The 57,671-nt window shown below is 72.0% G+C and carries 45 protein-coding genes, 1 tRNA gene and 1 pseudogene (1 of these 47 running past the window's edge); 30 read left to right on the forward strand and 17 right to left on the reverse strand.

Annotated features, from left to right (window positions below):
• The 4 genes from AAW13_RS21340 to AAW13_RS21355 form a co-directional block, all read right to left on the reverse strand.
• Positions 1-223, reverse strand: a 223-nt coding sequence (locus AAW13_RS21340; RefSeq protein ID WP_143145026.1) for a DUF3618 domain-containing protein, incomplete at its 3' end; no start/stop codon positions are given.
• Entirely contained in the window at positions 220-591 is a 372-nt protein-coding gene (locus AAW13_RS21345) for a phage holin family protein (protein ID WP_046728940.1), read from the reverse strand. The genes AAW13_RS21340 and AAW13_RS21345, both read right to left, overlap by 4 nt.
• 178 nt (positions 592-769) lie before the next feature.
• Entirely contained in the window at positions 770-2,554 is a 1,785-nt protein-coding gene (locus AAW13_RS21350) for a glycoside hydrolase family 15 protein (protein WP_046728801.1), read from the reverse strand.
• Between the two features lie 192 nt (positions 2,555-2,746).
• The gene (locus AAW13_RS21355; protein ID WP_046728939.1) at positions 2,747-4,306 is read right to left on the reverse strand and encodes a phosphodiester glycosidase family protein; all 1,560 of its coding nucleotides are present in this window, start codon (positions 4,304-4,306) and stop codon (positions 2,747-2,749) included.
• A 433-nt stretch (positions 4,307-4,739) separates the two neighbouring features.
• On the opposite strand from AAW13_RS21355, the gene AAW13_RS21360 reads away from it, so the two are divergent.
• From AAW13_RS21360 to AAW13_RS21385, 6 genes and pseudogenes are all read left to right on the forward strand, one after another.
• Positions 4,740-8,924, forward strand: coding sequence for a beta-galactosidase (locus AAW13_RS21360; RefSeq protein ID WP_079178893.1), 4,185 nt, complete (start codon positions 4,740-4,742; stop codon positions 8,922-8,924).
• Between the two features lie 231 nt (positions 8,925-9,155).
• Positions 9,156-10,388 (forward strand): annotated as a pseudogene (thrS, locus tag AAW13_RS21365) (threonine--tRNA ligase); the annotation flags it as partial.
• Between the two features lie 104 nt (positions 10,389-10,492).
• On the forward strand, positions 10,493-10,978 hold the full coding sequence (locus AAW13_RS21370; protein ID WP_046728798.1) for an excalibur calcium-binding domain-containing protein: 486 nt from the start codon (positions 10,493-10,495) through the stop codon (positions 10,976-10,978).
• Positions 10,979-11,187: 209 nt separating this feature from the next.
• Positions 11,188-13,980 (forward strand): lectin, encoded by a 2,793-nt coding sequence (locus AAW13_RS21375; RefSeq protein WP_240528673.1) that lies wholly within the window; start codon positions 11,188-11,190, stop codon positions 13,978-13,980.
• A gap of 290 nt (positions 13,981-14,270) precedes the next feature.
• Positions 14,271-16,679, forward strand: coding sequence for an endonuclease/exonuclease/phosphatase family protein (locus AAW13_RS21380; RefSeq protein ID WP_420855482.1), 2,409 nt, complete (start codon positions 14,271-14,273; stop codon positions 16,677-16,679).
• A gap of 211 nt (positions 16,680-16,890) precedes the next feature.
• Positions 16,891-17,556, forward strand: a complete 666-nt coding sequence (locus tag AAW13_RS21385) for a hypothetical protein (protein ID WP_046728797.1) — start codon at positions 16,891-16,893, stop codon at positions 17,554-17,556.
• Between the two features lie 33 nt (positions 17,557-17,589).
• Here the strand turns inward: AAW13_RS21385 and AAW13_RS21390 are convergent, their stop codons facing one another.
• From AAW13_RS21390 to AAW13_RS21400, 3 genes are all read right to left on the reverse strand, one after another.
• Complete coding sequence (locus AAW13_RS21390) at positions 17,590-18,330, reverse strand: class I SAM-dependent DNA methyltransferase (protein ID WP_046728936.1); 741 nt, start codon at positions 18,328-18,330, stop codon at positions 17,590-17,592.
• 334 nt (positions 18,331-18,664) lie between these two features.
• Positions 18,665-18,739: transfer RNA gene (locus AAW13_RS21395), tRNA-Met, on the reverse strand.
• 116 nt (positions 18,740-18,855) lie between these two features.
• The gene (locus tag AAW13_RS21400; protein ID WP_046728796.1) at positions 18,856-19,800 is read right to left on the reverse strand and encodes a LysR family transcriptional regulator; all 945 of its coding nucleotides are present in this window, start codon (positions 19,798-19,800) and stop codon (positions 18,856-18,858) included.
• A 119-nt stretch (positions 19,801-19,919) separates the two neighbouring features.
• On the opposite strand from AAW13_RS21400, the gene AAW13_RS21405 reads away from it, so the two are divergent.
• From AAW13_RS21405 to AAW13_RS21415, 3 genes are all read left to right on the forward strand, one after another.
• Positions 19,920-21,041, forward strand: a complete 1,122-nt coding sequence (locus AAW13_RS21405; RefSeq protein WP_046728795.1) for a diaminopropionate ammonia-lyase — start codon at positions 19,920-19,922, stop codon at positions 21,039-21,041.
• 187 nt (positions 21,042-21,228) lie between these two features.
• Positions 21,229-21,867, forward strand: coding sequence for a LysE family translocator (locus tag AAW13_RS21410; RefSeq protein WP_046728935.1), 639 nt, complete (start codon positions 21,229-21,231; stop codon positions 21,865-21,867).
• A gap of 133 nt (positions 21,868-22,000) precedes the next feature.
• Positions 22,001-22,927: a hypothetical protein gene (locus tag AAW13_RS21415; protein WP_046728934.1), complete on the forward strand. Its 927-nt coding sequence runs from the start codon at positions 22,001-22,003 to the stop codon at positions 22,925-22,927.
• 65 nt (positions 22,928-22,992) lie between these two features.
• Here AAW13_RS21415 and AAW13_RS21420 read toward each other — a convergent pair whose 3' ends face one another.
• Positions 22,993-24,234: a SpoIIE family protein phosphatase gene (locus AAW13_RS21420; RefSeq protein ID WP_046728794.1), complete on the reverse strand. Its 1,242-nt coding sequence runs from the start codon at positions 24,232-24,234 to the stop codon at positions 22,993-22,995.
• Between the two features lie 265 nt (positions 24,235-24,499).
• Between AAW13_RS21420 and AAW13_RS21425 the strand changes: the two genes are divergently transcribed.
• Positions 24,500-25,852 carry an alpha/beta fold hydrolase gene (locus AAW13_RS21425; RefSeq protein WP_046728793.1) on the forward strand — a complete coding sequence of 451 codons (1,353 nt, stop codon included), beginning with the start codon at positions 24,500-24,502 and terminating at the stop codon, positions 25,850-25,852.
• Positions 25,853-26,034: 182 nt separating this feature from the next.
• Here AAW13_RS21425 and AAW13_RS21430 read toward each other — a convergent pair whose 3' ends face one another.
• Entirely contained in the window at positions 26,035-26,439 is a 405-nt protein-coding gene (locus AAW13_RS21430; protein WP_046728792.1) for a cupin domain-containing protein, read from the reverse strand.
• A gap of 233 nt (positions 26,440-26,672) precedes the next feature.
• On the opposite strand from AAW13_RS21430, the gene AAW13_RS21435 reads away from it, so the two are divergent.
• From AAW13_RS21435 to AAW13_RS21475, 9 genes are all read left to right on the forward strand, one after another.
• The gene (locus AAW13_RS21435; protein ID WP_079178895.1) at positions 26,673-27,233 is read left to right on the forward strand and encodes a carboxymuconolactone decarboxylase family protein; all 561 of its coding nucleotides are present in this window, start codon (positions 26,673-26,675) and stop codon (positions 27,231-27,233) included.
• 159 nt (positions 27,234-27,392) lie between these two features.
• Complete coding sequence (locus AAW13_RS21440) at positions 27,393-28,304, forward strand: LysR family transcriptional regulator (protein WP_046728790.1); 912 nt, start codon at positions 27,393-27,395, stop codon at positions 28,302-28,304.
• A 121-nt stretch (positions 28,305-28,425) separates the two neighbouring features.
• A complete protein-coding gene (locus AAW13_RS21445) occupies positions 28,426-29,340 on the forward strand; it encodes a VOC family protein (RefSeq protein WP_046728789.1) in 915 nt (304 codons plus the stop codon).
• Between the two features lie 13 nt (positions 29,341-29,353).
• Positions 29,354-30,802, forward strand: coding sequence for an NAD-dependent succinate-semialdehyde dehydrogenase (locus AAW13_RS21450; protein WP_046728788.1), 1,449 nt, complete (start codon positions 29,354-29,356; stop codon positions 30,800-30,802).
• Positions 30,799-31,569, forward strand: coding sequence for a fumarylacetoacetate hydrolase family protein (locus tag AAW13_RS21455; RefSeq protein WP_046728787.1), 771 nt, complete (start codon positions 30,799-30,801; stop codon positions 31,567-31,569). Before AAW13_RS21450 ends, AAW13_RS21455 begins: the two co-directional genes overlap by 4 nt.
• Positions 31,566-31,937 (forward strand): VOC family protein, encoded by a 372-nt coding sequence (locus tag AAW13_RS21460; protein ID WP_046728786.1) that lies wholly within the window; start codon positions 31,566-31,568, stop codon positions 31,935-31,937. Before AAW13_RS21455 ends, AAW13_RS21460 begins: the two co-directional genes overlap by 4 nt.
• A 26-nt stretch (positions 31,938-31,963) precedes the next feature.
• A complete protein-coding gene (locus tag AAW13_RS21465; RefSeq protein WP_046728785.1) occupies positions 31,964-32,749 on the forward strand; it encodes an alpha/beta fold hydrolase in 786 nt (261 codons plus the stop codon).
• Positions 32,746-33,225, forward strand: a complete 480-nt coding sequence (locus AAW13_RS21470; RefSeq protein WP_046728784.1) for a GlcG/HbpS family heme-binding protein — start codon at positions 32,746-32,748, stop codon at positions 33,223-33,225. The genes AAW13_RS21465 and AAW13_RS21470 overlap by 4 nt, the downstream gene beginning before the upstream one ends.
• Positions 33,226-33,228: 3 nt before the next feature.
• On the forward strand, positions 33,229-34,233 hold the full coding sequence (locus tag AAW13_RS21475) for a uroporphyrinogen decarboxylase/cobalamine-independent methonine synthase family protein (protein ID WP_046728783.1): 1,005 nt from the start codon (positions 33,229-33,231) through the stop codon (positions 34,231-34,233).
• Here the strand turns inward: AAW13_RS21475 and AAW13_RS21480 are convergent.
• Positions 34,230-34,520, reverse strand: coding sequence for a putative quinol monooxygenase (locus tag AAW13_RS21480; RefSeq protein WP_046728782.1), 291 nt, complete (start codon positions 34,518-34,520; stop codon positions 34,230-34,232). The genes AAW13_RS21475 and AAW13_RS21480 overlap by 4 nt on opposite strands.
• Positions 34,521-34,699: 179 nt before the next feature.
• Between AAW13_RS21480 and AAW13_RS21485 the strand changes: the two genes are divergently transcribed.
• The 6 genes from AAW13_RS21485 (at position 34,700) to AAW13_RS21510 (ending at position 43,274) form a co-directional block, all read left to right on the forward strand.
• On the forward strand, positions 34,700-36,166 hold the full coding sequence (locus AAW13_RS21485; RefSeq protein WP_206306261.1) for an aldehyde dehydrogenase family protein: 1,467 nt from the start codon (positions 34,700-34,702) through the stop codon (positions 36,164-36,166).
• A complete protein-coding gene (gene lhgO, locus AAW13_RS21490) occupies positions 36,159-37,358 on the forward strand; it encodes an L-2-hydroxyglutarate oxidase (protein ID WP_046727292.1) in 1,200 nt (399 codons plus the stop codon). The genes AAW13_RS21485 and lhgO overlap by 8 nt, the downstream gene beginning before the upstream one ends.
• Before the next feature lie 139 nt (positions 37,359-37,497).
• The gene (locus AAW13_RS21495) at positions 37,498-38,358 is read left to right on the forward strand and encodes an amidohydrolase family protein (RefSeq protein WP_046727291.1); all 861 of its coding nucleotides are present in this window, start codon (positions 37,498-37,500) and stop codon (positions 38,356-38,358) included.
• 13 nt (positions 38,359-38,371) lie between these two features.
• The gene (locus tag AAW13_RS21500) at positions 38,372-40,081 is read left to right on the forward strand and encodes a thiamine pyrophosphate-dependent enzyme (RefSeq protein ID WP_046727290.1); all 1,710 of its coding nucleotides are present in this window, start codon (positions 38,372-38,374) and stop codon (positions 40,079-40,081) included.
• A 118-nt stretch (positions 40,082-40,199) separates the two neighbouring features.
• The gene (locus tag AAW13_RS21505; RefSeq protein WP_046727289.1) at positions 40,200-41,261 is read left to right on the forward strand and encodes an Ldh family oxidoreductase; all 1,062 of its coding nucleotides are present in this window, start codon (positions 40,200-40,202) and stop codon (positions 41,259-41,261) included.
• A gap of 393 nt (positions 41,262-41,654) precedes the next feature.
• On the forward strand, positions 41,655-43,274 hold the full coding sequence (locus AAW13_RS21510; RefSeq protein WP_046727288.1) for an MFS transporter: 1,620 nt from the start codon (positions 41,655-41,657) through the stop codon (positions 43,272-43,274).
• Between the two features lie 113 nt (positions 43,275-43,387).
• On the opposite strand, the gene AAW13_RS21515 is transcribed toward AAW13_RS21510, so the two are convergent.
• On the reverse strand, positions 43,388-44,335 hold the full coding sequence (locus tag AAW13_RS21515; protein WP_107483377.1) for a LysR family transcriptional regulator: 948 nt from the start codon (positions 44,333-44,335) through the stop codon (positions 43,388-43,390).
• Positions 44,336-44,478: 143 nt separating this feature from the next.
• Here AAW13_RS21515 and AAW13_RS21520 point away from each other — a divergent pair, with 143 nt between their 5' ends.
• On the forward strand, positions 44,479-44,991 hold the full coding sequence (locus tag AAW13_RS21520; RefSeq protein ID WP_046727287.1) for an SRPBCC family protein: 513 nt from the start codon (positions 44,479-44,481) through the stop codon (positions 44,989-44,991).
• A 27-nt stretch (positions 44,992-45,018) separates the two neighbouring features.
• On the opposite strand, the gene AAW13_RS21525 is transcribed toward AAW13_RS21520, so the two are convergent.
• The 6 genes from AAW13_RS21525 to AAW13_RS45615 form a co-directional block, all read right to left on the reverse strand.
• The gene (locus AAW13_RS21525; RefSeq protein WP_046727286.1) at positions 45,019-46,497 is read right to left on the reverse strand and encodes an aldehyde dehydrogenase family protein; all 1,479 of its coding nucleotides are present in this window, start codon (positions 46,495-46,497) and stop codon (positions 45,019-45,021) included.
• Between the two features lie 244 nt (positions 46,498-46,741).
• A complete protein-coding gene (locus tag AAW13_RS21530) occupies positions 46,742-47,761 on the reverse strand; it encodes an oligopeptide/dipeptide ABC transporter ATP-binding protein (protein ID WP_046727285.1) in 1,020 nt (339 codons plus the stop codon).
• The gene (locus AAW13_RS21535; RefSeq protein WP_052768462.1) at positions 47,754-49,745 is read right to left on the reverse strand and encodes a dipeptide/oligopeptide/nickel ABC transporter permease/ATP-binding protein; all 1,992 of its coding nucleotides are present in this window, start codon (positions 49,743-49,745) and stop codon (positions 47,754-47,756) included. The genes AAW13_RS21530 and AAW13_RS21535 overlap by 8 nt, the downstream gene beginning before the upstream one ends.
• Entirely contained in the window at positions 49,742-50,680 is a 939-nt protein-coding gene (locus AAW13_RS21540) for an ABC transporter permease (RefSeq protein WP_046727284.1), read from the reverse strand. Before AAW13_RS21540 ends, AAW13_RS21535 begins: the two co-directional genes overlap by 4 nt.
• A gap of 80 nt (positions 50,681-50,760) precedes the next feature.
• Positions 50,761-52,380 carry an ABC transporter substrate-binding protein gene (locus AAW13_RS21545; RefSeq protein WP_052768461.1) on the reverse strand — a complete coding sequence of 540 codons (1,620 nt, stop codon included), beginning with the start codon at positions 52,378-52,380 and terminating at the stop codon, positions 50,761-50,763.
• Between the two features lie 616 nt (positions 52,381-52,996).
• Complete coding sequence (locus AAW13_RS45615; protein WP_052768460.1) at positions 52,997-53,800, reverse strand: IclR family transcriptional regulator; 804 nt, start codon at positions 53,798-53,800, stop codon at positions 52,997-52,999.
• 166 nt (positions 53,801-53,966) lie between these two features.
• Between AAW13_RS45615 and AAW13_RS21555 the strand changes: the two genes are divergently transcribed.
• The 4 genes from AAW13_RS21555 to AAW13_RS21570 all read left to right on the forward strand — a co-directional run.
• Positions 53,967-54,833 (forward strand): alpha/beta hydrolase, encoded by an 867-nt coding sequence (locus tag AAW13_RS21555; RefSeq protein WP_052768459.1) that lies wholly within the window; start codon positions 53,967-53,969, stop codon positions 54,831-54,833.
• A 193-nt stretch (positions 54,834-55,026) separates the two neighbouring features.
• Positions 55,027-55,599 (forward strand): carboxymuconolactone decarboxylase family protein, encoded by a 573-nt coding sequence (locus AAW13_RS21560; protein ID WP_052768463.1) that lies wholly within the window; start codon positions 55,027-55,029, stop codon positions 55,597-55,599.
• A 99-nt stretch (positions 55,600-55,698) separates the two neighbouring features.
• Positions 55,699-56,631: an aldo/keto reductase gene (locus AAW13_RS21565; RefSeq protein WP_046727283.1), complete on the forward strand. Its 933-nt coding sequence runs from the start codon at positions 55,699-55,701 to the stop codon at positions 56,629-56,631.
• Positions 56,628-57,671: the 5' portion of an MDR family MFS transporter gene (locus AAW13_RS21570; protein ID WP_052768458.1), read on the forward strand. Its footprint extends 429 nt past the window's final position; 1,044 of the gene's 1,473 nt are visible here — the first part of the coding sequence; it begins with the start codon at positions 56,628-56,630; the stop codon falls past the right edge of the window. Before AAW13_RS21565 ends, AAW13_RS21570 begins: the two co-directional genes overlap by 4 nt.

Raw genomic sequence — 57,671 nt, forward strand, 5'->3', positions numbered from 1 at the left:
CCTTCAGCTGCCCGCCCTTGACGGCGGCCTGCTCCTTCAGCCGGCCGCCCTTCACCACGGCCTGCTCCCTCACCTCGGCGCCTTTCTGCCGGGCGCGCGCCCTGACGTCGGTCTTGGCCGCCAGAGCCTGCACGGTCTCTCCGAGTTCGGTACGGGTCCGCTCGACCTGCTCACGCAGTTCCTCGGGTCCGGCGGTGGGTTCGTCGTGCGACGGCCTGGTCATCGGTGTGCACTCTCCTTGATCGTGGCCACGTCGGCCTTCACGTTCTCGACCGTCTGCTCGGGCGTGGGCGGCGCCGCCCGGCCGACCTGCTGTTTTCCGCTCATGGCCAGCACCGCGGCGATCACACCGAGCACCGCCGTGACGACCAGCCCGGCCGCCCACACCGGCAGCACCAGCGCGAGCGCGGCGATCACGCTGGCCACCAGCGCCTGGAGCATCAGAAACCCGACGACGCCGGCACCGCCGAACAGGCCGCCGCCCTTGCCGTAGCGCCTGCCCTTCTCCTTCATCTCCGCCTGCGCCAGCCTCAGTTCGCCGCGCACCAGTTCGGTCAGCTGCTGCGAGGCCCGCTGCACCAACTCGCTCACCGGCTCCTGGCCGGTGCGGTCCGCGCTCCGGTCCACCGAGGCGTGGTGCGACTGCGTACTCGACACGGAGCTCACCTCCCGTTCCTGTCCGTTCCGCTGACCGCCGGGCCCGTCACGCCCGGCGGTCCGATACGCGCGCGAGTACCCCGAACAGCGGGATCAAGGACAACTGCCCGGATCAGAACGGAAGCGTCGCCGCGTCGTCGAGGCGGACCGCGCATTCCAGCAGCAGTGCGTGGACGAACGCCTGGGGCAGGTTGCCGCGCAGCTGACGCTGACGGACGTCGTACTCCTCCGCGAACAGCCCGGCCGGTCCGCAGGCCGCCCGGGTCCGTTCGAACCAGCGCAGCGCGCCGACCCGGTCTCCGAGGCGGTCGGTGGCCAGCGCCATCGTGAACCCGCAGAGCAGGAAGGCCCCCTCCGCTTCCCCCAGGGGGGTGTCCCCGTGCACGAAGCGGTAGACGTAGCCGTCCTCACCCAGGCGCTCCTCGACGAACCGCCGGGTGATCGCGCCGCTGGGATCGTCGGCGGGCGGGCAGCCGCGGGCCAGGGGAGTGAGCAGCGCGGCCTCCGGGCCGTCGTCGTCCTCGGCCCGGCGCCACCGGCCGTCGGGGCGCAGACAGCGGCGCCGGGTCTCGGCGAGGATCACCTCGGCGTCCTGTGCGCAGCGCCGCGCCACCGGGGCGTCCGGCAGCGCCGCCGCCAGTCGCCGCAGCCCGCACACGACGCTCAGCCGTGACTGGGTCCACCAGCGGTCGTCGAGCTCCCACAGTCCGGCGTCCGGCCGCGTCCAGTTGTTTTCCACCGCGTCGACCGCGATGGTCGCGGCCCGCTCCGCGTCGGGCGTCAGCCGGTCGTGGTGAGCGGCGGCGGCGAACAGTTGGAGGGCCTCCCCGAACGCGTCGAGCTGGAACTGCTCGGCCGCCCTGTTGCCGATCCGGTCACTGCCGCCGGGATAGCCGGCGAGCGCCAGCCGTCGTTCGCCGGGCACCGGCCCGCCGTCGACGGTGTACGCGGGGTGGAGGCCCGCCCCGTCCGCGAGGACGCGTTCGGCGGTGAACCGTACGGCGCTGTCGAGCAGTTCGTGCGGGCCGTGGGCGGCGACGGCCAGACCCGCGTAGCACTGGTCACGTACCCAGGCGAACCGGTAGTCGTAGTTCCGCCCGGTGTCGGCGCGCTCCGGCAGCGACGTGGTGGCCGCGGCGACCATGCCCCCGGCCGAGCTGGTCAGCCCGCGCAGTACCGCGTAGGCGTGCCGGGCGTCGCGCGGCGTGGCCAGGGTGGAGCAGTCGGGTACGGCCCGCCGCCACGCCTCCTCGGTCGCGGCCCACAGCGCGTCCGGATCCGGCGGCGGCCCCGGGTCCCCGCCGGACAGCTCCAGCACGAGGTCGTGCTGTTCTCCCTGGCCCAGCCGGACACTCCCGTGCAGCGTGGGCCCGGCGGTCCACGCGGCCTCCGGCGCGCCCGCGAGCCGCATGCGCAACCCGCCGGCCCCGGCGGTCCAGCATCCCTCCTCCAACCGGGGAGCGGACACCCGGTCGGCACCGAAGCCGGGCCGCGGCGCGAGGGTGAGCCGCAGCCGGGCCTCGCCCTTCTCCACCCGGATGCGCCGCAGCAGCACCAGACGGTCCCCGGACGCCGGCATCGCCAGGGCGTTCCGGCACTCGATCACGGCGTCGGGGGTCACCCAGCGGCTCACGAAGACGAGGCTGCCGTCCTCGTAGCAGCCGCCCCACACATGCCGGCGGTCCTCCGGCTCGACACCGAAGAAACCGTCACCGCCCACCAGGGCGGAGAACACCGCGTCGCTGTGCCACCGGGGTGCGCACAGCCACACGATCCGGCCTTCGGGGTCCACGACGGCCGCGCGTTCCCCGTCGGCGAGGACCGCGTACCCGCGCAACGCCCACGGCGGGCAGCCTCCGTCCCCGACGCCTTTCCACTCTTCCGCACTCCTGTCCATGACACGCCGAGTTTCCGGCAGCCGCCCCGCGAAAACCGCAGGCGGGGCAGCCGCCGAAGCGGCGCACCGGACGGCGGCGGGTCCGGGGGCGACAGGTGTGAAGCCCCGCGGGCGAGGTACCCGTGGGCCATGCGGGGAGACCGCCGTGGCAGGTGACCGGACGGGGCCGGCCGCCCGACCGGGCGGGTGACGTCAGGGGGCGCCGGCGCCGGCGCCGGTGTCCGGGACGACCTGGACCGTGTCGCCGACGGCACGTTCCCCGGTCGCGTCGGACGGCGTGTTGACGAGGGCGCCCTCGACGGCCATGGCGGTGGAGCCGCCGCCGTCGAGGTTGAGCGCGTCGACGGCGCCCAGGGAGCGCATGAAGGCGGCGGCCTCGGTGAGCGTGAGGCCCTCGCTGACGCCGGGCTGCCGGCCGTCGACGGTCACCAGCAGAAGCCGTCCCCGGCCGTCGACGCCGGCCAGGGTGCGCGGCTGGCGCGTGTTGGACCAGGCGAACCCGAAGGACAGGTCGAGGGGGTCCAGGGTGCCTTCGGTGGCCGCGTCGACGTGGATACGCCCGTCCCGGACCAGGGTCGGCGCCGCGCTGACGACGCTGTCGTGGGCGCCGAGGCGGATCCGGCGCCCCGTGGCGGTGTCGCGGACGGCCTCCCGTACCTCCAGCCGACGGCCCGTCCGGGCGTGGTCGGTGAGCCAGCCGGCCGCCGTCCCGGTGCCCTGGAGGACCGAGCCGCCGACGGGTACGGAACCGCCCCGGGCGCCGCCGGAGACGACCACGCCGTGCCGGTCCAGGACCACCTGGACACCGGACCCGGTGGGCAGCGGCGCCCGGAAGTCGGAGGTGAACTCCACCAGGTCGTCGGCGAGGGCGCAGGTGACGTCCTGGCGGGGGAGCGCGGTGGGTACGGCGCCGGGACGGCCGCAGTTGCGCACCTTGCCCGGCGCCCGGTTGATGCCCTGCACCGCGCGGCTCGCCGCGCCGGCGCGGACGGTGACGGTGGTGGACAGTCCGGCGATCCGGGCCCGCCGGCCGCCGTTCTGGAGGACCAGCGCGGCGCGGGAACCGGCCGCCATGGACTGTAGTTCGCCGTGCACCGCGGAGAGTCCGGCCGAGGTGCCCTGGACGCCGTCCGCGTCGGAGGTGACGAAGAAACCTCCGTTGACGCCCACCAGGGAGCCCAGCCGGGCGGCGACCGCGGAGGTCCGCTCGCGGTCGGCGGCGTCACCGCCGTCGCTGACCTCGATGGTGCCCCGCAGCCGGGCCGGGTCGATTACGGCGACGTGGACGCGTTCCGCGTCGGCGGGCTGCCGTCCGTCGTAGCCCGTCCATTCCACCGCGGTACGGAAACCGGCCGCGGTCACCGCGGAGTTGAGGGTCCGGGCCGCCGTCTGCGTGGCGTACTGGCCGACCCTGACCTGCCATCCCATGGTGCCGCGGGGCGTGTCGGCGTACCGGTCCCAGGTCACCTGCTCCAGGCGCGGCGCGAAACCGGCCGCCCGCAGCCGCTCGGCGGTGGCGTCGGCCCAGGCCCGGTCCGCGAGCGGGGCCCAGGTGGCGGCACCCGTGAGCCGGTCGACGGCCGGGGCCTGCACGGTGACCGCCCAGACACCCGCGGCGGCCGGGTCGCTCAGCACTCCGGTGCGCACCTGGACACCGGGTGCGACGTCCCGCACGGTCCACGAGAGGGCGTCGGCCACCGGAGCGGCACCGGCCAGGGAAACGGCACCGGCGGTCACGGGAACGGCGGTCACGGGAACGGCGGTCACGGGAACGGCAACGCCGGCCGCGCCCGCGTCGGCGGTCGCCGGTGCCGCGAACGCGAGGACCGCCACGGCGGTCCCCAGCGCGAGACCGCGTCCCGCTCCGCGCCGCACACCGGGTCCGGGGAGCCCCAAGGATCGGGTGCGTCCGGCGCGTCCGGTGGGTCGGGTGCGTCCGGGTCTCTTCACGGTGACGGACATGTCCCTCCTGGCATACGTCTCCCACGGCGCCTCCCGGCCTGCCGGCACCGTCCCCGCCATCCCAACTCCGTCCGGGGACGCCCGCGTGAAGAACGGCGGCCGTCGGAGGAAAGCCTGGCTGACATCTCCGGCAGCGGTGTTCTCCCGCCCCATTGTGTTGAGCCTTGTGGCGCCTTACTGTTCGGCTTTGCCTGAGTCTGTTCGATCCTGATTGCTCAGGCGGATGGAGGCCGCAGTGTGGGGTAGTCGGATCCGTTCAGCGGGCGAGAGACCCGGCAGACGCCGGTGGTGGCGGGCGGCTCTCGCCGCCACCGCGACCATCGCCCTGGCCGTGGGCACGACGGGGCCCGCCGCCGCCCGGGACGTCGGCGGGACGCCTCCCGCCGCCGCGCCCGCGGCCGGCCCGCAGCCGCACACCGTGACCCTCGACGGGTACTCGTTCCTCGTCGACGGCAGACGCACCTACCTCTGGTCCGGCGAGTTCCACTACTTCCGGCTGCCGAGCCCGGACCTGTGGCGCGACATCTTCCAGAAGATGAAGGCCGCCGGGTTCAACTCCACCTCGCTGTACTTCGACTGGGGTTACCACTCGCCGAAGCCCGGGGTGTACGACTTCACCGGGGTACGAGACGTCGACAAACTGCTCGACATGGCCCAGGAGGCCGGCCTCTACGTCATCGCCCGCCCGGCGCCGTACATCAACGCCGAGGTCGACAGCGGTGGCCTGCCCGGCTGGCTGACCACCAAGGCCGGCGACAACCGCAGCGACGACCCCCGGTTCCTGAAGTACGCGGACGAATGGCTGACCCGGATCGACCGGATCATCGCCCGCCACCAACTCACCAACGGCACCGGGTCGGTCATCGCCTACCAGGTCGAGAACGAGTACTACAACGGCTCCGCCGCCGGCCGCTCCTACATGCAGCACCTGGAGGACAAGGCCCGCGCCGACGGCATCACCGTCCCGCTGACCGGCAACAACAACGGCACCTTCAACTCCGGCACCGGCGCCCTGGACGTCGACGGCCCCGACTCCTACCCACAGGGCTTCAACTGCTCGAACCCCTCGAAGTGGAACGGCGTCCCCGACATCAGCTACGACCACCCCGCCGGAAAACCCCTGTACTCACCGGAGTTCCAGGGCGGCGCCTTCGACCCCTGGGGCGGACCGGGCTACGACAAGTGCGCCCAGCTGATCAACGACCAGTTCGCCAACGTGTTCTACAAGCAGAACATCGCCGTCGGCGCCACCGCGCAGAGCTTCTACATGACCTACGGCGGCACCAACTGGGGCTGGCTCGGCATGCCCGAGAACTACACGTCGTACGACTACGGGGCCGCGATCCGCGAGACCCGGCAGCTCGACCCGAAGTACTACGAGGACAAGCTGATCGGGTACTTCACCCAGTCCGTCGCCCCGCTGACCAAGACCGAGACGATCAGGGCCACACCGCCGGACGACTCCGCGATCGTCGACACCGCCCGGATGAACCCCGACACGAAGACGCAGTTCCACGTCCTGCGGCACGGGAACTCCACCTCGACGGCCCTCGACAGGACTCACATCTCCCTGGACTTCAACGCCCAGCCCGCCACGGACACCACCTACACCTGGGACGACCCCGACTCCGCGCTCCAGTACAGCGGTTCGTGGTCGCACGTGGCCGACACCAGCTACACCGGCGGCGACTACAAGCACACCGAGTCCTTCTCCAAGCAGGCCGGTGACTCGCTCACCGTCCCCTTCGACGGCACCGCGGTCCGCTGGATCGGCTCGAAGACGAACAACCACGGCTACGCCGACGTCTACCTGGACGGCACCAAGCAGACGACGGTCGACGACTCCGGCTCCGAGAGCCAGGCGGTTCTCTTCCAGAAGACCGGCCTGGCAGCCGGCGCGCACACGCTGAAGATCGTCGTCACCGGCAGCCACAGCTCGGCGTCCACGGACAACTACGTCGCCGTCGACGCCGTCGACGTACCCACCGCCGACACCGCGACACCGACCTACCCGGTCGTCCCGCAACAGCCGGGCACCGCGATCACCCTCGACGGCCGTGACTCGCACGTCATCGTGGCGAACTACCGGCTCGGCGACTCGCAGTTGCAGTACTCGACCTCGGAGATCATGACCAGCGAGACCATCGGCGACCGGGACGTGGCCGTGCTCTACGGCGACGCCGGCAGCGACGGCGAGACGGTCCTGCGCTACTCCTCCGAGCCCACCGTGACCACCAGCGACGGCACCGCCGCCACCACCTGGGACCCGGCCACCGGCGACCTCCGCCTGAACTACACGCACAAGGGCCTGATCCGGATCAGCATCAGCGGCGGCGGCAAGCGCCCGCTGCTCCTGCTCGTCGCGGACAAGGCCACGGCGAAGACCTTCTGGCGCCAGGACACGTCGGCCGGCCCGGTCCTCGTCCGCGGCACCCACCTGCTGCGCACGGCGACCAGCCTGGACGGCGGCCACACCCTGGCGCTCACCGGCGACAACGCCGACGACAAGGACATCGAGGTGTTCACCGACGCCGACCGGGTCACCTGGAACGGCCGGACCGTGCGCACCCGGACCACCGGCACGGCGAGCCGCACCGGACAGATCCCGGTCGCCGCCGCGGTCCACCTCCCGGCGCTGACGAACTGGAAGCACACCGAGGAGTCCCCCGAATCCGCCCCCGGTTTCGACGACTCCAGCTGGCAGGTGGCCGACAGAACGACCACCAACAGCGTCTCCGGCGCCGGCACCCTGCCGGTGCTCTACGCCGACGACTACGGCTTCCACACCGGCAACACCTGGTACCGCGGCCGGTTCCGCACCACCGGCAAGGAGACCGGCGTCCACCTGGTCTCGGACTCCGGCGGCGACGCGCAGGCCTTCTCGGCCTGGCTCAACGGCACCTTCCTGGGCAGCTCCACCACGGGCAGCGCCGACCTCACCTTCCCGGCCGGCGCACTGAGGTCCGAGGGCGACAACGTCCTCTCCGTGCTCACCGTGAACATGGGACACGAGGAGGACTACAACTCGACCAACGGCAACAAGACGGCCCGCGGCCTGACCAGCGCGTCCCTCGTCGGCGCCCCGCTGACCTCCGTCACCTGGCGCGTCCAGGGCGTACGCGGCGGCGAGGACCTGAAGGACACGGTGCGCGGCCCGCTGTCGACGGGCGGCCTGTACGGCGAGCGGGCCGGCTGGTCCCTGCCGGGCTACCCGGACGCCAAGTGGAACAAGGTGACGCTGCCGACCTCCGACACCCGCCCCGGGGTCTCCTGGTACCGCACCGACGCCGAGCTGGACCTGCCGCACGGTCAGGACACCTCGGTCGGGCTGACGTTCACCGACGACGCGGCACGCAAGTACCGCGCCACGATCTTCGTCAACGGCTGGCAGCTCGGCAACTACGTCAACTACCTGGGCCCGCAGCACACCTTCCCGATCCCCGACGGGATCCTGAACCCGAACGGCCACAACAGCATCGCCATCGCCGTCTGGAACCTGGACGGCAGCACCGGCGGTCTCGGCGAGGTCTCGCTCACCGACTACGGCAGCTACGCGTCCTCCCTGCGCGTCGCGCAGAACGACAGTCCCCGCTACGACGCCCGCACGTACGCGATGCCGGAGCGTCCCGGCGCCGACGTCACCCTGGACGTGCCCGACACCGCGCAGCCGTCGCAGTCCTTCACGGCCCGCACGACGGTGCGGGTGCCCGCGAACGGAGCGTCCGCCACCCGTCTCACGGCCTCCCTCGCCGCCCCCGACGGCTGGCGCGTCGGCGCCACGAGCCCCGCATCGGTCGACCGGGTGCGCCCCGGCGGTTCGGCCACCTTCACCTGGAACGTCCAGCCCCCGGCGGGCACCCTGCCGTCCGCCTCGGCACTCACCACCACGGTGGACTACGTCCAGCACGGACGACAGGCCACCGGGACCGACGAGCGCATCGTCGGCGGCATCCCACCGGCGCCGCCGGCCGGGAAGAGCGCGGTGAGCGACCTGCCGTTCCTGTCCGCCACCAACGGGTGGGGCCCGGTGGAGCGCGACAGCAGCGTCGGCGAACAGGCGGCCGGGGACGGACGGCCGCTCAGCATCGCCGGGGTCGGCTACGCCAAGGGACTGGGCACCAACTCGGTCAGCGACGTCCAGCTGTACCTCGCCGGGAAGTGCTCACGCCTGACGGCCGACGTGGGCGTGGACGACGAGACGAACGGCGCGGGCACGGTCACCTTCTCCGTCATCGCCGACGGCAGGACCCTGGTGACCACGCCGACGGTCCGGGGCAAACAGGCCGCGGTGCCGGTCGACGTCGACGTCAGCGGCGCCCAGGTGGTCGACCTCAAGGTCGGCGACGCCGGCGACGGCAACGGCAACGACCACGGCGACTGGGGCACACCGACCCTGACCTGCGGATGAAGCCAAAGCGCAGAACGGATGGAGCACGGAACGGAGCACGGAACGGAGCGCGGACGAGAAAAGACCGGGTGGGCGTCGGCACGTCCTGCTAACGTCCTCGGCATGAAGCGTGCCGCTGTGACGACGACGCCGGAGAACGTCCCGGCGCGCTGACCGATGTCCTAGTCGAAGCCCCGGGGCGAGTGCCCCGGGGCTTCGCCGTGTGGTCACTCGCCCGCTGTCCGCGAGGAGACCGCCATGCCCGACCACCGCAAACTCGGCCGTGAACTGGGCCTGTTCGACACCGACCCGCTGATCGGCGCGGGCCTGCCGTACTGGCTGCCGGACGGCGCGACCGTACGGCACACCCTGGAGGAGTACATCCGTACCGCCGAGCGCCGGGAGGGGTACCACCACGTGTACTCACCCGTCCTCGGCAAGCGCGAACTGTACGAGATCTCCGGGCACTGGGCGCACTACAGCGACGACATGTTCCCCCCGATGGAACTCGGCGGGGAAAACGTGGTCCTGCGCCCGAGCCTGTGCCCCCACCATGCGCTGATCTACCGCTCCCGCCGGCACAGTTACCGCGAGCTGCCGCTGCGCATCGCCGAACTCGGCGGCATGTACCGCTCCGAACTCTCGGGCGTGCTCGGCGGCCTGACCCGGGTGCGGGCCATCCAGCTGAACGACGCGCACGTCTTCTGCACCCTGGAACAGGTCGCCGAGGAGGCGTGGGCCGCACTGGAGATGATCCGCCGGGCGTACGAGGCCCTCGGCATCACCCCGGCCCGCTACCGGCTCTCCCTGCCGGGGCCCGGCGGCAAGTACGTCGACGCGCCCGAGATGTGGCAACGGTCCGCCGCCCTGCTGACCGACGTCCTCGACCGCTCCGGACTGCCCTACGAGGCAGCCGGGGGTGAGGCCGCGTTCTACGGCCCCAAGATCGACGTCCAGGTCACCGACGGAGCCGGCCGGGAGTCCACCCTGTCCACCGTCCAGGTCGACTTCCACCAGCCCGAGCGGTTCGACCTGCACTACATCGGCGCGGACGGTGCCGGGCACCGCCCGGTCATGGTCCACCGCAGCATCATCGGCAGCGTGGAACGAGCCGTCGCCCACCTCCTCGAACAGCACGGCGGTGCCTTCCCGGCCTGGCTCGCCCCCACCCAGCTGGTCGTGCTCCCGGTCTCCGGCGCCGAACTGCCCGCCGCCGCGGCCCTCGCCCGTCGCTGCGCCCGTCTCGGACTGCGCGCCGAGATCGCGGACCCGGAACAGGGCAGCCTGGGCGCCCGGGTCCGAGCGAACCGCCTGGTCCCGTACCAGGCCGTCGTCGGCGCCGCGGAGGCCGCCGGCGACCAGGTCGCACTGCGCCTGCGCGACGGCCGTCGCCTCCCCGCGCAGCCAGCCGACGACGCGCTCGCCCGCATCACCGGCCTCGTGACCACCCACAGCCCCCACCTCTGGCCCGACGCCACCGCATGACAGGTGTGCCCGACCGTCACGAACAGGTGACTCCTGCCCCAAAGCGGCTCCAGTGCCCCAGTCGCCGACTACCGTCGTCGTTCCTACAGCAATCAGGGGGGACGATGACCAACCCGTACAACATGCCGCAACCCACCGGGTCCATACCCAAGTGGGCGCGCAAGAGAGTCGTACTGCCCGCTCTCGCCGTGGCGTTCGTCGTCGGCATCGCGGCGGGCGGCAGTGGCGACGACGGAAAGAGGGCGGTCGCCGACGACAAGCCGCGGCCCACCGCGACCGCCACCGTCACGGCGACGGCGACCGCCACGGAAACCGCCGCACCCGAACCGGCGCCCACCGTCACCGAGACGAAGACGGTCAAGGTCAGGGTGACCGTCACCGCCGACTCGGCCGGGGGAGGGGCCGTCACCTCCGACGACGACAGCAGCGGCGGCAGTGGCAGTGGCAGTGGCAGTGGCAGCGGCGGTGGCAGCGCCTACTACGCCAACTGCACCGCCGCCCGCGCCGCCGGGGTCACCCCGCTCTACCGCGGCGATCCCGGATACGACTCGCACCTCGACCGGGACGGCGACGGCGTCGCCTGCGAATGACCTGAACCGACCGCGACAGGCCCGCCCCGACGTCCGGTCGGGACGGGCCCGTTGGCGTCATCGTTGACATGTCCCTGCCTTGTGGCTAGCTTCCGAGGAGTTCCCCTCTTCACGGTTCCTCACGGATCTCCACGGCTGGACAACGTTGTCACCAGCTGAAGACAACGTTGTCAGCCTCTCACTCCCGAGCAGGAGGAGAAATCCCTGTGATGACACGACTGTCGAGACCTCCCGGAACCATGGCGATCGGTCTCCTCGCCGCCGCTGCGCTGGCCGCCGCCGGACTGTGCACGCCGGCCTGGGCGGCCGGGAGGGCCGCGCTCGTCACCGCGCCGGCGACCCTGGTCAACCCGTTCGTCGGCACGTCGAACCAGGCCGACGACTTCCCGGGCGCCGACGTCCCGTTCGGCATGGTGCAGTGGAGCCCGGACACCCCGTCACGCCCCGACGGCGGGGGCTACGAGTACAACGACTCGTCGATCACCGGTTTCAGCCTGACCCACATCGCCGGCCCGGGTTGCGGCGCGGCCGGTGACATACCGGTGCTGCCCACGGTGGGGGCCGTGAACACCGGTGCGACGGACGCGTTCTCGCATGCCGGCGAGTCGGCGTCGGCCGGGTCGTACAAGGTCGTCCTGAACAACCAGGTGACCACGGAACTGACCACCACGACACGCAGCGGCATGGCGCGTTTCACCTTCCCCGCCACCAGCCAGGCGAACCTGGTCTTCAAGCTGACCGGCAGTCAGAACGGCGCCACCTCGACGCAGTTCACCAAGGTGTCGAGCACCGAGGTGAGCGGGCAGGTGACCAGCGGCCACTTCTGCGGTGCCGGGAACACGTACACCGTCTACTTCGACATGGTCTTCGACCGGCCGTTCGCCTCGCAGGGCAGTTCGGCGGCGAAGACGTCCACCGCCGCCACCCCGGCGCCCGCCACGGCGTCGCAGAACGCCGCCGAGAGGCCGAACAAGCCGGTGCTGCACGGCACGAACCCCGGCGTACCCGGCCCGAAGTCCACCAGGTCCGCGAAGTCCGCCGCGGCCGGCGCCGCCCCGGCCGCCGCCGCCTCCAACGGCTACGTCACCTTCGACACCACGAGCAACCCGGTCGTACGGGCCAAGGTCGGGATCTCCTACGTGTCGGTCGCCAACGCGGTCGCCAACCGGACCGCGGAGAACACCGGCTGGGACTTCGACGCGACCCGCACCGCCGCACAGAACGCCTGGAACAGCGCGCTCGGCAAGGTGCAGATCGCCGGCGGGACGGCCGCCCAGCAGCAGACCTTCTACACCGCGCTCTACCACTCCCTGCTGCACCCGAACGTGATCAGCGACAGCAACGGCCAGTACTACGGCTTCGACGGGAAGACCCACACCGTGGACGCCGGCCACGGCGCCGTGTACGCGAACTACTCCGGCTGGGACATCTACCGTTCGCAGGCACAACTCGAAGCCCTGGTCGCTCCCCAGGTCGCCTCCGACACCGCACAGTCGATGGTCGACGACTACACGCAGACCGGGATCTTCCCCAAGTGGTCGGAGAACAACGGCGAGTCGTACGTCATGGTCGGTGACCCGGCGGACGCCGTCCTCGCCGACTACTACGCCTTCGGCGCCCGGAACTTCGACGCCTCCACCGCCCTGGCCGACATGGTCCGGCAGGCGAGCACGGCCAACAACGACCGCCCCGGCCTCGCCTACCTGAACTCACCCGGATACCTGCCGCACGACGGCAGCTACGGCTGCTGCAACTTCTACGGCCCGGTGGCGACCACCCTGGAGTACGACACCGCCGACTTCGCGCTCTCCGCGATGGCCGGAGCGCTCGGCGACACCGCCGACCAGAAGACGTACGCCAACCGCGCACAGGACTGGCGCAACGTCCTCGACCCGGCCTCCGGTTTCGTGGAACCCCGTAACGCGAGCGGCTCCTGGACCGGTGGGTTCGACCCCACCAGCGGCACCGACATGGTCGAGGCCGACTCGTGGATCTACACCGGCATGGTTCCCTTCGACATCGCCGGCCTGGCGCGGGCCAAGGGCGGCAACACCGCGATGAACCACTACCTGGACACCGTGCTGCGCAGCTACACCGGCGCCGGCGGCTACGCCTGGGTGGGCAACGAACCCAGCATCGAACTGCCGTGGGAGTACGACTACACCGGACAGCCCTACAAGACGCAGGGCACGGTCCGGGCGATCCAGGACCAGATCTGGTCGAACACCCCGGGCGGCCTGGCCGACGGCAACGACGACCTCGGCGCGATGAGTGCCTGGTACGTCTGGTCGGCGCTCGGCATGTTCCCCGAGACACCCGGCACCTCCGATCTCGCCCTGGGCTCACCGCTGTTCACCCAGGCCGTCATCACCCTTCCCTCGGGCAGGACACTGACGGTCAACGGCAACGGCGCCGCCGACAACGCGCCCTACGTGCAGTCCGCGGCGTGGAACGGCACGGCGTGGAACAACGCCTACGCTCCCACCACGGCGATCACGGCCGGCGGCACCCTGGACTTCACGCTGGGCACCGCCGCCAACACGTCGTGGGCGACGTCGGCCGCCGCGGCCCCGCCCTCGTACGCGGGGGACACCACAGCGCCGGCCCCGCCGCGGATCGGTACGCTCGCCTCGGCGGTGGGCTCCGCCCTGTGCGCGGACGTCGCCTCCTCGGGCACCTCCGACGGCACCCACGTCCAGATCTGGGGCTGCGACGACACGTACGCCCAGGACTGGATCGTCGCCGGTGACGGAACGGTCCGGTCCCTCGGCAAGTGCCTCGACGCCGACCACAGCGGAACCACCGACGGCACCCTGATCCAGCTGTGGACCTGCAACGGCACCGGAGCCCAGCAGTGGACCGCCGGAACCAACGGGTCCCTGGTCAACCCCGAGTCGAACCTGTGCCTGGACGACCCCGGCTCCTCGACCACGAACGGCACCCAGCTCCAGCTGTACACCTGCAACGGAACGGCGGCGCAGAACTGGAAGCTGCCGGGCTGAGGCGTCCGCACGGCGCGTCCCCGGGTGTCCGGGCCCCGAGGCCCGGACACCTGGGAACACCACGTAACCGAACCGGAACACCGGGCCTCTGTTTGTGTCCCAGAGTTCATCTCCGAAGTGCTGCACAGGCGTTGTCTACGCGCGTATCTTGGCCCGCGTCGTACGCCCGGGCGGGCCCGGTGCGCTCACGTACCCAGCCACGCCGTCCGCATGAAGGAGACCCCTCCGTGTCGCACCTCTCATCCGAGGCCGCCGAGCCGCGTCCGCAGCGCTCCAGACGCAAGCGCGCCCTGCCCTACGGCATCGCCGGTGCCGTCGTACTCGCCACGGCCGGTCTGAGCATCAACGCCATGGCCGCCTCGCACGAGGCCCTGATCGCCGAGGTCTACGGAGGCGGTGGCAACTCGGGCGCCACCTACACCAACGACTTCGTCGAACTGGCCAACGCGGGCAGCGGCTCGGTCGACCTGAGCGGCTACAGCGTGCAGTACCTGCCGGGCGCGCCGACCTCCTCCTCCAAGTGGCAGTCCACCCCGCTCACCGGTTCGCTGGCCGGCGGCGGCCGCTACCTGGTCCAGGAGGCCGCGGGAACCGGCGGCACCAAGGCGCTGCCGACGCCCGACGCCACCGGCTCCATCAACATGTCGGGCACCAACGGCACCATCGCGCTGGTCACCGGCAGCGACCCGCTGACCTGCCTGACCGCCGCCGACTGCCAGGCCGACTCACGGGTCAAGGACCTGGTCGGCTTCGGCACCGCCGTCGTGCACGAGGGCAACGGCGCGGCGGCCGGCGCGAGCAACACGGCCTCCGTGTCGCGTGCGGCCTCCCTCGCCGACACCGACGACAACGCCGCGGACTTCACCGCGGGCGACCCGTCCCCGCAGAACACCGGGGACACCGGCGGCGGCACCACCCCGACCGACCCGCCGAGTTCGCCGCCGCCCACCACCCCGCCGGCCACCCCGGCGAAGATCCACGACATCCAGGGCGACAGCCGCCTCTCGCCGCTCAACGGCAAGACCGTCTCCGGTGTCACCGGCATCGTCACCGGCGTCCGCGCGTACGGCTCCTCGCAGGGTTTCTGGGTCCAGGACCCGAACCCCGACGCGGACCCGCGCACCAGCGAGGGCATCTTCGTCTTCACGGGTTCGACCACGCCCACCGTCAAGACCGGCGACAGCGTCTCCCTCGACGCCACGGTCCAGGAGTACTACCCGGGCGGCCAGGACACCGGCATACAGTCGGTCACCGAGCTGACCAAGGCCACGGTGACCGTCGTGTCCGGCGGCAACGCCGTACCGGCCCCGGTCGTCCTCGACGAGCGTTCGGTGCCGGAGCAGTTCGCCCCGCAGGCAGGCGGCGCGAGCATCGAGAACCTGCCGCTGCGTCCCGACGAGTACGCACTCGACACCTACGAGTCGCTGGAGGGCATGAACGTCCGCATCGGCGGCAGCCGGGTGGTCGGCGCGACGGACCCGTACTCGGAGATGTGGGTGACGGTCCGGCCGGACCAGAACCCCACCAAGCGGGGCGGCACCCTGTACAAGGGCTACGACGAGCCCAACTCGGGCCGCCTCATGGTCCAGTCGCTGATCCCGACCGCCCAGCAGGCGTTCCCGGTGGCGAACGTGGGCGACACGCTGGCCGGCACCACCGAGGGACCGCTGGACTACAACCAGTTCGCCGGCACCTATGCGATCGAGGCCCGTGCCATCGGCACCGTCCGCACCGGCGACCTCAAGCCCGAGGTGACGGCGAAGCAGAGCACCTCGCAGGTGAGCGTCGCCACGTACAACGTGGAGAACCTGGCGCCCGGGAACGCGCAGTCGAAGTTCGACGCGCTCGCCAAGGGCCTGGTGACGAACCTCCGTTCGCCCGACATCGTGGCGCTGGAGGAGATCCAGGACAACAGCGGCGCCACCGACGACGGTACGGTGGCCGCCGACAAGACGCTGGGCAAGCTGGTCGACGCGATCGTGGCGGCCGGCGGCCCGCGCTACGAGTGGCGAGGGATCGACCCCGTCAACGACAAGGACGGCGGCCAGCCGGGCGGCAACATCCGCCAGGTGTTCCTGTTCAACCCCGACCGGGTGCAGTTCACCGACCGTCCGGGCGGCGACTCCGCCACGGCCGTCGGCGTGACCGGCACGGGCGCCGACACGCACCTGACCGCGTCACCGGGCCGCATCGCGCCGACGGACGACGCGTGGACGTCCTCCCGCAAGCCCCTGGCCGGTGAGTTCACCTTCCGCGGCAAGACGCTCTTCGTCATCGCCGACCACTTCAACAGCAAGGGCGGCGACCAGGCGATCGACAGCCGCTTCCAGCCGCCCGCGCGCAGTTCCGAGGCGCAGCGCAACCGGCAGGCCCTGGTGGAGCGGGAGTTCGTCGAGTCGCTGGAGAAGGCGGACCCGAAGGCCGGCCTGGTCGTCCTCGGCGACCTGAACGACTACCAGTTCTCGCCCGCCGTCACCTCGCTCACGGCGAACGGCAGGATCCTCACCGACCTGGTGAACACCCTGCCGGTCAAGGAGCGGTACTCGTACGTCTACGAGGGCAACTCGCAGGTCCTGGACCACATCCTGGTCAGCCCGGCCCTGAAGCACGGTGCCGACTACGACGTGGTGCACATCAACAGCGAGTTCGCCGCGCAGACCAGCGACCACGACCCGCAGATCGTGCGCGTGAAGCCGTAACGACGCACCGGCCCGGCCGTGCGGAACCCGGCCGCCCAGCAGGGGCGGCCGGGTGGCGTGCTCCCCGGCGCCCGCCCGGTGACGCCGGTGCGCCCTTGCCCCGGGTCGTCGGGCGATGTACGCCAGATGTGTGTTCGCCCCCCCGCCCGTCAGGGCGCCGGCCGGGTAGGGCAGCATCTGCTCAGCCGTCGCCTGACCTTGAGGGGCTGTCATGCCGTCCACCCGTCGTGCCGTTTCGATCGTGATGCTGTCGTGCCTGCTGGTCGCAGGCTGCAAGGGCGCTTCGCTCGGGGGCGCGGCCCCGTCCCCGGGCGGGAGCGGGTCCGCCGGAGCGTCGGGTGCGGTGGGCGGTACGGACCGGACGATCGCCGTGGGGGCCGGCCCGCAGAAGAAGTACGCGGTACAGCAGCAGCCGGCCGCCGGTTCGTGCCACTACCGGTACGAGAAGGGCGAGCCGTTGGAGGACCCGACGTGCACGCCGGGCGCGACCTCCCCGGCGGTCACCCAGTCGAACCTGGCGTCGACGATCTGCCGCAAGGGCGGCTACACCTCGGGGGTACGCCCCTCCGCCTACGTGACGGGCAAGGAGAAGAAGCTGAACGCGGCGTCCTACGGTTTCACGGGGAGCATGCGGGACGCCGAGTACGACCACCTGATCAGCCTGCAACTCGGCGGCGACCCCAACGACTACCGCAACCTGTGGGTGGAGCCGGCCGACCCGGGCCACAGGAAGGGCTCCGGGGTGAACAACCGCAAGGACCCGGTGGAGACGAAGCTGCACACCGCGGTCTGCTCCGGCAAGGTCACCCTCGCCGCCGCACAGCGCGCGATAGTCACCGACTGGACCACCGCCCTCAGCCGTCTCGGCCTCGGCTGAGCGGAGGGAGACCGCGGCGCCCCGGCGGCGGTCTCACAGCGGCTTGCGCCACACGGAGACGTGCTTCGGGGAGTCCTGGGTGAACGGCGTCCCGTCCCAGTCCGCGACGCGGCGCTCCAGCTCCAGCCCGGCGATCCGTGCCATCAGGTCGAGTTCGGCCGGCCAGGCGTACCGGTGCCGGGAGTCGCCTCGCCGGTAGTGGCCGTCGGCACCGTCGCGGGTGAAGTGGTGCGAGACCAGAACCTGCTCGACGAGGTCGAAGGTGTCGAAGCCGAGATGCCGTTCGGAGACGTCGAAGGGCACCGCCACCTGTCCGGGCGGCAGGAACCGCAGCGGTGGCACGCCCAGCTCGATGACGAATCGGCCGCCGGGCCCCAGATGACGTGCGGCGTTACGGAAGCACTCGACCTGCTCGTCCTGCGTGAGCAGGTTCGAGATGGTGTTGTAGACGAGATAGACCAGGCTGAACCCACCGGCGACCACGGTGGTGGCCATGTCCCCGATGACCACCGGGAGTGTGCTCTCGTCGGCCTTGCCCCGCAGCACCGCCGTCATGTGCTCGGACAGTTCGATGCCCACCACCGGCACGCCGCGCTCCCGGAGCGGGACGCCCACCCGGCCGGTCCCGATGGCGAACTCCAGTGCCCGGCCGTCCCCGGCGAGCTCGGCGAGGAAGGCGACGGTCGGCCCGAGGACGGCGGCCGAGGACATCTCGGTCTCCTCGGCGTCGTAGCGGTCGGCCTCGGCCCTGGTCCACAGCTCACTGGTCGTCACGGGCGGCCACTCTGCCGGGCGACGCCGGGTGCTGTCGAAGGGTTTACGGCCGCGTGCCGGCCAGGCGCCCCGCCCGGCGATCTCCAGGGCCTGGACCGTGCCGGGGCGTCCGCGCAGCCCGTAGGCCTCGGTGAGGACGGCCTTCGCGTTGGTGTGGTGGCGGCCGAACGGGGCAGCTTCCGCGGGTTGGACGTGGGGCAGGCACGGGTCGTGCGGCCGTTCTCGACGAGGAGGCTGACCGCGGCCCGGCCGCCGGCTGATCACCACGCCTCCCGGACCGCGCGCCGCGAACGACTCCGGCCCCTCCGCGGGGCGCGGAGGGGCCGGACTGTCGTAGCGGGGGCGGGATTTGAACCACGCGACCTCTGGGTTATGAGCCCAGCGAGCTACCGAGCTGCTCCACCCCGCGTCGGTTCCACCACCGTACGGCATCCGCGCGGCGACGGCTGATGTTTTTCGCCGACGGGCCGCGCCGGCCGTCGCTCAGCCGTGCTTCGGCGGTGTCTGCCCCGCGGTGGGACGTGGTCAGGGCGGTGAGTCCGCTGGGGGCCGGTGCGTGCCGGAGCGGAGGGCGACCGCGTGCCGGAGTGCGTGCCGACAGGCCTGGACGGCCGGGTGCCGGCTGCGGCCGCGGCGTACCACGGTGAAGATGCGGCGGGTGCGCTGGCCGCGGGGGAGCTGGTGCAGGGTGACGGCCGGGGGCCGGCCGTTCCGGGCGAGGCCGGGCAGGAAGGCCGCCGCGTGGTTCTCCTCGACGAGGCGCTGGTGGAGCAGGAGGTCGGTGGTCTCGAACCGTACGTCGGGTTCGAAGCCGACGTTGCGGCACAGCGTCATGGCCCAGTGCCGGGCGGCCGTGCCCTCGGGTTCCATCACCCAGGGGTGGTCGGCGAGCGACCGCAGCACCGCCGTCGGGCCGTCCGCGTCGGCCGTGCCGGCCGGTTCCGGCACGGCGAGATGCAGGGGATCGTCGAGCAGGTCCTCCTGTTCGAGTCCGGCCGGCCGCGGGTTGGGGTTGCCGGGGTATTCCTCGGCGAGCACGAGGTCGAAGTCGCGTGCCTGGAGGGCCGGCAGGGCCTTCTCGGGTTCCATGTGCGTGACGTGGACGCGGAGGAGGGGGTGCCGGTCGCGCAGCAGGCCGAGCGCGCTCGGGACGAGCGCCAGGGCGGCGGTCTGGAACGAGGCGACGCGCAGGGTGCCGGTCAGGTCGGTGAGGGAGGCGGCGATCTCCGCCTGCGCGCGCTCCAGGCGTTCGAGGACCGCTTCGGTGTGGGCGACGAGGATCTCGGCCTGCGCGGTCAGCCGCACCCGCCGGCCGACCGGTTCGAGGAGCTGGACGCCGACCTCGGCCTCCAGCTGGGACAGCTGTTGGGAGACGGAGGAGGGGGCGTACGACAGGGCGGCGGCGACGGCCGCCAGGGTGCCGCGGTGCTTGAGTTCGCGCAGCAGGCGCAGCCGGTGCAGATCGAACATGGGCGGCCCGCTCTCCTCGCCCTCGCGGACGAAGGCCTCTGAATGGTCGGTTTTTCCCACGAGTATAGGTCGAAAAGATTCGCTGGACCGATCGTGGGCGGGTCCCGGACCCTGATGACGTGTTCGACGACGACTTCTCCCACCGCACGCCGCCGTGGTTCGCGCGCCCCGATGCCCGTGCCTGGCGCTGTGCCCCCGCACCGGGGAAGGTGCGGTCCTTCCACGCCTCCCTGCCCGACTACGCGCCCACCCCGCTGATCGAACTTCCGTCTGTGGCAGCGAGGTTCGGAGTCGGCCGGCTCTTCGTCAAGGACGAGTCGTGCCGTCTCGGGCTGCCCGCGTTCAAGATGCTGGGGGCGTCCTGGGCGGTCCACCGCACGCTTGCCGAGCGGGCGTCGGACGGTGGTGACGACGGCCGGATCACTCTGGTGACCGCCACCGACGGCAACCACGGCCGCGCGGTGGCGCGCGTGGCGCACCGCCTCGGGCTGGACGCCCATGTCTTCGTCCCGCAGGGCGTGCATCCGCAGGCCGTGGCGGCCATCGTCGCCGAGCAGGCGAAGGTGACCGAGGTCCCAGGGCCGTACGACGAGGCCGTCCGCCTGGCGGCGGCCACGGCTGCCGCACCGGACGCGGTCCTGATCCAGGACACCGCCTGGCCCGGCTATGAACGGATCCCGGCCTGGATCGTCGAGGGCTATTCCACGCTGTGCGCCGAGGTCGACGAGCAACTGGCGGCCGCTGGGGCCGGCGAAGGCCCCGACCTGGTCTCCATACCCGTGGGGGTGGGGTCGTTGGCCCAGGCCGTGGTGACGCACTACCGCAGCCGCCCCTCCGGGCAGGCCCCCGCCCTGCTGTCGGTGGAGCCGGAGGCCGCGCCCTGCGTCCTGGAGAGCCTCGCTCTCGGCGCGCCCGTCACCGTCGCCACGCGGGAGACCTCCATGGCGGGCCTGAACTGCGGGACCCCGTCCAGCATCGCCTGGCCGCACCTGCGCGGCGGACTGGACGCCGCGGTCGCCGTCGCGGACACCGCCAGTGCCCGCGCGGCCCTGGACCTGGCCGCCGCCGGTGTCTCCTCGGGCCCCTGCGGCGCCGCGGCGCTCGCCGGTCTGCGCGCGGCGCTCACCGGCCGTGGGGCCGAGGCCCGCCGTACGGCCCTGGGGCTGGGGCCGGCCTCGGTCGTCGTACTGCTGAGCACCGAGGGCGCCGCCGCGAACCCGCACTCCACCACCGGACACTGACCACGGGCACCGGAAAGGACCCCACGTTGAGCCACCGTTTTCTCCAGACCCCACCGCCGCCCGGTCCGCCCGCTGCGCCTGGTCCTCCCAGCCCGCCCGGTCCTCCCAGCCCGCCCGGTCCTCCCAGCCCGCCCGGTCCTCCCGGTACGCCGTGTCCGACTCGTCCGGTCTGCGGGAAGCCGGCGGCGTGCTGACCCAGCTCGTGGCCGCGACCGGTGTCCTGGGGTTGCTGACCGTCGTGCCGGGCCCGGACATGGCGGTGGTGACCCGGCGTGCGCTCACGGCCGGTCCCGGGGACGCGCTGCGCACCGTGGGCGGCATCGCGACCGGCCTGCTGGTCTGGGGCGCGCTCACCGCGGCAGGCCTCGCGGGCGTACTCGCCGCCTCGCCCACGGCCTACCTGGCCGTCCGGCTCCTCGGCGCGGGATACCTGGTGTTCCTGGGCGCGCAGTCGCTGTGGCAGCATCGCCGTCCGGTGCCGGCCGGCCACGGGAACGCCCCGGGTCAGGACGCCGGTCCCGCTGCCGCCGTCGGCAGCCCGTGGCGCACCGGCCTGGTCAGCAACGTCCTCAACCCGAAGATCGCCGTCTTCTACACCGGCCTGCTGCCCACCCTGGCACCGCCCCGGCTGCCGGCCGTCTGGGCCATGACCCTCCTCGTCCTCCTCCACACCGTCCTCACCCTCGCCTGGCTGGGCGGCTACGCGCTCCTGCTGGCCAAAGCGGGCCCGGTCCTCCACAGACCGCGGATACAGCGTGCGCTCGGGCGGACCACGGGCGTCACCCTGATCGGCCTCGGCCTGGCGGTCGCCGCCGCTTCCGGCTGACCGGCACGCCGTGCGGAACCCGCCTCGGCCGGGATGCGAGGCGAAGCGGTCCAGGTCAGGCTGGTGCCGTGTCCGAGCACCGCGCCGTCGTCCACCCGCCCTCCGGGGCCGGGTGACCGGAGGTGGGGGCGAACTGAACGCGCGCAGGAACCGGCGGGACGGCGCCGGGGGTGACGTGGAGGCCGCCCTCGACGATCTGTACACCACGCCTCCGTCCGACTTCGTCGCCCGTCGGGAGAGGCTGGCCGCGGCCGCGAGGACGGACGGCCGTACGGAGGACGCCCGCCGGATCCACGCCGCCCGCCGCCCCACCCTCGCGGCCTGGGCGGCGAACCTCCTGTTGCGCTCCCGGCCGGAGGAGAGCCGGCAGTTCCTGGAACTGGGGCGGGAGCTGCGCGAGGCCTACCGAACCCTGGACGCCGATGGCCTCAGAGATCTCTCCGCACAGCGCCGCCGGATCGTGACCGCCCTGTCTCGGCAGGCCGCGCAACTCGCCCACGAGGCCGGGCACCGGCTCTCGGACCCGGTCCAGCAGGACCTCGAAGCGACCCTGCGCGCCGTGCTCGCCGACCCTGACGCGGCCGACGAGTGGGCGGGCGGCCGCCTGGCCAACGCCCTCACCCCGCCGTCGGACTTCCGTCCCGGCACGGCACCGCCCGCCGAGCGGCCGCCCGTCCGGAGCCGGCCGGCCCCTGCGACCGGGGCGCGGGCGGCGAAGGACGAACTCGCCGAGCGGCGCCGAGCCCGCCAGGAACGGCTCGCCCGCGCGCGGGAGGCCGCCGAGGCCGCCGAACGGCGCCTGGGCGAGGAACGCGCACGGCGGGCGGACGCCGACGCCGGGCTGCGGCGGGCGCGCGAGCGGACGGAGCAGGCCCGCGAGCGGACGGCCGCCGCCGAGGAGCATCTGCGCGAGACCCGGGAGGAGTACCGGCGGGCCGAGAAGGACCGGCGGGAAGCGGAGAGACACAGCCGGTCCGCCGCCGAGGTCCTCGCCCGGGCCGAGCAGGAGGCGCACGAGAGGGCGCGGCGCGTACGCCGCATGACAACGGACACCGAGTAGACCGTTTCAGCGGAGGGCGGGGCCCGTCCGGGCCGGGCCTCACGGTTTCCACCGGGCCGAGGTGGTCACAGGCGGACGATGATCAAGGCGATGTCGTCGTGGCCGCCGCCGCTGACGCCCATGCGGGACAGCAGGACGTCGGCCAGGTGGTCGGGGCCGAGCCGAGAGTTCTCGGTGAGGGTGGTGGTGAGGCGGTGCAGGCCGATGTCGATGTCCTCGCCGCGGCGTTCGATGAGCCCGTCGGTGTACAGGGCGAGGGTGTCGCCGCAGGAGTAGGGCACGGCGGCCTGGGGGCGCGGCACATGGTTCGGACGGGCTCCCAGAGGCGGGTCGGTGGCCTGGTCGAGCAGGATGAAGGTGCCGTCGGGGCGGGCCAGGACCGGTGGCGGGTGGCCGGCGCTGCTGTAGGTGATGTGCCGGCCGTGGGGGTCGACGACGGCCTTGACGGCGGTGGTCGCGCACGCGCCTTCCACCGACCGGGCGTACAGGCCCAGGGTCTCCATGGCGCTGGCGGGCTCGTGCAGGGTGCGGACCGCGGCGGACAGGGCGCTGCGGAGCATGCCCATGGCGGCGGCGGCCTCCAGGCCGTGGCCGACGACGTCGCCCACCGCGACGGCGAAACGGTCGTCGGGCAGGTCCACGACGTCGTACCAGTCGCCGCAGACGTTGAGTCCTTTGGCCGCGGGCAGGTAGCGCACCGCGATGTTCGGATGCCGGTCCAGGTCCGGGGACTGAAGCATCGCCTCTTGGAAGGTGACGGCGATCTTCCGTTCCCGGGCGTGTGCCTTGCGCAGCTGCTCGATCACGAGCTGGAGTTCCCGCGTGCGCGCGTAGAGTTCGGCCTCCATGGTCTCGCGTTCGCTCAGGGCCTGACCGGGCCGGGCACGGGTGCTGTGGGAGAGCACGAACTCGGTGACGTCCTCCACCCGGTGGATGATCCACGCGACCTGGTCGTCGGGCCCGAGCACCGGGGTGTTGATCGGGGACCACCAGCGTTCCTCGAACGCTCCGGGCCGGCCGGCCACCGGGATGTCGTACTTCTGCACCGCCATGGTGTCCGGCTGCTTCGCGAGCAGCACCCGGTGCAGGGAGGCGCTGAGGTTCTGCACCCCGTCGGCGTTCGGGTCCGCCGGGTTGTCCGGGAACGCGTCGAAGACGTACTGCCCGACGAGGTCGTCGCGGGTACGGCCGGTCGCCCGGCAGTACGCCGCGTTCACGTCGAGGATCACGAGGTCGGGGCCGAGTACCAGGTAAGGGCTGGGCGTGGCGGCGAACAGCGTGTGGTAGTCGATCGCTGATGTGGTCACAGGCGCTCACCCGATCCCCTTCCGGCGACCCCCTCTCCGGTTCCACTATGCGCCCGCAGCGGGACGGCGGCGGGTCCGACGCCGAAGCCGCGCCAGCTGCGTGTCTCCGCTCGGCCGGCCGCCGGTGTCCCGGCGGAGACCGCGGTCGACGCCACCCCCCGATATTGGGCGTTGTGTTGACGGCAGTTGAAAAAGTGCCCTACATTCGCAGCGCTCGTCCAGCTCGCGCACCCCCGGTCCCCCCTCGACTCGCGGAGCCGCCGTCATGTCCCGACCCCGTCTCACCACCCTCGCCGTCGCCTGTGCCACCGCCCTCGCGACCGCTCTGACCGGGCCCGCGGCCGGCGCCCGGGCCGCGGCCGGCGACCACTACTCCGGGACCCTGGCCGACGGCGCCACCTGGATCGCGGACACACCCGCGCGGTGGAACGGCAGCCTGCTGCTGTTCAGCCACGGCTTCGGACCGACCACCGCCGCCGACGCCCCGTCGGCAGCGGCACGCCAGGCCCTGCTGGACGCCGGCTACGCACTCGTCGGCTCCTCCTACGACCCGAACGGCTCGATGTGGGCGCTCGACTCGGCCGAGCGGGACCAGTTCGCGGCGCTCACCGCCTTCCGCCGGCAGGTCGGCACGCCGACCCGGGTGATATCGGTGGGCCAGTCCATGGGCGGCCTCGTCAACGCCCGGATCGCCCGCGACGGCGCGGGCCGCGTCGACGGCGCACTGGGCCTGTGCGGCCTGGTCGCGGGCGGCGTGGACCTGGACAACTACCAGCTGGACGCCGAGTACACCCTGGCCACGTTCTTCGACCCGGCCGACGCCGGTGAACTCGTGAACCTGGACAGCCAGGCCGACGGCGCGGCCCTGGCCGGCCGGCTCACCAAGGCCGTGGAAACGGCACAGCAGACCGCCGCCGGACGCGCCCGGATCGCCCTGGCCGCCGCCTACCTCAACCTGACCGACTGGGCTCCGGGGCAACAGCCGCCCGCACGCCACGACTTCGCGGGCCAGGAGGAGCAGCAGTACGCCTGGCTGGCCCAGGGCCTGCTCGGGTTCATCGTCCCGGCACGCTGGTCGGTGGAGCAGTCCGCCGGCGGCAACACCTCCTGGAACAAGGGCGTCGACTACGCCGGTCTGCTGCACAAGTCCAGCCACGCCAAGCAGGTCAAGGCGCTCTACCGGGACGCCGGGCTCGACCTGCGGACGGACCTGAACCGGCTCACCCGGGGAGCGGACATCTCGGCCGACCCGGCCGCGGTGGCCCATCTGAAGCGGACCTCCACGGCCGGCCAGTCACTGGCCGTACCGCTGCTCGACCTCCACACCACCGCCGACCAACTCGTCCCCGTCGAGCAGGAGTCGGCCTTCGCCGGGCGGGTCCGCCGGGCCGGCGACTCCGCGCTCCTTCGGCAGGCCTACGTGGCACGGCAGAGCCACTGCAACTTCACCACCGCGGAAGTGGTCGCCGGGCTGCACGCCGTGGAACACCGGCTGGACAGCGGGCATTGGGGCAACTCCGCCACCACCGCCGAACTCCAGCGCAGCGCGGAGCGACTGGACCTCGACGGCGCCGCCTTCACCGACTACCGGCCGAGCCGCCTGTCCGGCACCCGCTGATCCGGGCGGCGCGGTCCCGAAGCGCGATCCGGGAGGCGCGGTCCGGCACCCGCTGATCCGGGCGGCGCGGTCCGGAAGCGGGATCCGGAGGCGCGGTCCCGAAGCGGGATCCGGAGGCGCCGTCCCGGAGCGCGATCCGGGAGGTGGGATCCGGAGGCGCCTTCTTCCCGTCCTGCCCTCCGTCAGCCCATCTGGTCCTCGCGCGACAGGTGTTCCACGGTCCTGCCGGTCTCCGTGAACGTCCGGGTCACGTGCCCGGACGAGTACACCCACAGGATGCGCAGCGGCCGGTCTCCGACGTTGCGGAAGAGGTGGGGGACGGGGGAGGGGATGTAGGTGGTGTCGTACCGCTCCAGCCTCGTCACCTCGCCGTCCACCACCACCTCCGCCTCGCCGTCGAGGACCGTGACGTGCTCGTCGCAGTTGTGCGAGTGCAGGGGCGCGCCCGAGCCGACCGGATACACGCTCATGCCGCTCGTGATCCGGTTCTCCCCGCCCGCCGACGGTGTCGTGACGAGCGGCGTCGTCACGACGGAACCGCCCCGGTCGAGCAGGGGCACGGACGCGGCCTTGATGATCGTGGTCATCCGGGGGGTTCCTTTCGGATCGCGCGGCACTGCGGCGCCGCGGCGCACGATGTTAGGCCGCCTGGCGGCCGCTGACTGCCCCCTGGCGTGCAGCTTTACCTTGCACTCCGAGAGGGACGGTTTCGGCGGACCCGGCGGTACGGTCCCTGGCAGCGCACGGCTGCCGGAGCCGTGCCGACAGGGAAGAGGCAGGTGCCCGCGAGATGAGGCTCCCCGTACTGACCGATGAGGAAATGGACGCCAGGCAGCGGGAGTTGGCCGCGCGTATCGCCGGCCGCCGTGGCGCCGTGCGCGGTCCGTTCCGGGTCTGGCTGCACAGCCCGGAGATGTGCGAGCGGGCCGAGGCACTCGGCGCCTTCGCCCGCTTCGAATGCAGTCTGCCGAAGCACCTGCGCGAACTCGCCCTGCTGATGGCCGCGCGCAACTGGGACGCGCAGTACTCCTGGAACGCGCATGTGCAGCAGGCGATCGAGGCCGGGATCCCGGCGGCCGCCGTGCAGGCGATCGCGGAGAAGCGCGAGGCGGTGTTCGACGACGAACGGGACCAGGCCTTCTACCGGTTCTGCCGCGAGATCCTGGAGGAACACTTCGTCTCCGACGAGACCTTCGGCCGCGCGCTCGGCCACTTCGGGGCCAAGGGCCTGGTCGACACCATCGGAGCGCTGGGGAACTTCACCATGCTCGGCATGTGCCTGAACGCGTTCCAGGTGGATCTTCAGGCCGACAAGGTGCCGCCGTTCCCCGACATCCGCGGTCACGGGCGGGTGGTCCCCGGTTCCGACCCCCGTCCGTGACGCCTTCGACCTGGTCAGGAGCACGGTCGGGGGCAAACGTCAAGATATTGACAATATTGCCAACATTCCTTTGGATCACATGGATGCCGCACATCCGCCGTGGCGCCGAAACGTCCCGCGAGCCGCCGTCGGGACGGTGGCGCCGCCGGGGAGGAAAACATGGATCGCCTGCTCCTCATGCACAGCTTCGTCACCGTCGCGCAGACCGGCAGCTTCAACGGGGCCGCCAAGAAGCTGGGCTCCTCGGGCTCGCTGGTGTCGCGGCACGTCGCCGAACTGGAGCGCCAGGTGGGCGTGCGCCTGGTCCACCGGACCGCCCGCTCGGTGAGCCTGACCGAACCCGGGCAGCGGTACGCGGAGTTCGCCGCGCGGATCCTCGACGAGATCGAGGCCGAGGACGCCGGCATAGCGCAGCTGCACGACCGGGCCGAGGGCACGCTCAGCATCATCTGCCCCAAATGGATAGGAAGCCTGGACCTCGGTGACGCGATCGCCGCCTTTTCCGCCGAGCACCCGAAAATCCAGGTGCGTTTCGAACTCGGCGGTATGTCCGACCGCACCTACGACTTCCTGGACAGTGGGTTCGACATCGCGTTCCACACCCGTGATCTGCGCGATTCGAGCGTCCGCCTGAAGAAGGTGTCGTCGCTGCCGTTCGTGCTGTGCGCGGCGAAGGCGTACGTCGACCGGCACGGCCCCCTCGCCCATCCCAACGACCTCGCCGACCACGACTGCCTCGTGCACGTGAACGACCCGGTCTGGCGGATCGGCAGCGGCCACACCTCCACCCTGCACAAGATCCGCAACATCGCCTTCTCCTCGAACTCCTACATCGCCCTCCAGAAGGCGGCCGTGCACGGCCGCGGCCTCGCGCTGCTGCCGCAGCGCCCGGCCTACGACGACCTCGTCTCCGGCGCGCTCCAGGTGCTGCTGCCCGAACTGACGGTGCCCGACCGCCCGCTGTACGCGATCTACGGTCCCGGGCAGAAGACCCCGCGCAAGATCAGCGTCTTCCTGGACTTCCTCACCGAATGGTTCTCGCGCAACCCCATTCCCGCGATCGGGCACTGACGGATCCCGCGATCGGCCGGTAAGCGCAAGAAACGATTGCGCATTCCGTCGGAGCCCCTCCATTGAGGCCGCGGCCTGCGGATATCTACGCTCACAGGCGACCCGCGAAAAGAGGAAACCCATGGGAATCCAGAGGATCGAATCGGTCACCTACGGCATCGACGACCTCGACGAGAACGTCCGTTTCTTCGACGACTTCGGGCTCTTCCCGGTCGAGCGGACCGACGAGCACGCGGTCTTCGAGACGCTCACCGGGCAGACCCTTCACCTCGACACCTTCCCCGGCTCGCGGCTGCCGCCCCCGGTGGAGCCCGGCCCCACCCTCCGCGAGGTCGTGTGGGGCGTCGACACCCCGGACGAACTGGAGCGGCTGGTGGCCGCCGTGGCCGAGGACCGTGAGGTCCGCGAGAGCGCCGACGGCGTCCACCACACCGCCGACGAGACCGGCTTCGGCGTCGGCCTGACCCTGGCCCGCCCCAGGCCGGCCCCCGTCACCCCACGCCCCGCCAACGCGCCGGGCCACGTCGACCGCTGGAACACCCCCCTGGCGGCCGTCGGACGGGTCCGCCCGCTGCGCATGTGCCATGTCGCCCTGAACATCCCCAAACCCGGCAGGCAGCGGGCGGTCGCCTTCTACACCGGCCTCCTCGGCTTCCGGCCCACGGACGTGGTCGAGCCGATGGGCGTCTTCATGCGGGCCCCGGGCGACCAGGACCAGCACACCATGCTGCTCTGCCACCGTCCCGACAGGGCGGGCGTGAACCACGTCGCCTACGAGGTCCCCGGCTTCGACGACGTGATCGAGGGCGGCAACCACATGATCGACAAGGGCTGGCGGGAAGCGCGCAGGCTCGGCCGCCACACCATCGGCTCCAACGTCTTCCGCTTCCTGCACGCACCGTGCGGCGGCCGCGTCGAGTACGCCGCCGACATGGACCGGGTCGACGACAGCTACGAGACCCGCGTCCACGGGACGACCCCGCCGCACCACATCTGGGCCCTGCGCACCAACCGCGACCAGGACACCCCCGCCTGAGAGGCACGCCATCATGACCACCGACCACGGCAGTCCGGCCGTCCGTATGTACATAGCGGGTGAGTGGTGCCAGGGCGGCACCGGACGAACCGCCCCGATCGTGAACCCGGCCACCGAAGAGGTGATCGGACACGTACCGCTGGCCACCGCCGAAGACCTGGACCGGGCGCTCGAAGCCGCCGACGAGGGCTTCCGCAGCTGGCGCAACACCTCCGTCGCCCGCCGCACCCAGATCCTGCACACCGCCGCCGACCTGCTCACGGAGCGCGCCGCCGAGGTGGGCCGGATCATGACCCGGGAGCAGGGCAAGCCGCTGGCCGAGGCCACCGGAGAGGCCCGGCGGGTCGCCGACACCCTGCGCTGGCACATCGAGGACGCCCGGCGCGCGTACGGCCGTCTCATCCCGTCGGCACCCGGCACCGTGCTCTCCGTGCGCCGCGAACCGATCGGCCCCGTCGCCGCGTTCGTCCCGTGGAACTTCCCGGCCGGCGGCCCGATGCGGAAGATCTCCGCCGCTCTGACGGCGGGTTGCTCGATCGTCATCAAGGCCTCCGAGGAGACCCCGGCGACGGCGGCCGCCCTGGTGGCCTGCTTCGTGGACGCGGGGCTGCCGGCCGGTGTGCTGAACCTCGTGTTCGGCGAACCGGCCGAGGTCTCGGCCCACCTGATCGCCTCCCCGGTCACCCGGCTGATCGCCTTCACCGGCTCGGTGCCGGTCGGCAAGCTCCTGGCCGCCGAGGCCGGAAAGGTCATGAAGCCGTCGCTGATGGAGCTGGGCGGCCACGCCCCGGTGATCGTCTGCGCCGACGCCGACCCCGCCATGGCGGCGCGCCGCGCGGCGCAGGCGAAGTTCGTGAACGCCGGACAGGTGTGCACCTCACCGAGCCGGTTCCTGGTCCACGAGAGCCTGGTCGAGGACTTCACCGCCGCGTTCGTGACGGCCGCGGAGGCCGTGGTCGTGGGCGACGGGCTGGCCGCGGGCACCACCATGGGTCCGCTGGCCAACGAGCGCCGGCTCCGGGCGATGATCCGCCTGACCGCCGACGCCGTGGGCCGCGGCGCCAAGGTGCTCACCGGCGGTGAACGGCTCGACCGCCCCGGCTACTTCTTCGCGCCGACCGTCCTGACCGACGTACCGGCGGACGCGGACCTGATGTCCGAGGAGCCGTTCGGACCGATCGCGCCGATCGTGCCGTTCGCCGATCTCGACCAGGCACTGGAAACGGCGAACGGGCTGCCGTACGGCCTGGCCGCCTATGGCTTCACCAGGTCCTCCGCCACCGCCGAACGCCTCTCCGGCGAGCTGGAGGCCGGCATCCTGTCCATCAACCACTGCGGCGGCTCGGTCCACGAGGCCCCCTCCGGAGGCGTCAAGGAGAGCGGGTACGGCCGGGAGGGCGGCCCGGAGGCCCTGGACGCCTACCTGGTCACCAAACGCGTCTCCCAGCTGCTGGTGCCATGAGGTACGCACGTGTCTCGGTCGACGGCCGGGCGGTCTGGGGGCGGGTGGGGGAGGCGGACATCGAGCTGCTGTCGGCGTCCCCGATCGACGGCGACCCGGTCGTGACCGGTGCGGTGCCACGGTCGGCCGCCGTCTGGCTGCCACCCGTCGTGCCCTCCGTCTTCTACGCGGTCGGCATGAACTATCCCCGGCACATCGCGCACGCCGGTGCCGAGACCCCGGTCCGGCCCGAGGTGGGCTACCGGGCCAACAACGCGCTGACCGGGCACGGTTCGCCGATCGTCAGACCCGTCGCGGTCGAGGGCCGCTTCGAGGCCGAGCCGGAACTCGTCGCCGTCATCGGCCGGACGCTGCGGCACGCCACCTACGAGGAGGCGCGCGCGGCGGTGTTCGGCTGGACCATCGGCAACGACGTCAGCGCCCGCACCTGGCAGCACCAGGACCGCACCTTCTGGCGCAGCAAGAACAGCGACACGTTCAAGCCGATGGGCCCCTGGATCGAGACCGACGTCGACGCCCTCGCGCAGACGACCACCCTGCGGGTCAACGGCGCGGTGCGGGCCCGGTTCCCCACCGGAGACATGGTGTTCGACCCCTTCGACCACCTCGTCGAGATGACGAAGCACGTCACCGTCCACCCCGGTGACGTGCTGTGGATGGGCGCCGAGTCCGTCGGCCGGATCGAGCCCGGGGACACCGTGGACGTCGAGATCAGCGGAATCGGCGTGCTGTCCAACCCCGTACACCTGGAAGGGAACCACCCATGAGCGCGGAACCCCGCTACATCCACCACGTCAACTTCCCCACCACCGACCCCGACCGCACCGCCGAGTGGTACACCAAGGTCTTCGGGATGAAGCGGATCATGCCCAGGTCCAACACCCGCGTGGTGCTGATGACCCGGGGAAACTTCGACCTCCACTTCACGCCGGTCGAGGAGATGGAGCGCATGGCGCCCTACCACTTCGCCGTCGAGGTCGACGACTGGGACGAGTTCCTCGCCCACCTGAAGGAGCTGGGCATCCGGCACACCAGGCCGATCGAACGCCCCGAGAACCAGTCGAAGTTCTGCTACATCCACGACCCCGACCACACCATGATCGAGCTCGTCTTCCACGGCCGCCGCCCCAACTGAGCACGAACATAAGGGAGTTCATACCCATGCCCTTTGCCGATTCCGGCGGCACCGCCGTCTACTACGAGCGCCACGGCAGCGGTCCGGCGATCCTGTTCGTACACGGGAGCGGCGGCCATCACGCGGCCTGGTGGCAGCAGGTCGCGGCCCTGCGCGACCGGTTCACGGTGATCACCGTCGACCTGCGCGGGTTCGGGAGGTCGGACTCCTCCATGCCCGAGTTCGACGGCCAGGACTTCCCCGGTGACGTCGTCGCCGTACTCGACCGGGAGGACCTGACCGACGCGATGCTCGTCGGTCAGTCCATCGGGTCCGTCGCCGCCCTCCGCGCCGGCCTGACGCGCCCCGAGCGTGTCTCCCGCGTCGTCCTCGGCCACTCCCTCGGCGGCATCAGCCACCCCGAGCTCAGGGAGCTGGCCGCCGCCGACCGCGCCGAGGCCGTCAAGCTGCCCGTCATCGACCGCCTGCTGACCAGGGAGTTCCAGCACCGCCGCGCCGATCTCACGTTCCTGTTCCAGCAGATGGGCACCTTCAACGTCGCCAGGATGCAGGACCTGCGCAACCTCGACACCGACGGCCCCACCCTGGAGGACATCGCGGCCTCCGGCGTGCAGGTCGCCTTCCTGGCCGGTGAGCAGGACGCGGTGCTCAGCACGAAGACCGTGACCCGCGCCCACGAACTGCTGCCCGGCTCGCACCTGGAGATCGTCGAAGGCGCCCCGCACTCCATGTACTGGGAGACGCCCGACAGGTACAACGCGGCGATCGCCCGCCTGCGCACCACCCTCACCGCACCGAAGGAAGCCGTATGACCACTCTCACCCTGGACGCCGCCGAGGAGATCATCGACGCCGCCCACCAGCGCGCCCGGGCGATCGGCAAGGCGGTGAGCGTCGCGGTCGTGGACGCCGGCGGCTTCCCGGTGGCCGTCCGCCGAGCCGACGGCGCCCGCCCGCTCACCCCCGACATCGCCCGCGCCAAGGCCTACACCGCGGCCGTCATGCAGCGCCCCGGCAGGATGCTGAAGAAGTGGCAGGAGAGCCAGCCCGTCTTCTTCTCCCAGCTCTCCCAGCTCCCCGGCGCCGCGCTGCCGATCATGGCCACCGAGGGAAGCGTCACCATCAAGAAGGACGGCGAGATCATCGGCGGACTCGGCATCGCGGGCGGCACCGCGGACGAGGACCAGCTGATCGCCGACGAAGTACTCGAATCCCTCGGCTACGAGCTGGAGTTCGCCGCCTGGGGCGTCGCGGGCCGGCCCGCCGGGAACCCCGGAAAGGGTGAGTGACCCATGGCCGACACGTTCAACTACCGCATCGACCACCACGGCAGCCTGGTGCGTCCCCCGGGGCTGTCCACCGGGGACCCCGAGTCGGTGACGCGGGCGGTCACCGAAGGGGTCGCCTACCAGCGCAGGTTGCGCTCGACCGTCGTGACCGACGGCGACTTCCCCCGCGAGGACTTCCGGGGCGCGGTCCTCGACGGGGTGTCGGGCTTCCGCCGTACGGACCAGGTGGACTCCGCCGGCCTGGTGCGCTGGGTCGCCGAGTCCCTGCCGAAGGCCGACGGCCCGCTGCTCGCCGGCTGGCCCGCGCGGCTGGCCGACCTGACGGTCATCGCCCCCAAGGTTTCGCTGCCCTCCCCGGCGTACCTCGCGGCCACCACCTACCAGGAAGGCCTCGGGCCGGCCTCGGCCCGGGAACTGGGCGAGGCCCTGGCCCACGTCATCCGGGCCGGGATCGAACTGCTGGTCGCCGGAGGCGTACGCCTGATCCAGCTCAACAACCCGCTTCTGCTGGCCCAGTTGGACACCGACCCGGCCGACCCGGGAGCGCTGTCCTTCGACGACGCCCTGGCCGTCGACGCGCTGGCCGTACGCCTGGACCGGCGTCCCGAGGGCGTACGTCTCGGCATGGCCCCCGGCTGGACGGCCCCCGCCACCGTCGACCGGGCACGGGCCGGGAGACTCTACGACGAGATCGGCGCCGACCGCTGGATCCTCCCCTTCCACCAGGGCACCCCGGCCGAACTGGCACTGGTCGAGGCGCTGCCGCAGGACCGCGACTTCTGCCTGGGGGTGGTGGACGCCACCACCCCCGAGCTCGAGGACATCGACGCGGTACTGACCCGGGTGGACGCGGTGAGCGAGGTCAAGGACCTGGAGGACGGCGCCGTGTCCCCGTCCCGGGGCTTCGCGGACGTCGCGGCGCGGCCGCTGCTCTCCGCCGAGGACCAGCACAGGAAGCTCGTCCTGGTGGAGACGATCGCCCGCTACTGCTGGGGCAACGAGTTCTAGGCCAGCGTTTCGGCGAACGTCACCGTGCGCTCCACGAGCAAGGGCCGGACCACTCCCACGATGACCTCCTGGAAGTGCTCGGCCGCCTGGTGCGCCTCGAAGCCGGCCTGATCCGCGTACTGCTCGTACAGCAGGAACCCGCCGGGCTCTCCCACCACGGCATGCACCTCGTACATCAGGTTGGCGGGCTCCGCCCGCGTACTCACCCGCGCCTTCAGCAGCGCGTCCCGCACCGTCGCCGCGTCGGCGGGTGCGCACCGGTAGTGGGCGACCACCGTGTAGGCCATCTGTCCCTCCTCATAACTGGTCCGACCAGCAGATTCCAGCACGGATCAACCGCCCGCCCACCCGCCCACGGCGCAACCAATGCCTGCCGCCACGGGCCTGGCGGCGGCGCCCCCGGATGGTGTGTCGTCGCCTCCGGCCCGCACGATCCGCTCCGCGGACGAACAAGGAAGTGATCTCCATGCGTACCCTCGAAACCCTCTCCGGCGGCGAGTGGGTCGCGACCGGCGAGTGGATCGACGTCCAGAACCCCGCCGACGTCCGCACCCCGGTCGCCCGTGTCCCCGCCCTCGCCGCCAAGGACGTCACCCGGGCCTACGACCACGCCGAGCGCGGCTTCGCCGGCTGGAAGCGCACCAGCCCCTTCGAACGGGCCCGCGTCCTCACCGAAGCGGCCCGGCTGATCCGGGCGCGGGCCGAGGAGATCGCCGCCGACGTCACCGCCGAGAACGGCAAGACCCTGGCCGAGGCGACCGGCGAGACGCTGAAGGCCGCCGACTTCCTGGAGTACTACGCCGGTCTGGCCCGCCGGGGTTACGGCACCCTCCTGCACGACGTACGCCCGAACCACCGTACGCACACCCAGCGCGAGCCCATCGGCGTGATCCTGGTGATCAGCCCGTGGAACGACCCGCTGATCACCCCGGCCCGCAAGCTGGCCCCGCTGCTCGCCGCAGGCAACGCGGCCGTCTTCAAACCGGCCACCGAGACCCCGTTGTCCGGTCTGCACTTCGCGCGCGCCCTGCACGACGCGGGACTGCCCGCGGGCGTTCTCAACGTCGTCACCGGCCGTACGGCGCAGATCGAGGGTGCCCTGCTCGACGACCCCCGCGTCGTCGGCGTCACGTTCACCGGCTCCAACGCCGTCGGCAACCGCATCCGCCGCCGCCTCGCCGACCGCAACGTCCGCTTCCAGGGCGAGCTCGGCGGCAAGAACGCCTCGGTGGTCCTCGGGGACGCCGATCTGCCGGCCGCCGCCCGGGCCGTCGCCGCCGCCTCCTTCGGCCAGGCCGGGCAGCGTTGCACTGCCACCAGCCGCGTCGTCGTCGCACAGCCGGTGTACGACGAGTTCACCCGGCTCCTGGTCGGCGAGGTCGAGGCGTTGACGACCGGTCCTGGCAGCGACCCCGCGACCACCCTCTGCCCGCTGTCGAGCCCCAGGCAGCGCGACTCGGTCCTCGCCGACCTGAACCGGGCCGTCGAGCAGGGCGCCACCGTCCTCACGGGCGGCGCCGCCGACACCCGCGGCGACCGGGCGCACGGCTGCTTCGTGCAACCCACCGTGCTGGCCGGCGTCACCCCCGAGACGGCGATCTGGCGCGAGGAGGTCTTCGGTCCCGTCCTCGTCGTCCGGGCGGTCGCCGGCTTCGCCGAGGCCGTCGACGCGGTCAACGACTCCGACTTCGGCCTCGCCGCCGCCGTCTTCACCCGCGACCTGGCGAACGCGTACCGCTTCGCCGACGAGGCCGAGTGCGGCCAGGTCGCCGTCAACACCACGACCACCGGCTGGGACGTCCACCTGCCCTTCGGTGGCTTCCATGACTCCGGCACGGCCTACAAGGAACAGGGCGACGAGGTGCTCCGCTTCTCCACCCGCGTCAAGACGGTGGCGATCAACATCGGCGCCCCGGAGCGGACCCGTGGCTGACGAGACGATCGGCATCGTCGGCGCCGGCATCGTGGGCCTGGCCACCGGCCGGGAGGTCGCCCTGCGGCGCCCCGGCACCCGGGTCGTGGTCCTGGAGAAGGAACACGAGGTGGCCGTCCACCAGACCGGGCACAACTCCGGTGTCGTGCACGCCGGCATCTACTACGCACCCGGCAGTCTCAAGGCCGCGCTGTGCGTCCGGGGCGTGGCCCTGCTCCGCGACTACTGCCGCGAACGCGGGGTGCCTTACCACGAGATCGGCAAGCTGGTGACGGCCGTGCGACCGGACGAACTCGGCCGGATGGCGAACCTCTACGAGAGGGCCCGCAACAACCACGTGCCCGATCTCCGCAAGGTCGCCCAGGAGGAGATCAAGGAGATCGAGCCGAACGCCGGGGGTATCGCGGCGCTGCACTCGCCGCGCACCGCGATCACCGACTACCCGGCGGTCGCGGGGGAGTTCGCCAAGGACATCGAGGCCTCGGGCGGCGAGATCAGACTCGGTTTCCCGGTCACCTCGATCACCGGCGTCCCGAACGGCATCGAGGTCGGCTCGGCCCGGGACCGGGTCCGTGTCGACCGGCTGATCCTCTGCGCCGGCCTGCACTCGGACACCGTGGCGAAGCTGGCCGGCGACGGACGGGAACCGAGGATCATCCCGTTCCGGGGCGAGTACATGCTGCTCAGACCGGACCGGGCGCATCTCGTACGAGGTCTCGTGTACCCGGTGCCCGATCCGCGCTACCCCTTCCTGGGCGTGCACTTCACCCCACGCGTGGACGGTTCCGTGGAGGTCGGCCCGAACGCCGTCCTCGCCCTGGCCCGGGAGGGCTACCGGCTCACCAGGATCTCGCCCCGGGATCTGCTGGGCCTCGCCGGCTACCCGGGCGCCTGGCGGATGGCCGCACAGCACTGGCGTACCGGCATCAAGGAGTACCGCGGCTCGCTGTCCGCGACGGCCTTCATGAAGGACGCCGGGCTGTACGTGCCCGGTGTCGGCGTCAAGGACGTCGTACGCGGCGGAGCGGGCGTCCGCGCCCAGGCGCTGGACCGCGACGGAACGCTCGTGGACGACTTCCGCATCCACCGCGACGGCCGGGTCACCGCCGTCCGCAACGCGCCCTCGCCCGCCGCCACGGCCTCCATGGCGATCGCCGAGCACATCGTCGACGCCGTGTTCAACGGCACCTGACGTGCTGTCGAAACACCAGCTCACACGGCACTTCCGTGCAACAAGTGGTTGCACTCCCAGAGCCTGCGCAACACCCGGCGTGCCGCCTAGCGTGGCCCGCACACCACCCCACCGTCCCCGCTGCGGAAAGAGTTGAGACATGTTCGTCGTCGACACCCAGATCCACATCTGGAAGGAAGAGACCCCGGACCGCCCCTGGGTCCCCGGCGCCCGTGAGCGCATCCGCCTCAACGGACACCGTGAGGACCCCTTCTCCTACGAGGAGGCCCTGGAGCTGATGGACGAGGCCGGCGTGAACCGGGCGCTGATCCTGCCTCCGTCCTGGGAGGGCGACCGCATCGACTACGCCCTGGAGGCGTGCGAGGCGCACCCCGACCGCTTCGGGATCATGGCCCGCATCCCGCAGAACAAGCCCGAGGAGGGCACGGCGATGCTCCGGGAGTTCGCGCGGAACCCGCACGTCAAGGGCACGCGTCTGACCTTCCACCGGCCGCAGGACCGCAACTGGATGATCGACGGCACCAACGACTGGTACTGGCCGATCGCCGAGGAACTGGGCATCCCGACGATGGTCCACGCACCGATCTGGAAGCGGGAACTCGGCGAGATCGCCGCCAAGCACCCCCAACTGAAGATCATCATCGACCACATGGGCATCATGGCCCGCTGCGTGGACGACGCGATCGGCTACTGGGTACAGGAGACCGCGGACCTCGCCGTCCACCCGAACATCTACGTCAAGGTCTCCGCGCTGCCCGGCTACTCGACCCAGCCCTTCCCGAACAACAACATCCAGAAGTACGTGCGCGAGATGGTCGACAAGATGGGCCCGCAGCGCTGCTTCTACGGCACCGACATCACCCGGCTGCTCGGCCACGGCATCACCTACACCGACACCATCGAGCAGTTCACCAAGCACTGGGACTTCACCCCCGAGGAACTCGAATGGATCATGGGCCGCGGGATCTCCGAGGTCCTGAACTGGCCCATCGAAGGCTGAGGAAACATCGGTCATGACCAACACCCCGGGAACCGACGGCGGGGACGCCTTCGTGTCCGCCTTCGACGCCGCGGGCGCCGACTACCTGTTCTGCTCCTCGGGCTCCGAGTGGGCGCCCGTGTGGGAGGCGCTGGCCCGCCGCCACCGCGACGGCGCACCCGCCCCCCGCTACCTCGACCTGACCCACGAGACGGTCGCCGTCGGCATGGCCACCGGCTACGGGCTGCTCAGGCGCCGCCCGCAGGGCGTACTCCTGCACGCGGCCCCGGGCCTGCTCCAGGGCTCGATGGCGGTGCACGGCGCGCTGCTGGCCGGCGTGCCGATGGTCGTCGCCTCCTCGGAGTCGACGACGTACGGCGACGCGCCCGGCCACGACCCGGGCGGCCAGTGGTACCGCAACCTGTCGATCGTGGGCGGCCCGCACGGCATCGCCCGGCCCTTCACCAAGTGGTCGACCGAGGCCGCCAGCGTGCACACGCTGCCCACCATGATCACCCGGGCGGCGGAGCTGGCCTGGCGGGCCCCGGCCGGACCGGCCTACCTGAACATCCCGCTGGAGATCCTGCTGGAGGAGTGGGACGGCCGCGAGGCCAAGGCCGTCGTCCCGCCCGGCTCCACGCACAGCTCGCCCGAAGAGGCCGATGCGGTCGCCCGGTTGCTCCGTGAAGCGGCCGACCCCGTCATCGTCACCGAGACGGCGGGACGCGAGGCGGGCGGCTTCGAGGCCCTGGTCGCCTTCGCGGAGGCCTGGCACATCCCGGTCGTCGAGCCGGACTCCGCGGTGTGCGGCAACTTCCCGCGCACCCACCCCCTGCACGCGGGCAGCGACATCGGACCGTGGCTGGACACGGCCGACCTGATCCTCCTCGTGAACTGCCGGGCACCCTTCTACCCGCCCTCCCGCCGGCCGTCGAAGGCGAAGGTCGTCGTCATCGACGAGGTGCCGCAGCGACCGCACGTGGTCTACCAGGTGCTGTTCGCCGACACCTACCTGGAGGGCGACACCGTCAACACGCTGCGCCAGCTGACCAGACGGGCCACGGGACTGGACGAGACGGCCGTCGCGGAGCGCCGTGCCGCCCAGCACCACCGGTACTCCGAGGAGACCGGAGCCCTCGCCCGGGCCGAGATCAAGGCCTGCGAGGCCCCCGGCTCGCCGGGCGTCGACCCGGTCCTGGTCGCCGCCACCCTGCGCAAACTCCTCGACGGCCGGGACGGGGTCGTCGTCGACGAGACCATCACCCACAGCCGCGTCGTCCGACGCCACCTGCGCACCGACCGTCCCGACTCCTACTTCTACGTCCAGGGCGGTCTCGGGCAGGGCATCGCCGTCGCGCTCGGCGTCAAACTCGCCGCGCGTGAACGCCCGGTGGTGCTGACGATCGGTGACGGCGCGTTCACGTACAACCCGGTGATCCCGTCGTACGACGCCGCCAAGGCGTACGAACTCCCGCTGCTGATCGTGGTGTTCAACAACCGTGTCTACAAGTCGATGAATCTCAACCACCGCAGGTTCTATCCCGAAGGCGCCGCCGCCGAGACGGGGGAGTGGCTGGGCACCGACCTGCGCCGCCTGCCCCGGCTCGCCGCCTTCGCCGACCCGTTCGGCATGCACACCGAGACCGTCGACACCGCGGACGAACTCGCGCCGGCCCTCCGACGGGCCCTGAAGGCCATGACCGAGGGCACCACGGCCGTCGTCGACGTCCTCGTCACCCGCTGAACACGCGGCGTCCCCGTCACCCGTCGCCCGTCACCCGTCGGCCGCTCCGCCGGAAGCCGCACATCGCCATCGCCCCGCGCCCCTGCGGAGCGCTTCAGCCCAGGAGGCCCACGCCGCCATGCCCGACACACCCCCCAAGGTCCTGGTGCCCGCAGCGGACCTGCGCGCCTTCGCCGCCGCCCTCCTGGAGAAGGGCGGTCTGGGCGCGGAGCACGCCCGTACCACCGCCGACGTCTTCGTCTGGGCCGCGCTGCGCGGTGTCGACTCCCACGGCATCGCCCGCGTCCCCGCGTACCTGGACCTGCTCGCCAAGGGCGTCGCCAACGCCACCGCCGACCTCACCATCGAGTCCAACGCGCCGGCCACCGCCGTGGTGGACGCCGACCGCGCGCCCGGCCCGGTGGCACTGAGCGTCGCGGCGGACGAGGCGGTACGACGGGCCCGGGCGACCGGCGTCGCCTCCGTGGGCGTACGGCGCACCGTGCACACCGGCGCCATCGGCTACTACGTCTCGAAGATCGCCGAACAGGGCCTGGTCGGCGTCGGGTTCGTGGCCGGCATGCCCAACATGGGCTACACCGGCGCCCAGGGCGCCGCGGTCGCCACCAGCCCGCTCGCCATCGCCGTGCCGGCCCACGCCCACGCGCCACTGCTCCTCGACATGGCCACGGCCACCATCGCCCTCGGCAAGCTCCGCCAGGCCAGGGCGAGTGGCACCCCACTGCCCGAGGGCGCGGCCGCCACGGAGGACGGCACACCGACGACCGACCCGGCGCGGGCCGTCGTTCCGCTGCCGCTGGGCGGTGCCAAGGGCTCCGGCATGTCGCTCGCCTTCGAGCTCCTGACCGGCGTGCTGGTCGGCGCGCCGATCCTCGCGTCCTTCCACTCGGACGATCCGGCCGGCCGTGAACACCGTCAGAACGCCCTGCTCATCGCCGTCGACCCGGCAGCCTACGGCGACCCGGACGCCTTCGTCGCGGCCGTCGACAGGACCCTGAGCACCGTCAAGGGGCTGCCGGTGGCCGACGGTTCGGACGGGGTGTTCTATCCGGGCGAGCGCAGTGCCGCGACGGCCGCGGAGCGCGGTGCACACGGGGTGCCGGTGGCGCCGAAGGTGTGGCGTGAGCTGACGCTGCACGCCGACAAGCTGGGTGTCACGCTGCCGGACACGGCCGTCTAGACGGCCGGCGCCTGCCGCCCGCGCGAAGGAGCCGGGAAGCCCGAGTACGGGGCTTCCCGGCTCCTTCGCGTCTGTCTCCGCCGCGGCGCCGCACGCCGCCGCCGAGGTGCGCGACGGTCACCGTCGTTCACCTTAGGTTGCGGGTCCGAGGGCATCTCGGCAGGGGGTCGGCCGGTATACCGTCCGAAGCGGTTCACCTGACCAGAAGCGGCTTATGTCAACGGAGATTCGAGCCGAATTCACGGGGTCGGGCCGCGTGGACGCTGATACCCCGTCACATCGCCGCACCCGCCGCATCTGAGCTCCGGATGCGGCACCCACGGCGCCACGGCCCGGACCGCGGAATCGACATGACAGTCAAGTCGCCCCCTTACTCCACTCATTCGAGGTGTCATGTCGGCCATCACTCCCCATGTACCGCCACCGTCCGCACCGCCACGCTCCGGGACCCGGCACGCCACGGCCACCATCGTGCTGGCCTGTCTGGGAGTGTTCGTCTCCTACCTGCCCGTCGTGGGCGTCTCGGTCGCGCTGCCGGTCATCCAGCAGGCGCTCGACGCCTCCACCGCCGGACTCCAGTGGATCACCGACGCGTTCATCCTGCCCACCGCCGCCCTGCTGCTGACCTGCGGAATGATCGGTGACCTGTACGGACGCAAGAAGACGTGGCTCGCCGGGCTGGCCCTGGCCTGCGTCGGCTGCCTGGTGTGCCTGACCGCGAACGGCGTCGTCCAGGTCTGCGTGGGCCAGGCCCTCACCGGCATCGGGACCGCCGCCCTGCTGCCCTCCACCCTCGCGCTGATCAGCCACGTCTGCCCCGACCACCGCAAGCGCGCCACGGCGATCGCCCTGTGGACCGCCTCCCTCGGCCTCGGGCTCACCCTCGGTCCGCTGATCAACGGCGTGATCGTGGAACACGCGAGCTGGCGCTGGATCTTCCTGCCCTCCCTGGTCATCGGCCTGGTGACGGTCCTCGCCGGGGCCGTCGTCCTGACGGACTCCCGGGCCGAACGGGAACGCCATCTGGACATCCCCGGTCAGCTGCTCGCCATCGTCGCCGTCACCGGCCTCGTGTACGGCGTCATCGAGGGCGGCAGCGCCGGCTGGGGTTCCGCCGAGGTCGTGATCGCGTTCGCGGCCGCCGCCGTCGGCCTGGCGGCCTTCGTCCTGGTGGAACTCCGCTCCCCGTGCCCCATGCTGGACATGCGGCTGTTCCGGTCCTCGGCGTTCTCGGGCGCCGCGCTCGTGATGGCCCTCACCCTGTTCGCCCAGGTCGGCCTCGTCTTCGCGCTGAGCGAGTACTTCGGGCTCGTCCACCACGCCTCCACGTGGGACATCGGGGTACGGCTCGTCGCGCTCAACGGGTTCACCGTCGTGCTGGGCCCGCTGGTCGGCCGTCTGATGAACCGGACGGCCCCCGGACTGCTGCTGGTCACGGGCCTCGTCGTCGGCGGCGCCGGCGCGTTGTGCGTGAACCTCTTCAGGGCCACCACAGGCACCGGTGAGGCCGCCCTGGTCATCGGTGTGCTGGGCATCGGCATCGCACTGGCCATGGCACCCATCACCACCATCGCCATGAACAGCGTCCCGCACCGGCTGGCGGGCTCGGCCGGGGCGTCCAACAGCGCGCTGCGTCAGATCGGCAGCGCGCTCGGCCCCGCCGTCTTCGGTGTCGTCCTCACCAACCGCACCCTGGACACGCTGCCCGGACACCTCGCCGCGTCCGGTCTGGGCCCGGCCGACCAGGGTCAGGTGAACGGCATGGTGTCGCACGTGGGGATCCAGGCCGGCGCGTTCCTGCGTCTGAAGACTCCCGAGGCGACCGGCCGGGCCCTGTCGGCCTACGGCGCGAGTTTCACCGACGCGCTGCACACCTGCGCCCTCGTCGGCGGCATCGGCATGCTGGTGGCCGCGGCGCTCGCCCTCACCCTGATCGGCATACGCACACGGCCGGCCCACGACACCGACCGCGCGGCGGGCGCGGCGACCCACCCCGCGGGAGACATGAGCTGAGGACCGGCAACGGTCACCACGGGTGGTCGTCCCCCGATCCCACCGGGGACGTCCCCCCGCGGCTCAGGAGCCGCCGGGGCTCCGGCGTCCCGAAGAAGGGTGGTCGGCGTCGGCTACCAGTCGCGGGCGGCGCGCCGCAGGGCGTCCCGCACCCGGATCACGTCGTGGTTGGTCTCGGCGCCCGGCCGCTGCACGAGGAACAGGGTGTTCAGCGGCGGCTCCTGGGCCCTGTGGACGAGCGCGAGACGGCCGTCGTCCAGGTGGTCCTGGCACAGCGAGCGAGGCAGCACACTGACCCCGGCGCCCGCGCTGACCGCGGACAGCACGGCGTACAGGTTGGGGACGGTGACCGCGGCACGGGCGTTGAGCGGCTTGCCGAAGACGGTGCGCCAGTAGCGGCGGACGATCGGCAGGTCCTCGGCGTACGTCACCATGGGGACCGCGCGCAGCGCGGCGCACAGGTCGTCCGGTGCCTGGTGCCCCACGACCCGCCCGGCCCACGCGGGGCTCGCCACCAGCAGGTACTCCTCGTCGGCGAGCGGCACCGACTCCAGGGCACGGCCGCGCGGCCTGCGCGTCGTGATCACCAGGTCGTGCCGTCCGGTGCGCATCTCCTCCAGCAGCGGCTCGGGCAGTCCCTGGGCGACGCGCAGCTGAACCCCTTCGGCGACCAGCGGGACCAGCGAGGGCAGCACCCGCACGCACAGCAGCTCGGACGGGCCCGCCAGGTGCACGGGCGCCGCCACGGAACCGGTGTCCTCCAGCCCCGCGAGCGCGTCGAGCGGACCGGCGACCTGCCCGGCGAGCTCGTGCGCGTACGGCGTCGGTTCCACCCCGCGCGGCAGCCGGGTGAACAGGTCGCGTCCGTTCTGCTGCTCCAGGGCGCGGATCTGCGCGGTCACGGTCGGCTGGGACAGCGCGAGCCGCGGCGCCGCGGCGGTGAACGACCCGGAGCGGTACACGGCCAGGAACGTCCGCAGCAGGTTCAGGTCCGCGTGGGCCGGGAGCCGCTGCGCGCCGGTCGCCGGGGCCGGTGCCACGGCCGGCGTCTGGTTCTTCATACGCCTCAGCGTATCGCCCTCGCCCATCGGAGTTCCGATACCAGGGATCGGCGTCCCTATTGGTGAACGGATGGCGAGGCGGCCTACCGTCGTGGACGTCGCCACCTGGCGATCCCGCGTACAAGGAAGGAATCACCCCCCTCATGACCACGCAGAACGCGATCAACTGGCCCGAGAGGTACCTGCCCGGCACCGGCGACAACTTCGTCTCCAACGAGGTGATCGTGAAGGGTGTCACGGTGGCCCGGGTCTGGCAGCACCTGACCGACACCTCCACCTGGGAGTCGTACTACGACAACGTCGCCGACATCTCCTTCCCGAACGGTGGCGGCCCCGAACTGAAGGAGGACGTCGTCTTCAGCTTCGGAACCTTCGGATTCCCGCCCCTCGACGCCCGCGTCGTCGAGTTCCGGGCACCGGCGCCCGGCACGCCCGGCCGGCTCTCCTGGACGGCCAGGCAGGACGGCACGCCGGAGGAGCGCCTCGACGTGCTGCACGCCTGGCTGGTGGAGGACCTGGACGGCGGGCGGGTCCGGATCCTCACTCAGGAGACCCAGATCGGACGGCCCGCCGCCGACCTGGCCAAGCAGGTGCCGAACCCGATGCTCAACGGCCACCAGGCCTGGCTCGACGGCCTCGTCTCCGCCGCCGCGTAGCGGTACGTCCCAGCGCTGCCAGGGGCGTCAACCGGCGTTGATGACGAGGCACTTCACCTGGGTCCAGTCCTCCAGGTAGTCGGCGCCCATGGAGCGGCCGAAGCCGCTGTGCTTGTAGCCGCCGAAGGGGGCGCCGATCGCCCCGCCGGGCCCGCCGTCGCCGAGGGTGTTGACGGCGACCTGTCCGGCCTGCACGCGGCGGGCGAGGCGCACCGCCCGTCCGACGTCCCGCGTCCACACGGTCGCGGTCAGGCCGTAACGGGTGCCGTTGGCGATCGCGACGGCCTCCTCCTCGTCCTCGTAGGTGAGGACGGACAGCACGGGTCCGAAGATCTCCTCCTGGGCGATCCGCATCCCGGGGAGCACCCGGTCGAAGAGGGTCGGCGCCACGAAGTACCCGTCGTCGTACCCCTCACCGGTCAGCCTGCCGCCGCCGACGACCACTTCGGCTCCCTCCTCGCGGCCGACGGCCAGGTAGTCCAGCACCCGCTTCTGCTGGCGCGCGTTGATCAGCGGGCCCATGTCCACCGGCTGGTCCCACCGGCCCACCCGGACCGCGCGGAAGCTCTCGGCGAGTGCCTCGACCAGCCGGCCGTGCAGGGAGGAGTGCACCAGGACCCGTGAGCCGGCCGCGCACACCTGACCGCTGTTCATCACGATGCTGCGCACGATCGCCGGGACCGCCCTGGCGAGATCGGCGTCCGGCAGCACGATCTGCGGTGACTTGCCGCCGAGTTCGAGCTGGAGGGGGATGAGGTTGCGGGCGCAGGCCTCCATCACGGCCGTACCCGTGGCGGGAGAGCCGGTGAAACTCATCTTGCGGATGCCGGGATGGGCGGGCAGGGCGGCTCCGGCCTCGGCGCCGTATCCGGTGACGACGTTGAGCACACCGGGCGGGATGCCCGCCTCCAGCGCGAGCCGGGCCAGGAACAGAGCGGTCAGCGGGGCGTCCTCGGCAGGCTTGAGGACGACCGTGTTGCCCGCGGCGATCGGGGCCGCCGTGTTGAACACCGTCATGGGTCCCGGAGCGTTCCACGGGATGATCGCGCCGACCACCCCGTACGGCTCGCGCAGCGTCAGGCCCAGCAGGTCGGGGGAGCGCGTGGGCAGGCTGTGGCCGAGCACCTTGTCGGCCTTGCCCGCGAGGTACGTCAGACGTGCGGCGACGGGGGACGGACCGACCGGGTGACCGACCTCCAGGGCCTCCAGCCGGTTGATCGTGTCGTCGTGCTCGCGCACCGACTCGGCCCAGCGGTACAGCAGTTCTCCCCGCACCGCCGGGTTGGTGTCGCGCCACGCGGGCAGCGCCGCCTCGGCGGCGCGTACGGCGTCGTCGATGTCCTCGGCGCTGCCGCGCGGAACGCGGGCGAGGACGGTGCCGGTGGCCGGGTCCACCACGTCGAGGGTGGACCCGGAACGGGCGGAGACCCAGTCCCCGGCGATGAGATGGCTGCCGTCGGGAAGAAGGGCGGGGACGTCGAGGGGGGCGGGGACGGTGGTGGTCATCGTGCTCCTCGTGCGCTGCGCGATGCGCGAGATCCGCTGCGCGATGTGTGATGTGGCGGGCGTGAGGTGGACGTGTGGGGCGGGGTGCGTGAGTTGGAGGGTGTGAGGTGGACGTGTGAGGCGGGGTGCGTGAGGTGGAGTGCGTGAGGTGGAGTGCGTGAGGTGGTCTGTGACGTGAGCTGCGTGATGTGTGATGCGGGACGTGCCGTGAGGCGGCGAGGTCCGTCGGCGTATCTCGCGGTGGTCAGGCGGCGCCGGCCGGGGGCCGGCCGGGCCGGGCGGTGCCGGCCGCGATCTCCTCGCCGCGGTGGCAGGCGACGGCGACCGTGTCGTGTGCCACCAGATCGGGCTGGACGGACCAGCAGACCTCCTGCGCGAAGGCACAGCGCGGCGCGAAGGCACAGCCCACGCTGGTGCGCGCCGCAGCCGTGCCGACCGTGCCCGCCAGACGCCGTTCGGCCTGGCGGCGGCGCTGCGCCACCGGGTCGGGCACCGGTGCCGCGGCGAGCAGCGCGCGCGTGTACGGGTGCAGGGGGTGGTCCGCGACCTGTACCGCCGGACCGCGTTCCACGACCCGGCCGGCGTACAGGACGACGACGGTGTCGCTGAGGTAGCGCACCACGGCCAGGTCGTGCGAGATGAACAGGTAACTCAGGCCCCGGGCGCGCTTGAGCCGGGCCAGCAGGTTGAGGACCTGCGCCTGGACGGACAGGTCGAGCGCGCTGACCGCCTCGTCGCACACGACGAACTCCGGTTCCATCACCAGCGCGCGTGCGATGGCGATGCGCTGGCGCTGCCCGCCGGAGAACGCGGCCGGGTGGCGGTGCGCGGCACCGGGCGGCAGTCCGACGTCGTCCAGGGCCCGCAGGACGCGCTCCTGGATCTCGTCGGCGGGCAGCCGGAGGTTGTGACGCAGGGCCTCGGCGAGGGTGTCGCCCACGGTGTGAGCGGGATTCATGGAGCCGTACGGGTCCTGGAAGACCACCTGCATCCGGCGGGCCAGCAGACGTCGGTCGGCGCGGGTGCCGTGGGTGATGTCAGCGCCGTCGAACTCGATCCCGCCCCGGCTCGCCGGTACCAGGCCCAGCACCGCCGAGCCGATCGTCGACTTGCCCGAGCCGGACTCGCCGACCAGGCCGACGGTCTCGCCGCGGTCCACGGTGAGGTCCACACCGCGTACGGCGGTGACGTCACCGCCACGCAGCCGGGACCGGCGGTAGGTGACCTCCAGACCGTGCACCTGGAGCAGAGCCGAATCAGTCATGGGCCGGTCCTCCGATCAGTTCGAGCGGGCGGATGCACCGGGTCGACCGTTCCAGCTCGGCCAGCTGCGAGATCACGACGGGTTTCGCCCGGCAGGCTTCACTGACCCGGGGACAGCGGTTCTGGAAGTGGCAGCCGACGGGCCACTGGGGCGGGGGCGGTACGGCTCCCTCGACGGCGGGCAGCGGTTCGCCCGGTACCGCGTGGTGCGGGTCGGAGCGCAGCAGCCCCGCCGTGTACGGGTGGGCCGGGGCGGTCACCAGGTCGGTGACCTCGGCCTCCTCGACGACCTCGCCGGCGTACATGACCACGGCCCGGTCGCACAGGTCCGCCAGCACGCCCCAGTCGTGGGTGATGAGGACGACCGAGGTGCCCGCCGACCGGAGTTCCCGCAACAGGTCGAGGATCTCGGCCTGGACGGTCACGTCGAGGGCGGTGGTCGGTTCGTCGGCGATCACCAGGGCCGGCTCGCCGGCCAGCGCGGCCGCGATGCCGACGCGCTGGGCCATGCCGCCCGACAACTGGTGCGGATAGCTGACCGCGATCCGCGCCGGATCCGGCAACCGCACCTTCGCGAACAGTTCCAGAGCCCGCTGCCGTGCCTCCTTGCGGGTGCAGCCGGTGTGCAGCCGGACGACCTCGGCGACCTGGGCCCCGGCGGTGAACGACGGGTCGAGACCGGAGACGGGGTCCTGGGAGATCCATCCGATCCGACGGCCGCGCACCCTGCGCAGCGTGGCCGCGTCCGCCCCGGCCAGGTCGGCCCCCTCGAAGAGGACGGAGCCGGAGGCGATCCTGCCGTCTGCGGGCAGCATGCCGAGGAGGGAGGTGGCGGTGATCGTCTTGCCGCAGCCGGTCTCTCCGACGATGCCGAGCACTTCGCCGGCCCGCAGGTCGAAGGACACGTCCCGGATGACGTCGGTGGGTGTGCCCTCGATGGGCAGGGAGACCGTCAGACCGCGCACCGACAGCAGGGCCTCGGTGTCGGGCTCCTCGAACACCCCCGCCGTGCCGGGGACTTGCCCGCGTACCGGCTGTGACGCGGCTCCCCGGAGCCCGCCCCCGCGGCGGCGCGAGGGCGGCTTGCGGGCCGGGGCCGCGTACCGTTCGGCCAGGGTGTCGCGCAGGCCGTCGCTCAGCAGCCCCAGCGCCAGGACGAAGCTGGTGATCATGAAACCGGAGGGCACCAGGAGCCAGGGATCGGTGCCGATGTTCTTGGAGGCCTCGGCGATCATGCTGCCCCAGCTGGCCTCGGTGGTGCCCAGTCCGAGGAAGCCCAGCCCCGTCTCCAGCAGGACCGCGTAGGCGCCGTACACCGAGGCCTGGACGAGGACGACGCCGGTGACCCGGGGCAGGACGTGCCGTCGGATGATCACCCGGTCCCGGATTCCGCCGGCGACCGCCGCCCGGACGTACAGCTCCTCCTTCACGCCCAGGGTGGCCGAACGGACGACCCGGGCCAGCAGGGGTGCGCCGAGGAGGCCGTTCGCCGCCATCGCGGCGGACTCGTCGCCGGTGAAGACCGAGAGGACCACGAGCAGCACGATGATCACGGGCACGGCGGAGACCAGGTCGGCGGTCCTGAGGACGAGCCGGTCGAAGAAGCCTCCCCGGTAGCCGGCGACCATGCCCGCCGGGACGCCGAGGAGCAGGTACGCGGCGAGGGTGATCACCACGCCCAGCAGCGTGACCTGCCCGCCGTGCAGCAGCCGGCTGAGCACGTCCCGGCCCAACTCCCCGGTGCCCAGCCAGTGCGCGCCGCTCGGGCCCTGAAGGGCGGCGGTCAGATCCTGCCCGTCGGGGGAGTAGGGGGCGAGCGGGCCGGCCGGCACGGTGACCAGGACGACGAGGAGGAGGTAACCGGCGGAGCCGGCCGCCGTCGGCTTGCGCAGCAGCCGGGCGACGAAACCGCGCCGGGCACTGTCGCGTCGCGGATGTGTCCGCGCGGTCCCGGACGCGGTCCGCCGGGCGGTAGGTGTCTTCATGTCCGCACCTTCGGGTCGAGCATCGTGTACACCACTTCGATCAGCAGGTTGATCAGCGTCACGGTGACCGTGAAGACCAGGGCGACGCCCTGGACCATCGGGATGTCCTGGGTCTGTGCGGCGGTGACGGCGAGGCCGCCGAGGCCCGGCAGCACGAACAGCGTCTCGGCGAGCACGGTGCCGCCGAACAGCGTCACCACCACCACGCCCAGCACGGTGACGATCGGGGCGGCCGCGTTGCGCAGCACATGCCGGAGGACCACCGACCGCTCGGGGACACCGCGGGCCCGCAGGACCCGCACGTAGTCCCGTCCGAGCTGGTCGAGCACACCGTCGCGGGTCTGCTTGGCCACCGGCGCGGTGGCCGGCACGCCCAGCGTCAGCACCGGCAGGACCAGCGATTCGAACCACTGCGTCGGGGAGTCCGTGAGCGGCACGTATCCCGAGACGGGGAAGACCGGCAGCCGTACGGCGAACGCGCTCATCAGGAGCAGTCCGAACCAGAAGTTCGGCACCGCGAGCCCGACCAGCGAGATGCCGTCCACGACCCGCCCGAGCAGGCCGCCCTTGAGCGCGCTGAGGACACCGAGGGCGACTCCGGCGACGGCGGCCACCAGGACGGCGCCGCCGATCAGGGAGAGGGTGACGCCCAGCCGGGAGGTGAGCTGGTCGCTCACCGGGACGCCGGAGGTGACCGAGTCGCCGAGGTCGCCGTGCAGGGCGGAGGCCAGCCAGTCCCAGTAGCGGACCGGCAGGGGGTGGTCGAGGCCGAGCTGGGCGTCAAGTGCCCTGACCTGGGCGGGACTCGCGTTCGCGCCGAGGATGGTGCGGCCGGGGTCACCCGGCACCAGGCTGGTCAGGACGAACGTCAGGACGGTGACCGCGAACACCACCGGGACGGCGCCGAGCAGCCAGCGGAAGAGGATCCGGTGCATCTCACCTCGCTCCTTTCTCGGACCGGGCGGCCCCGTGGTCAGGCCGGGGGCCGCCCGGAGTTCTCACTGGGCGGGGGTTCTCACTTGGTGGCGTAGACGGCGAGCGGGCTCACGAACGGGGCGCCCGCGCTGACCTCGACCCCGCCGATGCCCGGCCGGACGTAGTAGTTGACCGGCGTGAACGCGACCGGGGCGAACCAGGCGTTCTTCACCAGGTACTCCTGCATCTGCCGGTCGAGGCCGGCGCGTTCGGCGGGGGCCGCCGCGGCCGCCTTGTCGAAGAGTCCGGTCAGTTCGGGGGTGCCGCTGCCGAAGCCGTTGAACACCTTGGAGCCCGGCATGAACAGGTCCAGGCCCTCCAGGTACATCGGCTCCTCGGTGAACCCGCCGGAGACCGCCGGGTACTTGTGGTTGGTCTGGTTCTCGACGAAGGAGGTGATGCTGGTGACAGCGGTCACCTTGACCTTGATGCCGATCTTCGTGAGCTGACCGGCGATCGCCTCGGCCATGGTGTCGAAGCCGACGAACGTGGCCGCGAGGACGGGCAGTTCGAAGCCGTCCGGGTAACCGGCGGCCTTGAGCAGCTGCTTGGCCTTGGTCGGGTTGTACGCGTAGTGGTCGGCGTACTCCTCGGAGTACCCGTCTCCGCCCTTGACGACGGTCTGCGCGGTCGGTGTCCCGGCGGAGCCGAGCAGGGCTCTGGTGACGGCGTCCCGGTCGATGGCGTAGTTGATCGCCTGCCGGACCCGGACGTCACCGAGCGGCTCGGACACCTCGCCCGCGCGGTCGATGAGGCTCAGTCCCTGGAGGATGACCGGGAGGCCGACGGTGGACATCCCGGCGGCCTTGGCCGAGGCCGCGGAGGTGTAGTCGCCCTTGTAGACGTCGATCTGGCCGGTCTTCATGGCGTTGACCGCCGTCTGACCGTTCTGCACGATCCGAATGACGATCTTCTTGTAGTGCTGCTTGGACCTGTCGTAGTAGCCGGGGTTGGCCGTGTAGGTGTAATGGTCACCGGCCACGCTGTCGGAGGGCTGGTAGATGTAGGGGCCGGCGCCCTGGCTGGTCCTGGTCGGTGTCAGGCTCGACGCGTCGGCCAGTCCCTTGGGGCTGATGATCTGTCCTATGCCGTACGACTGGGTCAGCAGGGTGGGCAGGATGGGGTCGGCCTTCGCCAGTCGGATCGTCAGGGTCAGGGGACCGGTGGCCGTGATGGTGGCGTCGGTCAGGTAGTGCGCCTGGTTGCCCTGGGCCTTCTTCGCGTACTCCAGCGACGCCTTCACCGCCTCGGCGGTCACCCCGGTGCCGTCGGCGAACCTGACCCCTGGACGCAGGGTGACGGACAGCTCCTTGTTGCCCGTGCCGACGTACTTCCAGGATTCGGCCAGGGCCGGCTGCACGGTGCCCGCGGGGGAGAGGTAGAACAGCGACTCGTACGACAGCATCGTGAAGTCGACGAACCCGAGGTCGAGGCTGCCGGGGTCGAGGGTGGGCGGGGCCTGCTGCTCCGCGACGGTCAGGGTGCCGCCGGGCACCTCCTTGCCCGTGCTCTGGGCGCCCGCGGTGCCCTTGCCGCCGCCGCAGGCCGCCAGGGTGAGGGCGAGCGCGGCCGTCAGCGCCACGAGGCCACCGCGGCGGGTGCGGGCGGCCCGGCGTGCTCTCGGGCCGGCCGGGCGGGAGGTGGAGTCGAGAGGGTGCATGTCTTCTCCTTGCGCCACGGGAGGTCCGCCACGGCGGCGGAGATACCGGAAGGCGGGCAGCTGAATGAGAGGAGGAACGGCTGAGGGGGATGAGGAACAGCCGTACGCGATGAGGCACAGCCGTACGCGCGATGAGCGACAGCCGTACGGATGAGGGACAGCCGTACGCGATGAGCGACAGCCGTATGCGATGAAGGACAGCGGTATGCGGTGCAGAACGTCTGCACGCGCCGGACGTGGCCGGGGCGATGCAGGGAACGTCGCTGGGGGCGGCCGTGCGGAGGCGGCCGGAGACGGGCCGGGCGGTACCGGCGGTCTTCAGGGATGAGCGGCGACGAACCGGAGGTGCTCCCGCTGCTCGCGAGGATGGGGCTCAGGTGCTGGGGCGGTGCCGGTCCACCGGGGGCTGGCCGGTGGACCGGGGCGCGATGCGTCTCCTGCCGCGGTGTGCGGGGGACACGATCGGCCCGGTGCTGTAACCCTGCTGAAACGACGCCCCGCTGTCCAGCGTTCGCGCAAGGCGATGTGGGCGACGGTCGCGCAAGCTAAGCGTGCGGATCATGGTCTGGCGCACGGGCCGGTCGCTGGTGTAGGGACCGTGCGGGCCCGCGTGGGGTCAGCCCAGCAGGCCGTGCAGGGCGTTCGCCGTCGTGCGGACGAGGTCGACCCGGTCCAGCAGGGCTTCGCGGCTTTCCAGGAAGGCGACCGTGGAGACGTTGACGGCGCCGATGACCCTGCCCTTGGCGTCGCGGACCGGCACGGCGAGGCAGCGTACGCCGGGTTCGTTCTCCTCGTCGTCCAGGGCGAAACCCCGTTCGCGGATCGTGGCGAGTTCAGCGCGCAGCTCGGCGGGATCGGTGACGGTGTTGTCCGTGCGGGGCGGCAGGCCCAGCCGGTCCACCAGGTCGGTGAGCTGCTTGTCGTCGAGGCCGGCCAGGACGCACTTGCCGATCGCGGTCGTGTGCAGGGGCAGTTGCATGCCGACCCGGGAGGAGTCCTGCACCGGGTTCGGTCCGGCCACCTTGACCAGCAGGGTGACCGCGTCACCGGTCCGCACGCCCATGTGCACCGTGTGACCGATTCTCCGGCCCAGCACCTCCAGTTCGGCCCGCATCACCTGGTCCTCCTCGCAGCCCTGGGTGATCCGGGCGGCGAGCGCGCGGACCCGGGGTCCCGGGCCGTAGCCGCCGTTCCCGTCGGAGGCCAGGAAACCGGTCACCACCAGGTTCTGGAGAATGCGGTGCGCGCTGGCCTTCGGCACCCCGGCGGCCAGGGCGACGTCCCCGAGCCGGTGCGGGTAGCCCGGTGCCGAGGCGGCCTCCAACAGGTTGAGGGCCTTGTCGGTGGCGTTTCCCGCGAGCGAACTGCGGCCCCCGCGGCCGCCCGTCTGTGAGTCCTCTGAAGTTTCGATCCCGGCCATTGACAGGCTCCCGTCGCACGGTTTCACTGATGGGCATTCCAGCGTTCCACAAGAGAATACGTCATTCCACGTAATGGAACGCCCGGGATGGTGGGTCGGAGGGCTGCCGAACCCACCTCGGAGGTCCCGGAACCGCACCACAAGCATCCCCGAGAGGACAAGCCCCGTGGCTGAGAAGGTCCACAAGGTCCGCACGACCCTCGAGCAGATGGCAGAGATCGAACAGCAGTGGATCGACGAGGTCCAGGAAGACCAGGAACTCACCACCTTCGGTCTCTACCCCCAGCCCTCGCGCGGCGGCGCGGACGCCCAGGGCAGCTACCAGCTCTACCTGCCACCCCGGTACGAGACCGAGCCGGCCCGACGGTTCCCCGTCATCTACTGGCTGCACGGCGGGTTCGGCAACGCCCGTCAGGGTTCGGACATGGTCGCGCGGATCGACAAGGCGATCCGCGGCGGCGTGATGCCGCCCGCCATCGTGGTCGTTCCGCAGATCCTGCCGATCGGCTGGTACGTCGACTCCAGGGACGGCGCCCGGCCGCTGGCCCAGATCACCGCGTTCGACCTGGTCGACCACGTCGACTCCGCCTACCGCACGATCCCCGAGGCTTCCGCCCGTACGGTCGAGGGTTTCTCCATGGGCGGTTTCGGCGCCCTCCACCTGGGCCTGAAGTACCCGAAGATCTTCGGGAAGGTGTCGGCGGTCGCCCCCGCGATCCTGCGCGACCTCAAGGACGAGCCCGAGGACCGGGTCAACAACACCTACTTCGGCGACCAGGAGTACTACGACCTCTGCCATCCCTGGAGCCTGGTCCTCGCCAACGCCCCCGAACTGCGCCGCACCAGCCAGGTCCGGCTGCTGTCCGGCCGGCTCGACACCCGCCTCGCGCCCACCATCCGCGACCTGGACGCCCGCTTCACCGAACTCGAAGTCCCGCACGACTTCTTCGAGTTCCCGGACGCCGACCACGAGTACGCCGAGATCATGGACGGCTACGGCGACAAGTACTACGCCTGGTGGCGCACCGCCTGACGTCGTGGACGCGCCCGATCGCCCCTGACTGGCCGCCCGCCACGACGCCCAGGGCCCCAAGTCGCCGAGTCCTCAGGGCTCCAGGTCCCATAGTCCCAAAGTCCCCGAGTCCCCGAGTCCCCAGGTCCCCATGTCCGGGACACCGTCCGGTGGTCCCTGCGGCACCCCATGCCCTCCGAAAGGCCCAGTGCCCGTGCGTCTGACGCCCCTCACCAGCCTGACCCCCGAGCAGACCGAACTCCTCGCCGCCATCGTCGGCCCCGGAGTCGAACCACCACCGCCCTTCCTGGCCTGGGCGCGCAACATGGAACTCGCCCCCTGGGTCGAGCACCTCGGCCGCTACTGCCGCAACGAGTCCCGGTTCCCGCAGCGGCTGCGCGAGCTCAGCGTGCTCATCGCCGCCCGCCACTTCGACAGCCAAGCCGCCTGGAACGCCCACATCCAGCAGGCCGTCGAGGAAGGCGTCCCGGCGGAGTGCCTCGACCGCCTCGCGCGCGGCGAGGACCCCGGCTTCAAGTCCGAGGACGAGCGCGTCTTCCACGCCTTCGCCCACGAGATGCTCTACGACCACTTCGTCACCGACGACACCTACGCCGAGGCCGTCGCCCTGTTCGGTGAGGCAGGCGTACTGGACCTGATCGGCTGCGTGGGCAGCTTCAGCATGTCCGCGATGATGCTCAACACCTTCCGCATCCCGCTCCGGCCGCACCTGCCCCGGCCCTTCTCCGACGTCGACGGATTCCGACGGGTTCCGACGGACGACTGACCTGCGCCCTCCGGCGGATCCGGCGCAGGACCGGCTCGCGCCCACCGAACCGCCCCGGACGCACCGACCCTCGCACCGACCTCGAAAGGGTACGGCCTTATGCCGCGTTCCCCCTTGCAGCTGCTCGACGGACTCCTCGACGAGGAGGGCATGGAGACCGCCGTGCACCGCTTCGTCCTCGGCGGCCCCTTCGGCGCGGAGCCCCCCGAGACCACCGCCGAGCGCCTGAGCCACTTCGCCGCGGCGGGCGGGCTCCTCGTCGAGACCTCGCACAGCTACGCCGGCGGCAGAGCCGAGGCGGCGGTCGGCCGATGGCTGCGCGCCAACCCCGGCACGCTCGGCGTGACCACCAAGGTCGGTCACGACAGCACCGGCCGGGACATCCCGCTCAGCCGGGAAACCGTGACCGCGCACGTGCGGTCCGCACGGGAGAACCTCGGTGTCGAGGTCATCGACATCCTGCTCTACCACTGCGACGACCCCGCCCGGTCCGTCCCCGAACTCGCGGACACCCTCGTGGGTCTCGTGGCGGCCGGACACGTCCGCCGCGTCGGGGTCTCCAACTGGCGCGCCGAGCGGCTGGCGCGACTCGCCACCGACCTGGGCGCGCGGGGCCACACCCCGGTGGCCAGCTACCAGTTCGGACTCGCCGAACCCGATCCGGCGCTGCTGGAGGGCAGCCTGCACGCCGACAGCGCCGTGCTCGACGTCGTCCGCGCCCACCGCCTGCCCCTGCTCGGCTGGTCGTCCCAGGCGCGCGGCTACTTCTCGCGCGGCGTACCGAAGGAAGTCCACGGCAGACCCGATCCGTACGACACCCAGGACAACCGCGACCGCCGCGCCCGCTGCCGGGAACTCGCCGGGCGACTCGGCACCCGGCCGGAGACGGTGGCCCTGGCCTGGACCCTCCACCACCCCGGGGTGTGGCCGTCGATCGGCCCGCGGACCACCGCCCAGATCGACAACTCGCTCGAGGCCCGCCGCGTCGCGCTGACCGCGGAGCAGGTCCGCTGGCTCCGGGACGGCCGGTGACCGTCGAACGCGCGGCCGCACCCAAGAGCCGGCTCTCCCCCAAGGCCGCCGTCTGCGGGGTGTTCGTCGCCGCGAACTTCATGGCGATCATGGACACCACGATCGTGAACGTGGCCCTCCCGGCCATCGGACGCGACTTCGGTGTGGACACCTCCGGCCTGAGTTCCGTGAACGTCGGCTACCTGGTGGCGCTCGCCGTCTTCATCCCGCTCTCCGGCTGGTTCGGCAACCGGTTCGGCACCCGGCGCACCGCGCTGACCGCACTGCTGCTGTTCACCCTGGCGTCCGGGCTGTGCGCCACCGCCGGCTCACTCGACGAGCTCACCGGGTACCGCGTCCTCCAGGGAGCGGGCGGTGGTCTGCTCGCCCCGGTGGGCATGACGATGATGCTGCGGGCGTTCCCGGTGGCCGAGCGGTTGCGCGCACAGCAGTACGTCATGCTGCCGACCGCCGTCGCCCCCGCCCTCGGCCCCGTGCTGGGCGGCCGGCTCGTGGACACCGCCTCCTGGCACTGGGTGTTCCTGGTCAACCTGCCCGTCGGTGTCCTCGCCCTGCTGTTCGGCCTGGGAACCCTGCCCGACTTCCCCGGTCCGGGAGCGCCCCGCTTCGACGTCCCCGGTTTCCTCCTCGCGGGCGGCGGGCTCGCGGCGGTCCTGTACGCCCTCACCACGGCTCCGGACCGGGGCTGGACCGACTCCGGCACCCTGCTTCCGCTGGCCGCCGGCCTCGCGTTCCTGGCCTTGGTGATCCCCTGGGAACTGCGCACCGGACATCCCATGATCGACCTTGGGGTGGCCCGGGACCCGCTCTTCCGTACGACCCAGCTGGTCCTGCTGCCCACCGGGGCCGCCTTCATGGGCGTCCTGTACCTGTACCCCCAGTTCCTCCAGGGCGACCTGGGCTATGACGCGTTCCACTCGGGCCTGGCCACGTTCCCGGAGGCGCTGGGCATGCTGACGGCCTCCCAGGTCGTGCCCCGTCTCCACGACAGGGCCGGCCCTCGCGGCCTGATGGTCGCGGGCGGCGCCGGGGGTGCGCTG

This window comes from Streptomyces humi (assembly GCF_001005085.2).
In the GTDB taxonomy this organism is placed as follows: Bacteria; Actinomycetota; Actinomycetes; order Streptomycetales; family Streptomycetaceae; genus Streptomyces; species Streptomyces humi.

Coding starts and splice junctions, on each gene's coding strand:
- AAW13_RS21350 (WP_046728801.1), bottom strand. CDS start 2,554: ATGGACAGGAGTGCGGAAGAGTGGAAAGGCGTCGGGGACGGAGGCTGC.
- AAW13_RS21360 (WP_079178893.1), top strand. CDS start 4,740: ATGGAGGCCGCAGTGTGGGGTAGTCGGATCCGTTCAGCGGGCGAGAGA.
- AAW13_RS21370 (WP_046728798.1), top strand. CDS start 10,493: ATGACCAACCCGTACAACATGCCGCAACCCACCGGGTCCATACCCAAG.
- AAW13_RS21375 (WP_240528673.1), top strand. CDS start 11,188: ATGACACGACTGTCGAGACCTCCCGGAACCATGGCGATCGGTCTCCTC.
- AAW13_RS21385 (WP_046728797.1), top strand. CDS start 16,891: ATGCCGTCCACCCGTCGTGCCGTTTCGATCGTGATGCTGTCGTGCCTG.
- AAW13_RS21400 (WP_046728796.1), bottom strand. CDS start 19,800: ATGTTCGATCTGCACCGGCTGCGCCTGCTGCGCGAACTCAAGCACCGC.
- AAW13_RS21425 (WP_046728793.1), top strand. CDS start 24,500: ATGTCCCGACCCCGTCTCACCACCCTCGCCGTCGCCTGTGCCACCGCC.
- AAW13_RS21430 (WP_046728792.1), bottom strand. CDS start 26,439: ATGACCACGATCATCAAGGCCGCGTCCGTGCCCCTGCTCGACCGGGGC.
- AAW13_RS21435 (WP_079178895.1), top strand. CDS start 26,673: ATGGACGCCAGGCAGCGGGAGTTGGCCGCGCGTATCGCCGGCCGCCGT.
- AAW13_RS21440 (WP_046728790.1), top strand. CDS start 27,393: ATGGATCGCCTGCTCCTCATGCACAGCTTCGTCACCGTCGCGCAGACC.
- AAW13_RS21445 (WP_046728789.1), top strand. CDS start 28,426: ATGGGAATCCAGAGGATCGAATCGGTCACCTACGGCATCGACGACCTC.
- AAW13_RS21450 (WP_046728788.1), top strand. CDS start 29,354: ATGACCACCGACCACGGCAGTCCGGCCGTCCGTATGTACATAGCGGGT.
- AAW13_RS21455 (WP_046728787.1), top strand. CDS start 30,799: ATGAGGTACGCACGTGTCTCGGTCGACGGCCGGGCGGTCTGGGGGCGG.
- AAW13_RS21460 (WP_046728786.1), top strand. CDS start 31,566: ATGAGCGCGGAACCCCGCTACATCCACCACGTCAACTTCCCCACCACC.
- AAW13_RS21465 (WP_046728785.1), top strand. CDS start 31,964: ATGCCCTTTGCCGATTCCGGCGGCACCGCCGTCTACTACGAGCGCCAC.
- AAW13_RS21470 (WP_046728784.1), top strand. CDS start 32,746: ATGACCACTCTCACCCTGGACGCCGCCGAGGAGATCATCGACGCCGCC.
- AAW13_RS21475 (WP_046728783.1), top strand. CDS start 33,229: ATGGCCGACACGTTCAACTACCGCATCGACCACCACGGCAGCCTGGTG.
- AAW13_RS21480 (WP_046728782.1), bottom strand. CDS start 34,520: ATGGCCTACACGGTGGTCGCCCACTACCGGTGCGCACCCGCCGACGCG.
- AAW13_RS21485 (WP_206306261.1), top strand. CDS start 34,700: ATGCGTACCCTCGAAACCCTCTCCGGCGGCGAGTGGGTCGCGACCGGC.
- AAW13_RS21495 (WP_046727291.1), top strand. CDS start 37,498: ATGTTCGTCGTCGACACCCAGATCCACATCTGGAAGGAAGAGACCCCG.
- AAW13_RS21500 (WP_046727290.1), top strand. CDS start 38,372: ATGACCAACACCCCGGGAACCGACGGCGGGGACGCCTTCGTGTCCGCC.
- AAW13_RS21505 (WP_046727289.1), top strand. CDS start 40,200: ATGCCCGACACACCCCCCAAGGTCCTGGTGCCCGCAGCGGACCTGCGC.
- AAW13_RS21510 (WP_046727288.1), top strand. CDS start 41,655: ATGTCGGCCATCACTCCCCATGTACCGCCACCGTCCGCACCGCCACGC.
- AAW13_RS21515 (WP_107483377.1), bottom strand. CDS start 44,335: ATGAAGAACCAGACGCCGGCCGTGGCACCGGCCCCGGCGACCGGCGCG.
- AAW13_RS21520 (WP_046727287.1), top strand. CDS start 44,479: ATGACCACGCAGAACGCGATCAACTGGCCCGAGAGGTACCTGCCCGGC.
- AAW13_RS21525 (WP_046727286.1), bottom strand. CDS start 46,497: ATGACCACCACCGTCCCCGCCCCCCTCGACGTCCCCGCCCTTCTTCCC.
- AAW13_RS21530 (WP_046727285.1), bottom strand. CDS start 47,761: ATGACTGATTCGGCTCTGCTCCAGGTGCACGGTCTGGAGGTCACCTAC.
- AAW13_RS21535 (WP_052768462.1), bottom strand. CDS start 49,745: ATGAAGACACCTACCGCCCGGCGGACCGCGTCCGGGACCGCGCGGACA.
- AAW13_RS21540 (WP_046727284.1), bottom strand. CDS start 50,680: ATGCACCGGATCCTCTTCCGCTGGCTGCTCGGCGCCGTCCCGGTGGTG.
- AAW13_RS21545 (WP_052768461.1), bottom strand. CDS start 52,380: ATGCACCCTCTCGACTCCACCTCCCGCCCGGCCGGCCCGAGAGCACGC.
- AAW13_RS45615 (WP_052768460.1), bottom strand. CDS start 53,800: ATGGCCGGGATCGAAACTTCAGAGGACTCACAGACGGGCGGCCGCGGG.
- AAW13_RS21565 (WP_046727283.1), top strand. CDS start 55,699: ATGCCGCGTTCCCCCTTGCAGCTGCTCGACGGACTCCTCGACGAGGAG.